The sequence below is a fragment of the Billgrantia hypersalina genome, assembly GCF_052584175.1.
The window spans coordinates 749445-797515 of the sequence record NZ_JBMIQI010000018.1; the positions used below are offsets into that span (position 1 = coordinate 749445).

The 48071-nt window shown below is 62.7% G+C and carries 53 protein-coding genes and 1 rRNA gene (1 of these 54 only partly in view); 23 read left to right on the forward strand and 31 right to left on the reverse strand.

The window, feature by feature from the left end; all coding sequences use genetic code 11:
- Nucleotides 1–262 carry the 5' portion of a hypothetical protein gene (locus tag ACOJCM_RS17995; RefSeq protein ID WP_445213432.1) on the reverse strand. The gene continues 35 nt to the left of window position 1, outside the view, so only the first 262 of its 297 coding nucleotides appear in the window; the start codon lies at nucleotides 260–262; the stop codon falls past the left edge of the window.
- Nucleotides 263–532: 270 nt separating this feature from the next.
- Here ACOJCM_RS17995 and ACOJCM_RS18000 point away from each other — a divergent pair, with 270 nt between their 5' ends.
- Together ACOJCM_RS18000 and ACOJCM_RS18005 are read left to right on the forward strand one after the other, a co-directional pair.
- Nucleotides 533–1126: an OmpW/AlkL family protein gene (locus ACOJCM_RS18000; protein WP_445213433.1), complete on the forward strand. Its 594-nt coding sequence runs from the start codon at nucleotides 533–535 to the stop codon at nucleotides 1124–1126.
- Nucleotides 1127–1335: 209 nt separating this feature from the next.
- Nucleotides 1336–1995 carry an OmpW/AlkL family protein gene (locus ACOJCM_RS18005; RefSeq protein WP_445213434.1) on the forward strand — a complete coding sequence of 220 codons (660 nt, stop codon included), beginning with the start codon at nucleotides 1336–1338 and terminating at the stop codon, nucleotides 1993–1995.
- Between the two features lie 75 nt (nucleotides 1996–2070).
- On the opposite strand, the gene ACOJCM_RS18010 is transcribed toward ACOJCM_RS18005, so the two are convergent.
- The 5 genes from ACOJCM_RS18010 to ACOJCM_RS18030 form a co-directional block, all read right to left on the reverse strand.
- The gene (locus ACOJCM_RS18010; protein WP_445213435.1) at nucleotides 2071–2571 is read right to left on the reverse strand and encodes a gamma-glutamylcyclotransferase family protein; all 501 of its coding nucleotides are present in this window, start codon (nucleotides 2569–2571) and stop codon (nucleotides 2071–2073) included.
- Nucleotides 2572–2595: 24 nt separating this feature from the next.
- Entirely contained in the window at nucleotides 2596–2928 is a 333-nt protein-coding gene (locus ACOJCM_RS18015) for a YqcC family protein (RefSeq protein ID WP_445213436.1), read from the reverse strand.
- Nucleotides 2929–2996: 68 nt separating this feature from the next.
- A complete protein-coding gene (locus tag ACOJCM_RS18020; protein ID WP_445213437.1) occupies nucleotides 2997–3743 on the reverse strand; it encodes an amino acid ABC transporter ATP-binding protein in 747 nt (248 codons plus the stop codon).
- The gene (locus ACOJCM_RS18025) at nucleotides 3740–4414 is read right to left on the reverse strand and encodes an amino acid ABC transporter permease (RefSeq protein ID WP_445213438.1); all 675 of its coding nucleotides are present in this window, start codon (nucleotides 4412–4414) and stop codon (nucleotides 3740–3742) included. Before ACOJCM_RS18025 ends, ACOJCM_RS18020 begins: the two co-directional genes overlap by 4 nt.
- A gap of 17 nt (nucleotides 4415–4431) precedes the next feature.
- Nucleotides 4432–5151, reverse strand: coding sequence for an amino acid ABC transporter substrate-binding protein (locus ACOJCM_RS18030; RefSeq protein WP_445213439.1), 720 nt, complete (start codon nucleotides 5149–5151; stop codon nucleotides 4432–4434).
- A gap of 366 nt (nucleotides 5152–5517) precedes the next feature.
- On the opposite strand from ACOJCM_RS18030, the gene ACOJCM_RS18035 reads away from it, so the two are divergent.
- The 4 genes from ACOJCM_RS18035 (at nucleotide 5518) to ACOJCM_RS18050 (ending at nucleotide 8504) form a co-directional block, all read left to right on the forward strand.
- A complete protein-coding gene (locus ACOJCM_RS18035; RefSeq protein WP_445213440.1) occupies nucleotides 5518–6549 on the forward strand; it encodes a DUF3549 family protein in 1032 nt (343 codons plus the stop codon).
- Nucleotides 6550–6573: 24 nt separating this feature from the next.
- Nucleotides 6574–7011, forward strand: coding sequence for an ATP-dependent zinc protease family protein (locus ACOJCM_RS18040; protein WP_445213441.1), 438 nt, complete (start codon nucleotides 6574–6576; stop codon nucleotides 7009–7011).
- A gap of 30 nt (nucleotides 7012–7041) precedes the next feature.
- Nucleotides 7042–7950: a 30S ribosomal protein S6--L-glutamate ligase gene (gene rimK / locus ACOJCM_RS18045; RefSeq protein WP_445213442.1), complete on the forward strand. Its 909-nt coding sequence runs from the start codon at nucleotides 7042–7044 to the stop codon at nucleotides 7948–7950.
- 110 nt (nucleotides 7951–8060) lie between these two features.
- Nucleotides 8061–8504, forward strand: a complete 444-nt coding sequence (locus tag ACOJCM_RS18050) for a hypothetical protein (RefSeq protein ID WP_445213443.1) — start codon at nucleotides 8061–8063, stop codon at nucleotides 8502–8504.
- Between the two features lies 1 nt (nucleotide 8505).
- Here ACOJCM_RS18050 and ACOJCM_RS18055 read toward each other — a convergent pair whose 3' ends face one another.
- The 8 genes from ACOJCM_RS18055 to ACOJCM_RS18090 form a co-directional block, all read right to left on the reverse strand.
- Nucleotides 8506–9234 carry a SanA/YdcF family protein gene (locus ACOJCM_RS18055; protein ID WP_445213444.1) on the reverse strand — a complete coding sequence of 243 codons (729 nt, stop codon included), beginning with the start codon at nucleotides 9232–9234 and terminating at the stop codon, nucleotides 8506–8508.
- 57 nt (nucleotides 9235–9291) lie between these two features.
- On the reverse strand, nucleotides 9292–9864 hold the full coding sequence (gene sufT, locus ACOJCM_RS18060; RefSeq protein WP_445213445.1) for a putative Fe-S cluster assembly protein SufT: 573 nt from the start codon (nucleotides 9862–9864) through the stop codon (nucleotides 9292–9294).
- 1 nt (nucleotide 9865) lies between these two features.
- Entirely contained in the window at nucleotides 9866–11125 is a 1260-nt protein-coding gene (locus tag ACOJCM_RS18065; protein ID WP_445213446.1) for an aminotransferase class V-fold PLP-dependent enzyme, read from the reverse strand.
- A gap of 15 nt (nucleotides 11126–11140) precedes the next feature.
- Nucleotides 11141–12499: a Fe-S cluster assembly protein SufD gene (gene sufD / locus ACOJCM_RS18070; protein ID WP_445213447.1), complete on the reverse strand. Its 1359-nt coding sequence runs from the start codon at nucleotides 12497–12499 to the stop codon at nucleotides 11141–11143.
- Nucleotides 12496–13248, reverse strand: a complete 753-nt coding sequence (gene sufC / locus ACOJCM_RS18075; protein ID WP_445213448.1) for a Fe-S cluster assembly ATPase SufC — start codon at nucleotides 13246–13248, stop codon at nucleotides 12496–12498. The genes sufD and sufC overlap by 4 nt, the downstream gene beginning before the upstream one ends.
- A gap of 187 nt (nucleotides 13249–13435) precedes the next feature.
- Nucleotides 13436–14878 carry a Fe-S cluster assembly protein SufB gene (gene sufB, locus ACOJCM_RS18080; RefSeq protein ID WP_445213449.1) on the reverse strand — a complete coding sequence of 481 codons (1443 nt, stop codon included), beginning with the start codon at nucleotides 14876–14878 and terminating at the stop codon, nucleotides 13436–13438.
- A gap of 70 nt (nucleotides 14879–14948) precedes the next feature.
- Nucleotides 14949–15413 (reverse strand): SUF system Fe-S cluster assembly regulator, encoded by a 465-nt coding sequence (locus ACOJCM_RS18085; RefSeq protein ID WP_445213450.1) that lies wholly within the window; start codon nucleotides 15411–15413, stop codon nucleotides 14949–14951.
- A gap of 240 nt (nucleotides 15414–15653) precedes the next feature.
- Nucleotides 15654–17375: a putative bifunctional diguanylate cyclase/phosphodiesterase gene (locus ACOJCM_RS18090; protein WP_445213451.1), complete on the reverse strand. Its 1722-nt coding sequence runs from the start codon at nucleotides 17373–17375 to the stop codon at nucleotides 15654–15656.
- 260 nt (nucleotides 17376–17635) lie between these two features.
- Between ACOJCM_RS18090 and ACOJCM_RS18095 the strand changes: the two genes are divergently transcribed.
- Nucleotides 17636–18109 (forward strand): Lrp/AsnC family transcriptional regulator, encoded by a 474-nt coding sequence (locus ACOJCM_RS18095; RefSeq protein WP_445213452.1) that lies wholly within the window; start codon nucleotides 17636–17638, stop codon nucleotides 18107–18109.
- Between the two features lie 49 nt (nucleotides 18110–18158).
- Nucleotides 18159–19076, forward strand: coding sequence for a complex I NDUFA9 subunit family protein (locus ACOJCM_RS18100; protein WP_445213453.1), 918 nt, complete (start codon nucleotides 18159–18161; stop codon nucleotides 19074–19076).
- A gap of 23 nt (nucleotides 19077–19099) precedes the next feature.
- Here ACOJCM_RS18100 and ACOJCM_RS18105 read toward each other — a convergent pair whose 3' ends face one another.
- Both ACOJCM_RS18105 and ACOJCM_RS18110 read right to left on the reverse strand, forming a co-directional pair.
- Nucleotides 19100–19537: a nucleoside deaminase gene (locus tag ACOJCM_RS18105; RefSeq protein ID WP_445213454.1), complete on the reverse strand. Its 438-nt coding sequence runs from the start codon at nucleotides 19535–19537 to the stop codon at nucleotides 19100–19102.
- 82 nt (nucleotides 19538–19619) lie between these two features.
- On the reverse strand, nucleotides 19620–20135 hold the full coding sequence (locus ACOJCM_RS18110; protein WP_445213455.1) for a hypothetical protein: 516 nt from the start codon (nucleotides 20133–20135) through the stop codon (nucleotides 19620–19622).
- Between the two features lie 133 nt (nucleotides 20136–20268).
- On the opposite strand from ACOJCM_RS18110, the gene ACOJCM_RS18115 reads away from it, so the two are divergent.
- From ACOJCM_RS18115 to ACOJCM_RS18125, 3 genes are all read left to right on the forward strand, one after another.
- On the forward strand, nucleotides 20269–21138 hold the full coding sequence (locus ACOJCM_RS18115) for a LysR substrate-binding domain-containing protein (protein WP_445213456.1): 870 nt from the start codon (nucleotides 20269–20271) through the stop codon (nucleotides 21136–21138).
- A gap of 127 nt (nucleotides 21139–21265) precedes the next feature.
- Nucleotides 21266–22513: an MFS transporter gene (locus ACOJCM_RS18120; protein WP_445213457.1), complete on the forward strand. Its 1248-nt coding sequence runs from the start codon at nucleotides 21266–21268 to the stop codon at nucleotides 22511–22513.
- A gap of 3 nt (nucleotides 22514–22516) precedes the next feature.
- Complete coding sequence (locus tag ACOJCM_RS18125) at nucleotides 22517–22870, forward strand: hypothetical protein (RefSeq protein ID WP_445213458.1); 354 nt, start codon at nucleotides 22517–22519, stop codon at nucleotides 22868–22870.
- Here the strand turns inward: ACOJCM_RS18125 and ACOJCM_RS18130 are convergent.
- Nucleotides 22854–23747, reverse strand: a complete 894-nt coding sequence (locus ACOJCM_RS18130) for a ribose-phosphate diphosphokinase (protein WP_445213459.1) — start codon at nucleotides 23745–23747, stop codon at nucleotides 22854–22856. The genes ACOJCM_RS18125 and ACOJCM_RS18130 overlap by 17 nt on opposite strands.
- A gap of 124 nt (nucleotides 23748–23871) precedes the next feature.
- Here ACOJCM_RS18130 and ACOJCM_RS18135 point away from each other — a divergent pair, with 124 nt between their 5' ends.
- A complete protein-coding gene (locus tag ACOJCM_RS18135) occupies nucleotides 23872–24816 on the forward strand; it encodes a 2-dehydropantoate 2-reductase (RefSeq protein WP_445213460.1) in 945 nt (314 codons plus the stop codon).
- 107 nt (nucleotides 24817–24923) lie between these two features.
- Nucleotides 24924–25691 carry a class I SAM-dependent methyltransferase gene (locus ACOJCM_RS18140; RefSeq protein WP_445213461.1) on the forward strand — a complete coding sequence of 256 codons (768 nt, stop codon included), beginning with the start codon at nucleotides 24924–24926 and terminating at the stop codon, nucleotides 25689–25691.
- Between the two features lie 52 nt (nucleotides 25692–25743).
- Here ACOJCM_RS18140 and thpD read toward each other — a convergent pair whose 3' ends face one another.
- The 3 genes from thpD to ACOJCM_RS18155 form a co-directional block, all read right to left on the reverse strand.
- A complete protein-coding gene (gene thpD / locus ACOJCM_RS18145; protein ID WP_445213462.1) occupies nucleotides 25744–26655 on the reverse strand; it encodes an ectoine hydroxylase in 912 nt (303 codons plus the stop codon).
- A gap of 163 nt (nucleotides 26656–26818) precedes the next feature.
- On the reverse strand, nucleotides 26819–27532 hold the full coding sequence (locus tag ACOJCM_RS18150) for a hypothetical protein (RefSeq protein WP_445213463.1): 714 nt from the start codon (nucleotides 27530–27532) through the stop codon (nucleotides 26819–26821).
- 40 nt (nucleotides 27533–27572) lie between these two features.
- Nucleotides 27573–28049: a YbhB/YbcL family Raf kinase inhibitor-like protein gene (locus tag ACOJCM_RS18155; protein WP_445213464.1), complete on the reverse strand. Its 477-nt coding sequence runs from the start codon at nucleotides 28047–28049 to the stop codon at nucleotides 27573–27575.
- 77 nt (nucleotides 28050–28126) lie between these two features.
- Here ACOJCM_RS18155 and ACOJCM_RS18160 point away from each other — a divergent pair, with 77 nt between their 5' ends.
- Nucleotides 28127–28588 carry a flavodoxin family protein gene (locus ACOJCM_RS18160; RefSeq protein WP_445213465.1) on the forward strand — a complete coding sequence of 154 codons (462 nt, stop codon included), beginning with the start codon at nucleotides 28127–28129 and terminating at the stop codon, nucleotides 28586–28588.
- 89 nt (nucleotides 28589–28677) lie between these two features.
- Here ACOJCM_RS18160 and ACOJCM_RS18165 read toward each other — a convergent pair whose 3' ends face one another.
- The 3 genes from ACOJCM_RS18165 to fadB form a co-directional block, all read right to left on the reverse strand.
- A complete protein-coding gene (locus ACOJCM_RS18165) occupies nucleotides 28678–28863 on the reverse strand; it encodes a CCGSCS motif protein (RefSeq protein ID WP_445213466.1) in 186 nt (61 codons plus the stop codon).
- 145 nt (nucleotides 28864–29008) lie between these two features.
- Nucleotides 29009–30187: an acetyl-CoA C-acyltransferase FadA gene (gene fadA / locus ACOJCM_RS18170; RefSeq protein ID WP_445213467.1), complete on the reverse strand. Its 1179-nt coding sequence runs from the start codon at nucleotides 30185–30187 to the stop codon at nucleotides 29009–29011.
- Nucleotides 30188–30214: 27 nt separating this feature from the next.
- Nucleotides 30215–32380 (reverse strand): fatty acid oxidation complex subunit alpha FadB, encoded by a 2166-nt coding sequence (gene fadB, locus ACOJCM_RS18175; RefSeq protein WP_445213468.1) that lies wholly within the window; start codon nucleotides 32378–32380, stop codon nucleotides 30215–30217.
- A 352-nt stretch (nucleotides 32381–32732) separates the two neighbouring features.
- Between fadB and slyA the strand changes: the two genes are divergently transcribed.
- Complete coding sequence (gene slyA / locus ACOJCM_RS18180) at nucleotides 32733–33176, forward strand: transcriptional regulator SlyA (protein WP_445213469.1); 444 nt, start codon at nucleotides 32733–32735, stop codon at nucleotides 33174–33176.
- A gap of 10 nt (nucleotides 33177–33186) precedes the next feature.
- Here the strand turns inward: slyA and ACOJCM_RS18185 are convergent, their stop codons facing one another.
- Complete coding sequence (locus ACOJCM_RS18185; protein WP_445213470.1) at nucleotides 33187–33717, reverse strand: preprotein translocase subunit YajC; 531 nt, start codon at nucleotides 33715–33717, stop codon at nucleotides 33187–33189.
- A gap of 100 nt (nucleotides 33718–33817) precedes the next feature.
- Between ACOJCM_RS18185 and ACOJCM_RS18190 the strand changes: the two genes are divergently transcribed.
- Nucleotides 33818–34270, forward strand: a complete 453-nt coding sequence (locus ACOJCM_RS18190; RefSeq protein WP_445213471.1) for a universal stress protein — start codon at nucleotides 33818–33820, stop codon at nucleotides 34268–34270.
- Nucleotides 34271–34273: 3 nt separating this feature from the next.
- Here the strand turns inward: ACOJCM_RS18190 and ACOJCM_RS18195 are convergent, their stop codons facing one another.
- Nucleotides 34274–36199, reverse strand: coding sequence for an ATP-binding cassette domain-containing protein (locus tag ACOJCM_RS18195; RefSeq protein WP_445213472.1), 1926 nt, complete (start codon nucleotides 36197–36199; stop codon nucleotides 34274–34276).
- A 100-nt stretch (nucleotides 36200–36299) separates the two neighbouring features.
- On the opposite strand from ACOJCM_RS18195, the gene ACOJCM_RS18200 reads away from it, so the two are divergent.
- Together ACOJCM_RS18200 and ACOJCM_RS18205 are read left to right on the forward strand one after the other, a co-directional pair.
- Complete coding sequence (locus ACOJCM_RS18200) at nucleotides 36300–37196, forward strand: TatD family hydrolase (RefSeq protein ID WP_445213473.1); 897 nt, start codon at nucleotides 36300–36302, stop codon at nucleotides 37194–37196.
- The gene (locus tag ACOJCM_RS18205) at nucleotides 37197–37673 is read left to right on the forward strand and encodes a hypothetical protein (protein ID WP_445213474.1); all 477 of its coding nucleotides are present in this window, start codon (nucleotides 37197–37199) and stop codon (nucleotides 37671–37673) included. It abuts the gene before it with no gap.
- Here ACOJCM_RS18205 and ACOJCM_RS18210 read toward each other — a convergent pair.
- Together ACOJCM_RS18210 and ACOJCM_RS18215 are read right to left on the reverse strand one after the other, a co-directional pair.
- Nucleotides 37659–38750, reverse strand: a complete 1092-nt coding sequence (locus ACOJCM_RS18210) for an ACP S-malonyltransferase (protein WP_445213475.1) — start codon at nucleotides 38748–38750, stop codon at nucleotides 37659–37661. The genes ACOJCM_RS18205 and ACOJCM_RS18210 overlap by 15 nt on opposite strands.
- Nucleotides 38747–40972, reverse strand: a complete 2226-nt coding sequence (locus ACOJCM_RS18215) for a thiamine pyrophosphate-dependent enzyme (RefSeq protein ID WP_445213476.1) — start codon at nucleotides 40970–40972, stop codon at nucleotides 38747–38749. Before ACOJCM_RS18215 ends, ACOJCM_RS18210 begins: the two co-directional genes overlap by 4 nt.
- Nucleotides 40973–41076: 104 nt before the next feature.
- Here ACOJCM_RS18215 and ACOJCM_RS18220 point away from each other — a divergent pair, with 104 nt between their 5' ends.
- On the forward strand, nucleotides 41077–41928 hold the full coding sequence (locus ACOJCM_RS18220; protein ID WP_445213477.1) for a LysR family transcriptional regulator: 852 nt from the start codon (nucleotides 41077–41079) through the stop codon (nucleotides 41926–41928).
- Here ACOJCM_RS18220 and ACOJCM_RS18225 read toward each other — a convergent pair.
- Nucleotides 41886–42470 (reverse strand): elongation factor P hydroxylase, encoded by a 585-nt coding sequence (locus ACOJCM_RS18225; protein ID WP_445213478.1) that lies wholly within the window; start codon nucleotides 42468–42470, stop codon nucleotides 41886–41888. The two genes, ACOJCM_RS18220 and ACOJCM_RS18225, sit on opposite strands and share 43 nt — an antisense overlap.
- Before the next feature lie 156 nt (nucleotides 42471–42626).
- Here ACOJCM_RS18225 and ACOJCM_RS18230 point away from each other — a divergent pair, with 156 nt between their 5' ends.
- From ACOJCM_RS18230 to ACOJCM_RS18240, 3 genes are all read left to right on the forward strand, one after another.
- Nucleotides 42627–44051 carry an MATE family efflux transporter gene (locus ACOJCM_RS18230; protein ID WP_445213506.1) on the forward strand — a complete coding sequence of 475 codons (1425 nt, stop codon included), beginning with the start codon at nucleotides 42627–42629 and terminating at the stop codon, nucleotides 44049–44051.
- Nucleotides 44023–45072 (forward strand): DUF3080 family protein, encoded by a 1050-nt coding sequence (locus tag ACOJCM_RS18235; RefSeq protein WP_445213479.1) that lies wholly within the window; start codon nucleotides 44023–44025, stop codon nucleotides 45070–45072. Before ACOJCM_RS18230 ends, ACOJCM_RS18235 begins: the two co-directional genes overlap by 29 nt.
- Nucleotides 45073–45204: 132 nt before the next feature.
- Nucleotides 45205–45918: a hypothetical protein gene (locus ACOJCM_RS18240; protein ID WP_445213480.1), complete on the forward strand. Its 714-nt coding sequence runs from the start codon at nucleotides 45205–45207 to the stop codon at nucleotides 45916–45918.
- A gap of 22 nt (nucleotides 45919–45940) precedes the next feature.
- On the opposite strand, the gene tusA is transcribed toward ACOJCM_RS18240, so the two are convergent.
- The gene (gene tusA, locus ACOJCM_RS18245) at nucleotides 45941–46192 is read right to left on the reverse strand and encodes a sulfurtransferase TusA (protein WP_445213481.1); all 252 of its coding nucleotides are present in this window, start codon (nucleotides 46190–46192) and stop codon (nucleotides 45941–45943) included.
- A 29-nt stretch (nucleotides 46193–46221) separates the two neighbouring features.
- On the opposite strand from tusA, the gene ACOJCM_RS18250 reads away from it, so the two are divergent.
- Nucleotides 46222–46509 carry an antibiotic biosynthesis monooxygenase family protein gene (locus tag ACOJCM_RS18250; protein WP_445213482.1) on the forward strand — a complete coding sequence of 96 codons (288 nt, stop codon included), beginning with the start codon at nucleotides 46222–46224 and terminating at the stop codon, nucleotides 46507–46509.
- A 29-nt stretch (nucleotides 46510–46538) separates the two neighbouring features.
- On the opposite strand, the gene rlmM is transcribed toward ACOJCM_RS18250, so the two are convergent.
- Nucleotides 46539–47624, reverse strand: a complete 1086-nt coding sequence (gene rlmM / locus ACOJCM_RS18255) for a 23S rRNA (cytidine(2498)-2'-O)-methyltransferase RlmM (RefSeq protein WP_445213483.1) — start codon at nucleotides 47622–47624, stop codon at nucleotides 46539–46541.
- A gap of 372 nt (nucleotides 47625–47996) precedes the next feature.
- Nucleotides 47997–48071 (reverse strand): 5S ribosomal RNA (gene rrf / locus ACOJCM_RS18260); the annotation flags it as partial.

Genomic DNA, 48071 nt, shown 5'->3' on the forward strand with positions numbered 1-48071 from the left:
GCGTAAAGATACCCAGCGCCGCCAGGCTTGCCGGCGGTGTCGTGGCGTACCGCAGCCAAGGACGCCGAAACTCCAGCCCCAACGGCTGCATGAAGGCCGCCCCCAGGGCCCACACGCCCAGGACGATGACCGGCAGCCGCAGCGTCATGGGCATTGCACTGATCAGCTCGGGGCGAATCAACAGCCCTAGCGCCAGCGCCGCGGCAACCAGCATAGCCCCCAAACTCAGCCAAACGGGGCGTCCCTCAGCCTCTACTCTCATCGTCGTGCCTCTTGGTTCGCCTACTCAAGGCTTAGCTGCAGGGCGCATCCCACGCCATGCTGCATCACAGCAATTGTTATACACCGCAAAGTCCGCCAATCTTCAATATGCATAGAAGCGACATTAGAGCTTCGCGGCTTTAAGGCAATCAAACAAGTGCCTGCGGGCGATAACATTTTTAAACAGGACTTTTAGAAACACTGTTCTTATACTGAGCACTGTCCAATCTCGCCGGAACCTCCGGCCAGCTGAAACCTGGAGGACACAGCAATGAAACCAATTCGCCTGATTCCCGTGGTTGCCCTCGCTGCCGGCTCTGTTTTCGCCAGCCAGGCAGCCCTGGCCTACAACGCCGGTGATGGCTTCGTGCGCGGCGGCTTTGCCAAGTCCGATACTCGCTCCGACAATGGCATCGTCGACGGTATCAGTAGCGGTGAAACCGGCTTTACCTATGGTGCCGGTTTCTTGTTCCACGACAAGGTGGGCGTCGAGCTAAACGGCTCCGAAAAAATAGAGCATGATGTATCGCTCGGCGGTGGCACCAACACCATCGACCGCATGCCGGTCAACCTGCTGGTCAACTACTATCCGCTCGGCGGGCTGGATTCCAAGGTGCAGCCCTATGTCGGGGCAGGCCTCAACTACACCCGCTTCTCCGGTGAGCCGGAAAACGTTAGTGCCCGCCGCTCCTTCGGAGCCGTAGGCCAGGTGGGTATAGACCTCGCCATTACTGACAATTTCATGCTCAACGGCTTCGCCAACTATGCCGATGTCGATTCCGACATCTCTGTCGATGGCAGCGAAATTGGAGAAGCTAAAGTGGATCCGATGACCATCGGCGGCGGTGTCACCTTCCGCTTCTGAGCCGAACCAGGCTGATAGTATGCCAACGCCGGGCCCTGTGCCCGGCGTTCTTCGTTCTGACATAGACAACCAAACAAGCATGCCGAATCCCTTTTTGGTTGCCGAAAGCAACTATTGCCTTGGATCAAGAACAAGCCACCAAGCGCTGAGTAGACTGCCTTCGTTCGAAGCAGCTCAGGCTGCGTCATTTCAACGACAGGAGTCGACTCATGCGCAATCAAGCCCTTCCCGCCCTTTTCGCCGCTAGCCTGGCCGCCACTGCTTTTTTTGCAAGCAGCCAGGCGCTTGCCTATAACCAAGGCGATTTCATCACCCGCGTGGGCGTCGCCCATGTCGACCCCAAAAGCGATAACGGAGAAATCGATGCGCTTGGGCTGACCGGGCTGGAGGTCGATGTAGACAGCGACACCAACCTGGGCTTCACCTTAGGCTACCTGTTCCACGACAAGCTCGGCATCGAACTGCTGGCGGCACTGCCGTTCAAGCATGACATCTCGATTGCCGATGGTGCGGCAACCGGCTCCACCAAGCACCTTCCGCCGACCCTGACCCTGCAGTACTACCCTTTAGGCGGCACCGGCGCCCACGTCCAGCCCTACGCCGGCATCGGGCTCAACTACACGCATTTCTTCGACGAGAGCGCGACCGTACATATTCTCAATGTCGGCGAGGTCGATTTGAACCTCGACAGCTCATGGGGCCTCGCCGGCCAACTGGGCCTGGATGTTCGCCTGAACGATAGCTGGGGCATCAACGCTGCCGCCTGGTACGTCGACATCGATACCGATGCCAGCATTGAAGGAGAAGACGTAGGCAAGGTCAGCATCGACCCCTGGGTCTTCATGGCCGGCCTCAGCTACCGTTTCTGAAAGCTGCCCCGAACGCTGCGAAGCCCGCCAACCGGCGAGCCTCGCCCGTTTCGTCTGCATTACGTCAAGGGCGCCTTAGCGCGGCGTCTGGCGCGACAAGCCGAGCAGGGTGAGGATGTGATCTTCCAGGCCGTGTATCGCCTCGACGTTGGCCAGGCGACCATGGTAATCGGCACTGAGGAAGGGCTCGCCCGCCAGAAGATGATCCAGGTACTCCCGCGCCGGCCTGAGGGATGGCGCGGTGGTGCCGGGCGCGGCGATATAGACCCAGGCCTCGATGACACCCACAGCGGTCGCGATGGGCAGACGGTGCCGCTCGTAGTCGTGCGGGTGTCCCTCGAAAGGGTCCATCCGTTCGATCTGGGCGGGCTCGACCAGCTCGAACAACACGCCCTCGACCTGCTCCCCCGCTGAAGGGGCTATATTGGCATGGGCGATGCTCGCCACCCGTGAAGCCTTGTCGAAACGCAGTGCGTGATCGTGAAGCACACCCGGCAGGCAACGCCGTGTCTCACCGATGCGGGCCTCGACTCGCGCTGCGTTCATATTGCTGCCATAGGCGAAGTAGTACGGCATACCTTCTTAGCCACCTCGTGTCGCTCAATTTTCGGTAATCAGGCGGTCGATCTCTTCCACCGCCTTGCACAACAGCAGGCGATCGGTGGCACGCGTGCCCTGTTGGGCCAGGTAGGTATCGACCACGGGCGCCACGTCGCATTTTTCCGGCATTTGCGCTTCAGCCTCGACCAGCGCATCGAGGCGAGCGATGAACACGAAGCGCAGCCACTGCGGCAAGTTCATGGTATCGATGCAGAACGGCTGCTGGCTGTCGAACGCTTCGGGACGCGGCGCACTCATGCGCCACATGTTGGTGGCCTTCATGGTGGCCTCGAGGCGGCGCAGCGCCACGTCGAGCTCCTCGTGTACGGTCATGGGGTCTCCTGTGGGTCTATGGCCTCATTATCGCACAACTCGCTCGACCTCCCATCCGGACAAGCCCATCAGGCAGGCTGCCCCGCCAGGATCTTGCGCAGGAAATCACGCGTGCGAGGGTCCCGAGGGGCGTTGAAGAGCTGTGAAGGTGGCCCCTGCTCGACGATGCGCCCACCTTCCATGAACACCACGCGATCCGCCACGTCCCTGGCAAAACCCATCTCGTGGGTCACCACCAGCATGGTCTGACGCTCGCGCGCGAGTTGCTTCATCAGGCCGAGTACCTCCTCGACCCACTCGGGATCGAGCGAGGAGGTCGGTTCGTCGAACAGGATCACCTCGGCCTGAGCCGCCATGGCCCGGCCGATGCCGACCCGCTGCTGCTGCCCCCCCGAGAGCGAAGCCGGATAGGCATCCGCCTTGTCCGCCAGACCGATGCGCTGGAGGATCTCGCGGGCCCGGGCGTGAGCCTTGGCCTTGGGCCAGCGGTTGACCACGATCAACCCTTCGGCGATGTTCTCCAGTGCCGTCTTGTTGGCGAAGAGCGCGTAGTTCTGGAAGACGAATGCCGTGCGGCGCCTCGCCGCCAGGATCTCGGCCCGGCTGGCCCGGGTGACATCGACGTCCAGATCCCCGATGACGAGACGCCCGGCATCGGGACGCTCGAGGAAATTGAGACAGCGCAGCAGGGTCGACTTGCCCGTACCGGAAGGACCGATCACGACGATGATCTCACCCTGTTCGATGTCGAGGTCAATGCCGTCCAGCACGGTCGTGCTGCCGAAGCGCTTGACGAGGTTGGCGATCCGGATCATCTGCGATAAGCCCTGTTGAGTCGTCTTTCCAGCCACCCCTGGAACCAGGCCAGCAACTCGACAATGACCCAATACATGATGGCCACCGTAATGAAGGCTTCGAAATAGAGAAAGCTACCGGCCGCCTCCTTCTGTGTCGCCCCCATCAGCTCCGTGACCCCCAGGGTAAAGGCCAGCGAAGTCGCCTTGATCATGTCGATGAAGTAATTCATCAGCGTGGGCACGGCCACGCGAGTGGCCTGCGGCAGCACGATACGGCGCATCAACTGGCCATTGGTCATGCCGATCGACAGCGCCGCCTCGGTCTGGCTGCGGTCGACACCCACGATGGCGGCACGTATCGACTCCGCCATGTACGCCGAGAAGTGGAGCGTCAGCCCCATGATGGTAGCCGTGATACCGTTTATCTGCGTCAGGAAGGCAAGCAGTTGCGGCAAGCCATAGTAGAACAGGAAAAGCTGGACCAGCAGGGGCGTGCCGCGAAAGAAGGAGATGAACAGGATGGTGGCCGCGTTCAGCCCCGGGATCTTGAGCACGCGTATCACGGCCAGCCCGCAGGAGAGCACCAGGGCGAACACCATGCCTGCCGTCGCCATCTGCAGCGTGAGCGGCAGATAACGCAGCAGGATGGGAACCAGCCCCAGCATGTAGTCGAGATCGAGAACGCGCATAGCGAACGCTCAAGGCCTCACTGACGCGTGATGTCGATGCCGAACCAGCGCTCCGAGATGGCCTCCAGGGTGCCGTCCTCACGCAGGGTGGCGAGCGCTTCGTCGACCCGGTCACGCAGGGCACGATCGGCCTCGGTATCGCGGAACGGAAGCGCATTGCGAATGGTGGAGAACGGCTCACCGGCAAGCTGCAGCGGCAACGAACGCTCCTGGATCACCTGCGTGGCGCTGACGCGATCCATGACGAAGGCATCGACGCGACCCAGCGCGGTATCCTGCTCGATATTGCTGTCGTAGGTCCGTATATCAATCTCGTCGGCGTAGGGCAGCTCACGCAGCAACTCCTCATAGTTCGAGCCAAGGTTGACGGCTACCCGCTTGCCCTTGAGGTCCTCCAAACCCTCGATCTCTTCGTTACCCGCCCTGACGACCACCTGTGCACCGTCATAGACATAGGGCTCCGTGAAGAGGTACTTCGCCTCGCGCTCTTCGGTAATGGTGATCTGGTTGGCAATGGTATCGATGCGTCCGGACTCGAGCATGCCGAACAGACCCGAGAAGTTCGCGGTTACGAAATCCACCTCGACACCCAGCTCTTCGCCGACGGCTTGCATGACATCCACCTCAAACCCCTTGAGTGTGTCCTGCTCGACGAAGGTAAACGGGAAATAGCTTCCCGACATCCCCACCCTGAGCACTTCCTCCTGCGCTTCTTCCTGGGCCTGCACACTACCCATGAGGACTAACGCGCCTGAGAGAATCACAGCAGCTGATAGATGTGGTGACATGACCGACTCCTCAATAGCAATTTGGAATAAATATTCCGATTATTATTCGATTCTAGTCAATCGTCATGGCCTCGCCTAGCCTAGGCACATGACAAATACCTATAACAGCCATAGCGTAGCCGTGCGCAGGGAGGTCATGCACAGATTTGCTGAAAGACCCTGTGGATAAGCTCTGGAAAGCCACCGGGGTAGCAGACAACTCGCGGCTTCGCCAATCCTGGTTATTTCTTGATCACCCATCCCGCCGCACACAGGCCGGGTGGCTGACAACGGACCGGTCTCCACGGTAGAGTGCACGCTCCAATGGGAGCCGATATGCAGCCGATCCACACGCTTCACGATTTCTTCGTCCGTACGGGCGCCGACGTCCACCTTTATCATATGGGACGTCGGGTCGAACCCTGCCCACTCGAGGCTTTGGCCAGTTTGGAGGACGATACAGCCGCGTGGCCGCTCCCCTGGCAGGGGCAAGCACGCCTGGGCATCGTCTTTCGCCTGGGCGATCTTGTCGATCCCTTGATCTGGTTCCTCGCCCTGCCGCTGGACGAGCAAGGTCAACTCGTACCGGCCCCGCGTGATGCCTTTCTGCAGCGGTTGCTGGTTACTCTCGGCCACAATGTCACCCGAGCCGGGCGGGATACCGGAGACTCGTCCGGGATCGACAACCTCATGCAAGACAACCCTATTGCCTTCACGCCCTCGCTGCCCTTCCAGGCCCTGCTGCATGCCCGTGCCACCCGCGACATGGGTAAACCGGCCAGCCCGCACCTGGAGCCGGTGGAGGCCTATCTCAGCGGCCAGCAACAGGTGGATTGGCAATTCCTGGGACTGCAGGGGCTGGCCGACTATGCCGTGCGCCACGACGACGAGGCGGCCCTGGCACTGGCCGCAACGCTGCCCAGCCTGCCGGTGGAGGTGCTGGTTTCGCTATGTCACTGTCTTGAACACGTGGCCATCCACGACCGGCTCGCTACAGCCCTGCGCGACAGGGGGGAACAGGCCGCTCAAGCGGGCCAACTGGAGGCGTTTTGCGCCTGCGTGCGTGCGATGGGTGGCGCCAGCCCGTCGATAGCCGGAGCGTGGTACGACACGCTGCTCGACGATCCGGCCGCCTGCGGGCCCGACCTGCTGGCTGCCATCGCGGGGCGAGGCTGGACGCACCTGGAAGACGCTGCACGCCTGCCCCGCTTCCTGAACCGTCTGGCACAACAGAGTGAGGCCGACTTCGCAAATGTCGCTCGCGATCTGGCGTTGATCCCCCGGCTGCGCCTGCCGGTATTGATGGTGCTGCGCGAAGCCGGGCGGGACACTCCCATCGGCCAACGCCTGGCCGGTTTGGGCCACTGAGTATGGATAGCTGGGAATAACGTAATGAAGGAACTGCCCTATACTCCAAAGGCCGTCATTGGACGCCTCGAGATGGTCACGCTACCGACCATCGGCATGACGCTGTGTGCCAAGATCGACACCGGAGCCCGCACCTCGGCCCTGCATGCCGAGGATATCGAAGTCTTCGAGGAGGAAGGGCATCTCTGGGTCAGCTTCACGACCCGTAGCGGAGGACAGGAAACGCCACCGCACGTCTACCGGACTCATCTGCACGACCGCCGTCGAGTGACGAGCTCCAACGGCCAGAAGGAGTGGCGCTACGTGATACGTACGCCGATGCAGCTGGGCGAGCTGGAGATGATGGTGGAACTGACCCTGGCCAACCGCAGCGACATGCGCCATCCCATGCTGCTCGGCCGCCGCGCTCTGCGCCGCCTGCTGGTCGCGCCCGGCGTCACCTTCCTGCACGGCGAACCCTGACCGACCCGCCCATACGCCCCGGAGCCCAAGATGCATATCGCGCTGCTGTCACGCAATCGCAATCTCTACTCCACGCGACGCCTGATGGAGGCCGCCGAACAGCGCGGCCACAAGGTGCGGGTGATCGATACCCTGCGTTGCTACATGAGCATCGCCGCCCATCACCCCTCGATCCACTACAAGGGGGAGGAGATCGAGCGCTTCGATGCGGTGATACCGCGCATCGGCGCCTCGGTGACCTTCTACGGCTGCGCCGTGCTGCGCCAGTTCGAGATGATGGGGACCTACGTGCTCAACGACTCGGTGGCCATCACGCGTTCACGCGACAAGCTGCGCTCTTTACAACTGCTGTCACGCAAGGGACTTGGGCTACCCATTACAGGCTTCGCCCACTCGCCGGACGATATCCCCGACCTCATTACCATGGTCAAGGGGGCTCCGCTGGTGATCAAGCTGCTGGAAGGCACCCAGGGCATCGGCGTGGTGCTGGCCGAGACCAACCAGGCCGCCGAGTCGGTGATCCAGGCCTTCATGGGCATGAAGGCCAATATCATGGTGCAGGAGTACATCAAGGAAGCCCGAGGGGCCGACATCCGCTGCTTCGTGATCGGCGACAAGGTGGTCGCCTCGATGAAACGTCAGGCCGCCGAAGGCGAGTTCCGTTCCAACCTGCATCGCGGGGGGACCGCCAGCCTGATACGCATCACCCCCGAGGAGCGCTCCACGGCGATTCGCGCCGCCAAGGCCATGGGGTTGAGAGTGGCCGGCGTCGATCTGCTGCGTGCCAATCACGGCCCCGTGATCATGGAAGTCAATTCTTCACCGGGATTGCAAGGCATCGAGACGGCCACCGGCAAGGATATCGCCGGCTTGATCATCGAGCATATCGAGAAGAATGCCACCGCCTCACGCAAGGCGCCGCCCAAGCCCAAAGGGTAATTGCAGGAAAAGCGCCCGAATTTGTAGAAAGACTACTTATTTCATCCACGGGGGTAGCAAAACAGTGTTTCCCCCGCCACAATCTGCGTCACCGGAGGAGGTGACCGCTCATGTTTCTCGACAATCGCCAAGTGGCGATGGACAGCGTACTGGAAGCGCTGGCTGACAGCATCGACTATTTTCAGGACAACATCGAGCGCCTGCGCCCTTCCCTGCGCGAAACGCTCAAGCCTCACTACGAGTCCCGCGCCAAGGCATTGAAGAAGCTTCAGGAATTAGCCAGGCGTCACCTCAAGCTGCTGCCGCGCGATGCCGACGTCGAGCGTGACGACTATATGTGGCTGTGGAGCCGGCTGAAGAGCTTCGTTGGCAATGAGAGCCAGGTCGTCATCGGCGAGCTGCTCGAGCAGGAGCGCGTGCTGATGCAGGCACTGGCCACCCTCTACACCCATCCGCTGCCTAATCCGCTCGAGCCGATCGTCGAGCAGTGCTGGAAGGAGTGCCGGGCACTGATCCGCGAACTCTACCGACTGCAGAAGCAGCGTGGCCGCTGACTCAGTTTTCGTCGAGAAGTGACTCCAGCTCCGGCTCGAGTTCGATTAACTGACGCCAAGTGGGCGGGACGATCTGCAGTGGCTCCAGCGGTCCGAGGAAATACGGTTCGCGACCCCATAGGTAGAGATCGCCCACGGTTGCCGCCCGCGCCACCCACTCCCTTGCCTGCAGACGCCACACTCCCCTCACCGGTCGAGACGGGGCACTGCAGCCTCGTGCTTCGAGTCCCAGGGCATCGGCAATGAACAGCGCCCGAGGCAGATGCCATGCCTGGGTAACCAGCAGCGCCCGCTCGACGCCGAAGACGTCCCTGGCTCGCGCCACGGTGTCGAACGTACTGAACCCGGCATAATCGAGAGTCATATCCTCGTCGCGTACGAATTGCCCGCGCAGGTCACGCCACATGGTGATGGGTTCGTTGTACTGGCGGGTACGGTTGTCTCCCGAGAGAAGCAGATGTTCGACGCGCCCCAGGCGGAGCAGGCGGGAAGCGGCGTTGATGCGGGCATCGAAGTGAGGGTTGCGTACACCGCTACGGGTCCAGTGCGAGGTGCCGAAGACGATACCGACACGCTCCGGGCCGCATAGCGGCAGCTCATGCTCGATGCGTGCGTGCGTCTTGCCCAGTACCCAGAGATTGGCTCCGACAAACAACACCACAGCCAGCAGCAACAAGGCGCCGAGCGACATCAGAAGAGACTTGAAGGTTTTCCACAACAGCGCCTGCATTCACCGTCACCGGACAGGAAGAAACGGAAGCCCTGGCTGACAGCGGCTTCGCTTGGGCTAGAACATGCCGAGTTCCAGCTTCGCTTCGTCGCTCATCATCTCACGGCTCCAGGGCGGATCGAAGACGATCTCGGTATGCACGCGGCTGATCTGGGGCGCCCCCAGGATCTTGTTGCGCGCATCGGCGGCAATCACGTCCCCCATGCCACAGCCCGGTGCAGTAAGGGTCATGCGAATGGTGACGATACGTTCGCCGCTGATCAATCGCTCGATGCGGCAACCGTAAACCAGCCCCAGGTCGACGATGTTGACGGGAATCTCCGGGTCGAAGCAGGTACGCAACTGATCCCAGACGAACTGCTCGATCGCCTCGTCGCTGGCATCCTCGGGCAGGGTAGGCCGCGGCAACGGCTCGAGCCCCAGGGCGTCGAGATTGCTCCCCTCGATCAGGTAGAGACGTCCCTCGTGACCCACGCTGACCGAGCTGCCCTTGGCCTGCATGACGCTGACCACACTGTCCTCTGGCAGGGTCACGGTCTTGCCGAAGGGAATCGAGATGGCATCGACGTCCCGCTGCAGCGGCAGCATCTGGCCCTTATCGAGGCTCGCTATCTGTTCGATGCTCGACATGTCAGCGCACCATTCCAATGACGCGTTCCAGGGATTCGGCGAACGTGTCGACTTCCTCGAGGGTGTTGTAAGCGGCAAACGAGGCTCGACAGGTCGCCGTCACACCGAAGTGTGCCAATAGCGGCTGGGCACAGTGATTGCCGGTGCGGATCGCTACGCCGAGCTGATCGATCAGCAAGGCGATATCCTGGGAATGCGCCCCGTCGACGACGAAGGAGAGAACGCCGGCCTTGTCCGGTGCAGTGCCGAGAATGCGCAGGCCATCGATTCGCGACACCGCGGCGGTGGCGCGTTCCAGCAGCATCGCCTCCCAACCACCTATCCGCTCGACACCGACGCTGCTCACCCAGTCCAGCGCTGCGCCCAACGCGATGACTTCGGCGATGGCGGGCGTGCCCGCTTCGAACTTGTGCGGCACGTCGGCGAAGGTCGTCGGCACGTCGAACGAGACGCTCCTGATCATTTCGCCGCCGCCTTGCCACGGCGGCATCGCCTCGAGCAGCTCGGCCTTGCCGTAGAGCGCGCCCGCCCCCGTTGGCCCGTAGACCTTGTGCCCCGAAAAGGCATAGAAATCGGCGTCGATGTCACGTACGTCGACCTGCTGGTGCGGCACCGCCTGGGCGCCGTCGACCAGTATCAACGCCCCACGCTCGTGAGCGATGGCCGCCATCTCGCGCACCGGGTTGACGGTGCCAAAGGCGTTGGAAACATGATTGACCGCCACCAGCCGCGTACGCTCGGTGAAGAGTCCACGGTAGGCATCGAGATCGAGCACGCCGCGCTCATCCACCGGAATCACCTTGACGATGATGCCGAGCTGGTTGGCCAACAGCTGCCACGGCACGATGTTGGAATGATGCTCGAGCAGCGAGACCAAGACCTCGTCGCCCGCTTTCAGGTTGGTCCGCCCCCAGCTGTTGGCTACCAGGTTGATCGCCTCGGTGGTCCCGCGGGTGAAGACAACCTCGCGCCGGTCAGCCGCTCCCAGGAAATCGCGGACCGTCTCGCGTGCCGCCTCATAGGCCGCCGTCGCCTCGTCGGCCAGGGTATGGAGGCCGCGATGAATATTGGCGTTATAGCGGCTGTAGTAGTCGCGAAAGGTGTCGATTACCGCCAGCGGCGTCTGGCTGGTGGCCGCGTTGTCGAAGTAGATCAGCGGCCGTCCATGCACCTGGCGTTCGAGTATGGGGAACTGGGCGCGAATGTCGGCCACGTCGAGGGCCGGTGCGTCGAGCGCTTGCTCGGTGGCCAGAAGGGTCATCGCGGTCTCCTCGTCTCACGCGTCGTGCAGGGCCATGGAGGCTTCCACCAGCCCGGCCAGGTTGAAACGTTCCGGCAGCTTGCCGGCCACTGCCAGCTCCACCCGTTCGGCCACGGCATCCAGGTCGACCCGCTCCATCACTTCGCCGGCAAAGGCCAGGGTCAGCAGGCCGCGGGCGGTCTGCTCGTCGATGCCACGGGTGCGCAGGGCATAGACCGCTTCCTCGTCGAGCTGGCCGGTAGTGGTGCCATGGGAACACTTGACATCATCGGCGTAGATCTCGAGCTCCGGCTTGGCGTCGATCTCAGCACGGTCCGAGAGCAGCAGGTTGGCGTTGCTCTGGAAGCCCTCGATCTTTTGACTGTCGCGCTTGACCACCACCTTGCCGTTGAACACGCCGCGGGCACGGTCGTCGAGGATGCCCTTGTAGTTCTCGTTGGAGAAGGTCCGCGGGGCGTTATGGTTGGCCAGGGTGTGGTTGTCGATATGCTGGCGGCCCTGACCATAGAACAGGCCATAGAAGTTGGCCTCGGCTCCCTCGCCGTTGAGTTCACCCACCAGGTCGTTGCGGACCAGGCCACCGCCCAGGTTCAGGTTGAACGAGGTGTAGCGGCTGTCGCGCGACTGCTCGATATGGATACTGGCCACGTGAAGGTCGGCAAGCGGCGCCTCCTGCAGCTTGTAGTGGGTGAGAATGGCCCCACGGTCGAGCATCAGCTCGGCCACCAGATTGGTGAAGTTGGCCGCCTCGCTCTCGCCGACGTGGTGTTCGACGACGGTGGCCTGGCTGCGTGCACCGGCCTCGACCAGAATGCGCGGGTGGCTCATCACCGGCTCGCCATTGGCTCGCGACAGAAACTGCAGCACGATCGGCTTCTCCACCACGCTGCCCGGTGCCAGGCGCACCACGGCCCCCTCCTCCATGAAGGCGGTATTGAGCGCCGAGAAGGGTGAGAACTCGACGCCGGTCAACCGACCCAAGGGACCACCCACGGCCTCGTGGTTCTCGGCAAGCGCCTGGGACAGCGGCAGCACGGCCACGCCACGGGGCAGCTCGCCCAGGTCGGAGAGCGCCGCCGAGAAGACACCGTCGACGAAAGTCAGCCGGTGCGCCTCGACGGGTAGCGTCAACGCCGCCGCTGTCGCTGGCGAGAACTCGGCGCTGTCAGTCAGCGCGAAGTTGCCTCGGGCGATGGCGCGCACGTCGGTATATTTCCACGCCTCGTCGCGACGGGTAGGGAAGCCGAGCGCCTCGAAGCGAGCCGCGCCGGCCTGACGCCTCGCGGCGATCCAGGTCGGCTCGGTACCACGCGTGGCGTTACGCTCCTCGAGACGAGCCAGAAAAGTCGTCACTTCGCTTGGTGCTTCACTCATGCGGCAGTCTCCTCCACGACCCAGTCGTATCCGCGGGATTCCAGCTCCTTGGCCAGCTCGGCGTCGCCGCTCTTGGCGATACGACCGTCGACCAGCACGTGCACCCGGTCGGGCACGATGTAGTCGAGCAAGCGCTGGTAGTGGGTCACCAGCAGGATGGCGCGCTTTTCATCGCGCAGGGAGTTGACGCCGTCGGCCACCACGCGCATGGCATCGATATCGAGGCCGGAGTCGATCTCGTCGAGCATGGCGAGCTTCGGCTGCAGCACCAGCATCTGCAGGATCTCGTTGCGCTTCTTCTCGCCGCCCGAGAACCCCTCGTTGACGGCACGCTGCAGGAAGCTGGCATCCATCTTCATCTGTGCCAGCTTCTCCTTGACCAGCTTCAGGAACTCGGGCGCCGGGATCTCGCCCTCGCCGCGGGCCTCGCGCTGGGCATTGAGCGCCGCCTTGAGCAGATAGATGTTCTTCACGCCGGGGATCTCAACCGGGTACTGGAAGCCCAGCAGCAGCCCCGCCTGGGCACGCTCCTCGACTTCCATTTCCAGTACGTCGCGTCCTTCGAAGGTAATCGTACCCTGGGTCACCTCATAGCCTTCCTTGCCCGCTATCACCGCCGACAGGGTCGATTTGCCGGCCCCGTTGGGGCCCATGATGGCATGCACTTCCCCGGCATTGATGGTCAGCGAGAGGCCCTTGAGGATTTCGTTGCCTTCCACCGTGACGTGCAGATCCTTGACTTCGAGCATCTTGAGTACCTTTTCGATTCTGTCGAGCCGCCACCGCGACCCGAAAAATTAATTTCCACAAGCCCACGAAACGAGCGAGCGGCGGCTGGGCAAGGCGAGCGCGGAAGCGAGAAGCGGAGTTTACGGCTGTAAATGAGCATTCTCGAATCCGCGCTCAACGCCGTACAGGCGTCGCGCAGCCGTTTTCTCAACCGACAGCGCCTTCCAGGGTGACGTTGAGGAGCGCTTCGGCCTCCACCGCAAACTCCATTGGCAATTCCTGGAACACGTCCTTGCAGAAGCCGTTGACGATCATGCTCACCGCATCCTCTTCGGAGATACCGCGGCTCTGGCAGTAGAACAGCTGGTCCTCGCCGATCTTGGAGGTGGTCGCCTCGTGCTCGATGGTCGCCGTACTGTTGCCGATCTCCTGATACGGGAAGGTGTGCGCCCCGCACTGATCGCCGATCAACAGCGAGTCGCACTGGGTAAAGTTGCGCGCGCCCTTGGCCCGGGGGCCGATCTTGACCAGCCCGCGGTAGGACTGGTTGCTGCGGCCGGCGGAGATGCCCTTGGAAACGATGTAGGAGCGCGTGCCCTCGCCGATGTGGATCATCTTGGTGCCGGTGTCGGCCTGCTGGCGGCCGTTGGTCACCGCCACCGAGTAGAATTCGCCGATGCTGTCCTTGCCACGCAGCACGCAGGAAGGGTACTTCCAGGTGATGGCGGAGCCGGTTTCGACCTGGGTCCAGCTGATCCGCGAGCGGTCGCCGCGACAGTCGCCGCGCTTGGTGACGAAATTGTAGATGCCGCCCTTGCCGTCCTCGTCACCGGGGTACCAGTTCTGCACCGTCGAATATTTGATATAGGCGTCGTCCAGCGCCACCAGCTCGACGACCGCGGCGTGGAGCTGGTTCTCGTCGCGCATCGGTGCGGTGCAGCCCTCCAGGTAGGAGACCTGGGCGCCCTCCTCGCAGATGATCAGCGTGCGCTCGAACTGGCCGGTATTGGCGGCATTGATGCGGAAATAGGTCGAGAGTTCCATCGGGCAGGTGACGCCCTTGGGCACGAAGACGAAGGAGCCGTCAGTGAAGACTGCCGAATTGAGCGCGGCGAAGTAATTGTCGGCGACCGGTACCACCGTACCCAGGTACTGCTTGATCAGTTCCGGGTAGTCGCGAATCGCCTCGGAGATCGAGCAGAAGATCACGCCTGCCTCGTGCAGCTTCTCCTTGAAGGTGGTCGTCACCGACACGGAGTCGAACACCGCATCCACCGCCACGCCGGCCAGAGCGGCACGCTCGTGCAGCGGGATCCCCAGTTTCTCGTACGTCTCGAGCAGCTTGGGGTCGACCTCGTCAAGGCTCTGGGGGCGGTCCTCGGGACGCTTGGGGGCGCTGTAGTAGGAGATCGCCTGGTAGTCGATGGGCGGATAGTCCAGATGCGCCCAGGATGGCGCGGTCATCTTGAGCCACTGGTGGTAGGCCTTGAGGCGCCACTCGAGCATCCACTCGGGCTCGCTCTTCTTGTTGGAGATGAAGGCGATGACGCTCTCATCGAGCCCCGGCGGTACCGTCTCGCTCTCGATGTCCGTCACGAACCCCTCTTTGTATTCGCGGCGGACCAGCTGTTCCATTTCCTGACTTGCCATGGTTTCTCCCCTCCCGGGCGTTTGGGCCGGCGAGCTTGCTCGCCTCGGGTAATGAATCCGGTTCGGTGGCTCAGGCCGTGTCGGCGACCAGGCTCACGCTCTGTATGGGCAGTTGCACCGGTAGCTTGATCGGCGTGGTGTCGGCCAGGTGGGCCAAGGTCACGCTGTCAAGCAGGGTACGCACCGCAAGCGACACGCGCTGCCAGTTGTCGGAGACGCCACAGGTCGACAACAGGTCGCAGTCCCCCCCGGCGTGGCTGCATTCCGTCATCGCCACGGGTCCCTCCATGGCGGTAATGATGTCGATCGCCGTGATGCGCGAAGCCGGCCGTGCCAGGGAGTAGCCGCCCTGGGCGCCGCGACGCGACTCCAGCAAGCCGGCCTTGACCAGCATTTTCAGGGTCTTGCTGACCGTGGGGTGCGGCAACTGCACGGTCTCGGCCAATTCCGCCGCCGCGTGAGATTGCTCGGGATGCCGGGCGATCTGCGCCAGGATCACGGCGGCATAGTCCGTCAGCCGGGAAAGTTTCAGCATGCCTGCCTCCTGAATGTGACGGGCCATGGGCGACGGCCCTTCACTTCATTTCGTACCATTTTAGTCCTGTATGAATTCGATGTGAAGCCCGGAAGGGAAATACTGGCTGCGAGGCGTCGAGATAGCGACACGTTCGAAGCCGTTTGCATCAATAACGGCAATCATTCTCATTAATTCAAGAACCGGTCTTCGCGAAGGGCGAGTCGACGAGACGGATGGAGGCCGGATGACGGCGCTGGATCAGCGCGGTGGAGTGGCCCGATAGCCCGGCTTCAACACAAGGGGGTCACCACGGCGCATCTGTCGCTGCCGCTCGCGGCACCAAACCAGCAACTCATCCGCGGGGAGTGCCTTGGTGTAGAGGAAGCCTTGAGCCTGGTCACAGCCCAACTCCTGAAGGATGCCATGCTGCCCCTGAGTCTCGACGCCCTCGGCCGTGACTTCCAGATCGAGCGCATGGCCCACGTCGATGAGGCAGGCCATGAGCTTGCGTGCCCGCTCATCGTGCTCCAGCCCTTCGACGAAGGCACGATCGATCTTGAGGCCTGTGATAGGTAGGTGGCGCAAGTACTCGAAGGAGGAGAAGCCGGTACCGAAGTCATCGATGCTCACCTGAATACCGCAGCCGCGAATACGCTCCAGCGCTTGCTTGGCGGCAAAGAGATCGTGCACCAGGGCGCTCTCGGTGATCTCTACTTCCAACTGTGAGGGCCGCATGCCCGACTGCTGAACATGCTGCTTGAGCTCTTCCAACAACACGTGATCCATCAGGTTGCGCGTCGAAAGGTTGATACTTACCTTACCGCCATGACGCCGGGCGAAATCGCATGCTTCACCGATGACGAAACGCGTGACCGGAGCGATCAACGTGGTATTTTCCACCTTGGGCATGAATAGCCCCGGGGGGACCAGCTTGCCATGCTCGTCGCGCCAACGAATCAAACCTTCGTAACCGGTCACCTGCCCATCGGCAAGGCGCAGCTTGGGCTGGTAGTGCAACTCGAACTCACCCTGCTCCAGGCCCCGGCGTACACGGGAGATCAGCTTGATGTTCTGGACGCTGCGCCGCGCCAGGAAAGGCTGGAAGTGACAATGGCTGCGTTGCTTCTCCGAAGCCGCCAGCATGGCGATTCTCGCCTCGCGTATCAGGCTCTGGGGCGTATCGCCAGGCGCCCGCTGCCGCGAACTGCCGAGCACCAGCTGGGCGCGTAGCGGGACATCGAGCACGACCAGATTGTCCTCGCCCAGCTCCACGATCTTATGGGCGAGCCGCTCCAACTCATCGACGCCGACCGGCCACAGCAATAGCACGAGCTCCGCCCCGCCGACCCGGTAGCTCCCCGCCAGGTTGGGCCCGAGACGCGTCAGGCGTCGGCTGAGCGCCACCATCAATTCATCGGGAGCATCCGCACCCAGGGCCTCCACGATCTCGCCGATATCCTCGACGCGCACCAGCACCACGCCAATGCCTCGCCTATCCTGACGCGGCGAGCGCTGCAACCAACGGGCCAGGTCTGCTTCCAGCGCAATATCGTTGGGGAGCCCGGCGCGCGGGTCGGTGCGCGAGGCACGTTCGACGCTGATGTAACTCTGCCGGAGGCGCTCGAACAATCCCCCGGCAAAACCGCCGATAACCAGATACAGCCCGAGGCGAATCATCCAGTTGAGGGCTGGCTGAGCTTCTCCCGTCGCTACCGAGAGAGGCATGGCCGCCATCAACAGACCGGCCACCAGTGCCACGGTCAGGGAACCCCACCACGTATACCAGGCCCCCGCAAGCAGTACCGGTATCAGCATCAGATAGGGATAGGCATAGCGAGTACCGCCAGTGGCATGTACCACCAGCGTGCCCGTCGAGATCAGGGCCAGCAGCACCAAGACGCGGCAGCAGTGACGTACCGTGTGAGGACAGGATTGCCACCGATGCTGTAAGGCATGCCAGACATGCCGGCTTCGAGTCATGGCGCCCATCGTTCCCCCGCCTATTTATTAGTTTTTTAAGTACCTGATCTGCGAGTGTATACAAGAAAGTTCTGTCCCTCCCGCTTCCGCCTCAACGCACCTCACCGAAGCCCGGCGGGACGCATTGCAGGACGGCGAATGCATCTCGCCCCATTCTGGCTTCGAAACTGGCGAGTACAGTCCGGATTCGTCAGACTTGTGGTAATGGTTAGCGGCATCGGCCAAGGAACCCCTGAACGCCACATTGACGAGGCACCCTCATGCGCAATCTCAAACTCGACCGCATTGACCGCATGCTGCTCGAAGCCCTGCAGCAGGACGCCCGTCTTACCACCGCCGAGCTGGCAGAACTCGTCAACCTTTCCCCTTCACCCTGCGCTCGTCGCATTCGCAGGCTGGAGCAGGCGGGCCTGATCACGCGCTATCGCGCCGAGCTGGACAGGACGCTGCTCGGCCTGACGCTGACGCTATTCGTCCAGGTTCGCCTCAAGGAGCACCAGCAGGAGCGGGTCGAGGAATTCGAAAACACCGTACGCAGCATGCCGGAAGTCATTCAGTGCTACAGCGTTTCCGGCCACTTCGACTATCTGCTGCAGGTCATTACCGCCGATATCATCAGCTTCGAGCACTGGTTACGCCAGTTCCGGCAGTTGAAAGAGGTCCGCTCGGTAGACAGCAATTTCGCGATACGGGCAATCAAGGAAAACGGCCCCCTCCCCCTGCCGACCCATTGAACCCACCAGGCCGAAAGGGCATCGGCGAGAGCGAACGGATGGAGACGACATGGCGAAGGCGCCGATCACTGTATTCGGCGGGACCGGCTTTCTAGGTTCCCGGCTGGTACGCGAGTTGTACGACGCGGGGCATGCCGTGCGCGTCGCATCACGTCGGCCGGCGCTACCCGAATGGGCCGAGCCCGGCGATCCGCTGGAACCAGTGAAAGCAGACATCCACTGCGAAGCCGAAGTAGGCCGTGCGCTGGAAGGGTCACGTGGCGTGGTCAATGCAGTGAGCCTGTATGTCGAAAGCCGCCACTCAAGCTTCGACGAGGTACATGTACAGGGCGCCGGCCGCCTGGCACGGCTTGCACGGGCTGAGGGCATCGAAACCTTCATCCAGCTTTCCGGTATCGGCGCAAGCGACGCGTCTCGCTCACGTTACGTCAGGGCCCGCGGACGGGGAGAAGCGGCAGTTCTCGATGCCTTCCCGAAGGCGGTCATTGTTCGGCCAAGCGTCATGTTCGGCCCTGGCGATGCCTTCCTCACCCGCCTGGCAGGCCTGACCCGCTTGCCCGTGATCCCGCTGTTCGGTCACGGTGAGACCCGCCTGCAGCCGGTTCACGTTCTGGATGTCGCACGCGCGATAGCCCGACTGTCGGGCGCTTCCCCGACCGAGCGGCGTCTATTCGAGCTGGGCGGACCGGATATCCTGCGTTACCGCGACGTGCTGGAGCTGGTCATGGCGCACCTGGAGCGCGACCGTGCGCTACTGCCGGTTCCCCTCCCGCTCTGGCATTTCGCCGCCCTGCTGGCCGCCCCATTGCCCGGACCACCGCTGACACGTGACCAGGTCATTCTGTTGGCCGCCGACAACACGGTCAGCGAAGGCGTGGGCACCTTGGCCGACCTGGATATCCTGCCGCGTTCGCTACGCGACGCCCTTCCCGAATGCCTGCCGGCTCCTGGCCAGGCGTCGCCGTGAATACGGCAACTGCCGCAGCCGGTCTACTCGCCGATGTCTTCGTTCCATAACTCGGGCGAAGCCTGGATGAAGTGCGTCATCAAGGCCATGCACTCTTCGAGATCAAGAACCTCAATCTCGACGCCCCTCGAACGCAGCAGCGCTTCGTCCCCCATAAAGGTCCGGTTCTCGCCGATGACGACGCGCGGAATGCCATACAGGAGTATGGCTCCGCTGCACATGGGGCACGGCGACAGCGTGGTATAGAGGGTACACTCGCGATAGACCGAGGCGAGCCGCCGGCCCGCGCGCTCCAGTGCATCCATTTCGCCATGCAGCACGGTACTGCCCGACTGAACGCGCCGATTATGGCCGCGCCCGATGATCTCTCCTCGGTGCACCAGCACCGAGCCGATGGGAATGCCGCCCTCCGCCAGCCCCTGGCGGGCTTCGTCGATAGCGGCGCGCATGAAGTGGTCCATGGAAACTCCTTGTTGCCGAGACGTACCTGTCACCTCCAATCCTCCTCCTGCCCCTGCATAATGGCCAACCGACGCGGTCGCTTCATTGCCAACGCCAGCCATGCCGTTCCCACCATTCCAGGGCGATGGCCCGGTTCTGCGCATTGGCCTCCTGGCTAAGCGTCTCGACCAGACGGATATAGTCGCCATCGGTCCGGGCAAGCAAAGGCGGATCCTGCGTTGCCAGCTGCAACGCGTACAGCACCAGCATCAGCTCGTACTCGTCGTGGGTGTCGATGAGCGCAAACAGCATCGGTACGGCGGGTTCGCCGATCTGTCCGAGCCGCTCCGCCGCGATATACCAGACACGTGGATGCTCGCCTCCACCCTGGATATCGATGAAACGCCTGTCGGCCAAGCGGCTGATGTAGTAGTGCACCTCGTCCGACTCCGTGGCAAACAGCGGAGGAATCCAGAAGCGATCAAACCGGGTGGTAGGCACGGGTGGCGCTGTCGTCGCTACCGGCTGGACCCGCTCGGGCTCGGCAACGGTGTCGGCCGGCTCGCTCTGCGGCGCCGTGCGACCGCTACAGCCGCTCGCCACAAGCAGGGCGAACAAGATCGGGACGAAACTCCGTTTTATCGGCATCACCTGGGCACCACTCCTCTTGCTTGTGCACGACATGGCGCCATGGATGGCCGCCACCGGATTCTCATGGTATGAACATTCCATTGACTGGGCGAGGAATAAGATGCCACGACGACTCCCGCCATTGAACACGCTGCGCCTTTTCGAAGCCGCCGCACGGCTCGGGCAGCTCAAGGCTGCTGCCGAAGAGCTGTCGCTGACTCCTAGCGCCGTCAGCCATGGCATCCGGTCACTCGAGCGGTGGCTCGGTATCGACTTGTTCGCGAGAACGCCGCACGGCCTGCGACTCACGACCGAGGGCGAGCGCTATGCGACGACCGTGCGCGAGTCGCTGATGTTGCTCGGCGAGGGTACCGAGAGGCTGCTGAACGTTCAGGCACCGCGTCGCTTGGCGATCAGCGTTACTCCTTTCTTCGCCGTTCGCTGGCTCCTGCCGCGGCTAGGCGATTTTCGCGTCCGATATCCCGACATCACCGTCCTGCTCGACACTTCGCAGCAGCATGTGGCGCTGGAAACCGGTGAGACGGACATGGCGATCCGCATGGGACGCGGCGCTTGGCACACGCTTGCCTGCGACCTGCTGTTCCGTGAGCGCCTGGTACCGGTATGCGCACCCTCACTGGTGGATCGGGTACGGGCCGATGCTGCCAGTGTCTGTCATATTCACATGCGCACGGTACATGAAGAATGGCAGCGCTGGTGTGTTACCACCGGTCGTCCTCAGCCTTCTCCCGACAGGGCGTTGTTCGTCGACACGCTTCAATTGGCCTACGAGGCGGCTGCCAACGGCTTCGGCATCGCCATGGGACGCAGGCCCCTGGTCGATGCCGAACTCGAACGTGGCCTGCTCGTCATGCCATGGCAGGACACCGTTGACATCGAGACTGGCTACTGGTTGGTGACACCGCCACGGCGCAGGAGCGAACCGATGGTCGCGCTGTTTCGCGGCTGGCTGCTCGAGCAGGTTTCATAGCGAAGCGAGACCAGACGAATCCAGAGCGACAAATAACGTTCAACAGGAGGGGAAAAGGTTTCGTTTGAGCCACGCGCTCCACTCCGTTGCAATGCGGGCATGTCTTTACGCTCACTGGAGAGCCGTCATGACCGCCTTCCCTCCCTCACCTCCTTCGGCATATGCAACACCTCCGCTTGCGGTGCTGGTCGGCTGCGCCTGCGCCATCTCGCTCATCACCTTCGGCGTACGCTCGATCTTCGGCCTGTTCACCGATCCCGTGGTCGAGGCCCATGGCTGGACACGGGAAACCTTCGCCTTTGCCATCGCCCTGCAGAATCTCATGTGGGGCCTGGCCCAGCCCTTCGCCGGGGCCTTGGTCGACCGCTATGGCCCCGTGCGGGTGCTGGTCACAGGAGCAACGTGCTATGCCGCCGGGCTGGCCCTGATGGCAATAAGCGACTCGCCGCTGACGTTGACGCTAAGTGCCGGTGTCCTCGTGGGGCTCGGCATGGGCGGCGCCTCCTTCGTCACCGTACTCGGTGCACTGGGTAAGCTGGTACCGGCCTCGCATCGTGGTTGGGCGCTGGGGATTGGCACGGCGGCCGGCTCGCTCGGCCAGTTCCTGTTTGCCCCGCTGGGCCAGGCCTTCATAACCGGTTATGGCTGGCAGACCGCCGCTCTGCTCCTCGCCGGCGGCGTCGCACTGGTCGTGGGGCTGGCGCTTGGCGTACGAGGCACACCGCAAGCAGCCGCCGTTGAGTCGGGACCGGCCCTGACCTTACGACAAACGCTGCGGCTGGCCATGCATCACCCCAGCTATGTCTATCTGCTGCTGGGGTTTTCAGTATGCGGCTTTCAACTTGCCTTCATCACGGTGCATCTGCCCCCCTACCTCAACGACAAGGGGGTGGATGCGACGATTGCAGGCTGGGCAATTGGCGCCATCGGCCTGGCCAATGTGCTGGGCGCCTATGCTGCAGGCATGCTCGGTAGCAGGCTCGGCCAACGCGGGCTACTTTCCTTCATCTACTTTGCCCGTGCGATGGCCATCGTCCTCTTCATGAGCTTTCCCATCACTCACGCCAGTGTGCTGCTGTTCGCCACCGCAATGGGATTGTTATGGCTGTCGACTGTTCCGCTGACGTCCGGCTTGGTAGCCTTGATGTTCGGCACACGCTTCATGGCCACGCTGTTCGGCTTGATCTTTCTGAGCCATCAAGTCGGGTCGTTCCTGGGTGTCTGGCTGGGTGGCCGGCTGTTCGAGCTGACCGCCAGCTACCAGCTCGTATGGTGGCTCACCGCCGCGCTTGGAGTGGCGGCAGGCCTGATTCATCTGCCGATCCGCGAGCGGCCTTCTCCCGGGCTTACCACCCGACTGGGAGCGGAGGGCTAGCGCATGCACGCCGATACCCTGAATTGTCATGCCTTCGCTGTCGGCTTCGTTTCACTGGCAGTGGTTGCATGCCTGGCCCTCGGTCTGCTTCCCGTTCGGCAGGCGACGAGTGACTTCGACTCCGCTCGAATGCTGGTGGCTGTGTTTCCCCCGGGGGAGCGCGCACGCACAAGCCGCAACGCCATTCGCGAGGTCGGCGCACTGCCGCGGCGGGCACTGCTGGGCGGCATGCTGGTCAGCTTCGTCGCGTGGGATTCGCGGCAGGTCGAAAAACTGGAGCGAGGCGGGGCCTACGCTCTGGTCTTGCCCTCCCGGCCCAATTTTGCGCTGGGTTGCGCCCTCAGCACTCCGCCATGACGCCGCCCAACGCCTCGGCCAGCATTGGCGCCAGGAAAACAGCGTTGCTCTCATGAGCAATGGTGTCAGTACTCCACACCTCCTTCACCCCGGCCTGTCGCACGACACTCAAGGCATCGCCGGCGAACAGCGCGTGCATTACCGCCACGTCAACCGCCTTCGCTCCCGCGGCCAGTACCCGCTCCGCCGCTCGGGCCAGGGTACGACCGGAGCTGGCGATGTCATCCATCAGCACGACACGGCGGCCGGCAATGGCCAGGTCCGGCAGTGCGATGTCGACATCACGATCGCCGTGGCGCGCCTTGGTGCAAACACCATACTCGAGCCCTGCCACCCCGGCCGCTCTCTCCACCCACTGCAGCGACTCCTCATCGGGACCCAGCAGCAGGGCATCGCGGCGCCGCTCGACGATCGCCGCGGCCAACTGCGAGGCGGCACTGAGCGCAATCGCTTGAGGTAAGGGCACTGCCTGCTCCAGACAATCGATGCGATGCAGGTGCGGATCGACCGTTATCACGGCATCGAACAGCTCGGCAAGAAAGCCGCCAACCAGGCGCTGGCTGACTAGCTCACCCGAGTGAAACGCCTTGTCCTGACGCATGTAGGCCAGGTAGGGGGCAACCAGTACCAATTGCTCGACGCCCTGCTCGCGCGCATGCCGGGCCAACAGCAATAGTTCGACGAGCTTGTCGTTGGGCCGGTCCAGGCTGCGGTAGATCACAAGGCGCCTGGGCAGCCCGAGGTCGGGCAGGCGAAGGCCCAACTCATCGTCAGGAAAACGGTGACAGTCCACCTGCCGGGCTTCGATGTTGGCTGCCTCGGCCAGGCGCATGGCGGGAAGGGCTTCATCCACGAAATAGAGCAGGGCTGCGTGCATCGGAACTCCATGTTCAACAATGTCTTCATGCTGACCGATACTGTAGCCGCTTGCGGCGGGACGTCGTAGGCTGGGACAAGGCAGGTTATGCTCCTTGAGAGCAATCGAATCGATAGGAGACAACATGAAGTTCGCCATCATGGGAAGCGGCGGCGTCGGTGGCTATTTCGGGGCACGTCTGGCCGAAGCCGGCGAGGACGTCACCTTCATCGCCCGCGGCGACCATTTGATCGCCATGCAGCGCGACGGGCTGCATGTCAGCAGCATCAAGGGCGACATTAACCTGGAACGGATCAGAGCCACGGACGATCCGGCCACGATAGGAGAAGTGGACTGCGTGATTGTGGCAGTCAAGGCATGGCAGGTGCGCGAGGCGGCCGAGTCGATCCGTCCTCTCGTGGGGCCCGATACGCTGGTGCTGCCACTCGAGAATGGCGTCGAAGCCGCCGATATTCTGACCGAGGTACTGGGCGAGCCACCGGTGCTCGATGGTCTTTGCGGCATACTGGCCTGGCGGGAGGCACCCGGGCATATTCGCCACGGCGGCGTGGATCCATTCGTACGCTTCGGGGAACGGGACAGTCGTAGCAGTGAGCGCACGGCTCGGCTCAAGGCCGTCTTCGACAATGCGCACGGCATCCATGCAGAGATACCCGACGACATTCGCGTCGCCAAATGGAGCAAGTTCCTTTTCATCTGTGCCATGAGCGGCATCGGCAGTGTCACGCGCGCACCCATCGGGATCACGCGACAGTTGCCGGAAACCCGCACCCTGATACAGGCCATGCTCGAGGAGATCGACCGCGTCGCCCGCGCCCATGGCATTGACTTCCCTGCCGATGCGGTCTCACGTGCGATGCAGTACATCGACGCGATGCCAGCCGAGAGCACCTCTTCCATGCAACGCAACATTACGGCGGGAGAACCCTCAGAACTGGAGTCTCAGAACGGCGCCGTGGTGCGCCTGGGTCAAGCGGTTGGCGTGGAAACGCCGGTGCACTCGATGATCCATGCCGCCCTACTACCCCAGGAACTGGCGGCTCGCGGCGAGCTTCCGTCAGCTCGGTAGCGCGATCGTTCCCGGCAGGGCGAGGAAAGATGGCTGCCGGTGAGGTTTGGGTTACTCTGCAGATAAGCAAGCATACATAAGCGCACCGCAGCTACGGAGTATCTGCCATGACGGATCTTCCTCACAACGCCCGGGGCCAGCGCTGGGATGCCGCAGCCTATGCGCGGAATGCCGACTTCGTTGCCGAGCTGGGCAATCCGGTTGCCGACCTGCTTGACCCTCGGCCCGGCGAACGTATTCTCGACATCGGCTGTGGTGACGGGGTTCTGACGGAAAAGCTGGCAAAGTCCGGCGCCACTCTCGTGGGCGTGGATGCCGCCAAGGACATGGTCGCGACGGCCCGGGCCCGCGGGATCGATGCCCAGGTCATGGATGCTCACAACCTACCCTTCGAACATGAATTCGACGCGGTATTCAGCAATGCCGCCCTGCACTGGATGCTCAATCACCAAGCCGTGATAGCCAGCATCCATCGCGCATTGAAACCGGGCGGCCGCTTCGTTGCCGAATTCGGCGGTCACGGTAACGTGGCGGCCATCTGCACCGCCATGCTGGCAGCACTGCAGGCCCGCGGCATTAGCGGCAAGGCGCGCTTCCCCTGGTTCTTCCCCACCGCTGAAGAGTACCGCGATTGCCTGGTGACGGCAGGATTCACCGTCGACACCACCGAATTGATTCCGCGTCCGACCCGTCTGCCCACGGGCATGTCCGGCTGGCTTGCCACCTTTGCCAACCCTTTCCTGCATGGCCTGGATACGGAAATCCGCGAAGCCGTCCTGGACGATGCCTTGGTGCTTCTCGCTCCGAGTTTGCGAGATAGCCATGGCATTTGGACGGCCGATTACGTGCGCCTGCGTGTCAAGGCGCATCGCTGAGGCATCACGCCGATGACTTCATAGATGCCACAGCGAATACGACCGGCTGACCTCACTCGACCGGCTTGAGAGGGGACCAGTCCGTGCGATTGGCGAGGAATTCCGGGCGCGGCCGATTACCGCAGAAGGGATTCATCAAACCATTATCGACGCTGTTATAGACGAAAAAGAGGTTACTGCGCGGCCAGCAGGACATATTGATGTTCGAGCCATGCATGGTGTTGCATTCGAACATGACCAGTGTTCCGGCAGGTCCTTTCGGCGCCTCGATATCGCCATTGAGCATCAGATCTCGCAGGCTGGCGTTGTCGGGCACGCCCACGTCCTGGCTCTTGAGGGACTCCTTGTAATTGTCTGTCGGCGTGCGACCCACGCAGGGAACGAAGTACTTGTGCGAGCCGGGTATCAACATCAGCGGGCCGTTGAACTCACCATTGTCGGTCAGCACGATAGAGCAGCTCAACGAACGCATGCGCGGCATGCCGTCCTCGCTGTGCCAGGTTTCGAAATCGGAATGCCAGTCGAAGCCTTTCCCTTTGAAACCCGGCTTGTAGTTGATGCGAGACTGGTGAATGTAGACACCTTGCCCCAGCAATTGCTCGACCATGGCCAGCAACCGCGGGTCCCGAGTCAGGCGGCTGAATCGTTCGGAAATTTCATGGATTCCGAAGATGGAACGGATCTCCTCTCGCCCGGGCTCGAGAATGGTGCCTTCGGATAGCTTGAGGTCGTCGTCCTGCTCATAGTCGCGAAGTTCCTGAATGAAGGCCTCCATCTCCTCGCGGTCGAAGAATCCCTCGAACGAAAGAAAGCCTTTCTCCTCGTATTCGCGTACCTCCTCCTCACTCAGCGGTCCCTCACTGCGCTGGGCCCCTTCGGTAAAGACGACGGGATCGATACGCTCGAACATTCCCAGCTTGCGTTCCAGTCGCGTGGGAAAAAGATCCTGTACGTCATTTTTCATCGCATATTCCTCCATGATCAAAGCGAAACGCCAATCCTCCGACTGGTAATGCCTCAACCTAGCCGGGGATACCTTTCCATGCAAAGCGAATTTGTATCGGCCTATTGCGACAAGAAAATTAACCGTAATCACGTAAAGGACAAGAAGCGCTACCCGATCGCTCTCATTGCTTGGGCAAAACCGGGGAAGACAGGTCATCACTGTGGTTCAATTCTCTTATCTCGCGGCACAAGCGCCTCCGCTTCCATGGGGAGGAGAGCCGTTTGGTGTCCCAGGTGGCCGGTACCAATCCACTGTCAGGCTGCTGGGCGATGAACTCGAAGCGACGCTCGGCACCGACCGGCAGATCTTCCGACCCATAGATGCAGATGATGCGTATCGTCAGGGCGCGGAATACCACATCATGCAACGGGCGGTATCCCTCCATCTCGAAACCGCCGTCATAGGCCAGCCGCCGGGTCAAGGCACCGAAGCTATCGATATGCACGAAGTTGCCCGACCCCAGCGGCCCCTGATGCGAGCCGTCGCGCACGATAAGAGAGGATGCGACGGGGCGATTGGAGTCGTTGTCCTCATGATGCTCGTCGCCGTCGCTGTAGCGCTCGGTGCGATCGGTCACGTCGACACGCACGATACCTCGCGAGGTTTCCAGTTCAGCGATGATGTGCTGGATGAATACCGGCTCGGCACTCATGTTGCTGATGATGCACAGCGCATCGATATCCTTCTTTCGACCGCGGTTGATCAGCAGGCGTGGCCTACGCTGGCGGCGAAAGCTGAAATAGAGGAGCTGGGCATAAATCACCCATACGAGCAGCGTGCCGATATCGGTCAGCACGGAGATGCTGTCTCCGTGCTGAAAGAGCCAATCGAACACCGCAAATCCTCCCTGACGGCTTTGGGCGCTACCTTGCCAATCAGTCGCGCCGATAGGTGCCGATCAGGCGGTTCATGCCGAGCAGGTGAGGCTCGAGCTGCTTGAGCAATTCTTCAATGCCGAGCCCTTCAGGCAGGTCGGTCGGCTTGTCGAGCGCCAGCACCCAGAAATAGTAGTGATGGACACCGTGTCCCTCGGGCGGCATGGGCCCCCCGTAGCCAACCTTGCCGAAATCGTTCTTGCCGCTCGTGCCGTCGCAGGTGCCTTCGGTCAGGGACGTCGTGGAGCCCGGCAGGTTGTAGAGCAGCCAATGAACGAAGCCATACCCACCGTGCTGGACGAGGGGCGCATCGGGGTCGTGGCAAATGATGGCATAGCCCTTGGTGCCCTCGGGAGCATCGCGCCAGCTGAGGGCCGGCGAGACATCGTCGCCCTCGCCGGTATGACGGCCGGGAATGGCGCCATGCGCCTCGAAGGCGGAGCTTTCCAACTGCATGTCCGAAAGTGCAAAGGCCATGTGGGGAATTCCTCCTCTGACGGTAAAACGCGAAGGGTGCCGAAACAGCGTCGGAAAAAGCCGTTAGACTGTCAAACATGAAACGACTGCTGATCGTGGCCCATGCGCCCTCCCCCAATACCCAGAGATTGAGAGACGCCGCCGAACGCGGTGCCAGACACCCCGAGGTAGAGGCGGTCGAGGTGGTGGTCAAGGCCCCCTTCGATGCCGGCCCTGAAGACATTCGCTCATGCGATGCCATTTTGCTGGGAACCACAGAGAATCTCGGCTACATGAGCGGCGCACTGAAGGACTTCTTCGACCGCAGCTACTATCCGGTGCTCGAAGCGAAACAGGGCCTGCCCTGTGCGCTCTATATTCGAGCGGGGCATGACGGTACCGGCACGCGCCGAGCGGTTGAGAGCATCGTCACCGGGCTACGCTGGCGCTGGACCCAGGAACCACTGATCCTGCGGGGCAAATGGCAAGACGACTTTGCTGATGAGGTGGAAGAGCTAGGCCTCTACCTGGCCGCCGGACTCGAAGCCGGCGTGCTTTAGCGTATTGGCCACCGCAGTGAGAGCCCTGCGAGTTGACAACGAGCATGACCCGAAAGCCATGCCCGCTGCAGACCGCCCAGGACTTCGCTTCAGTTACTGCACGACCCGCAGCAGACTCCGGGCTCCCCATGCTTTTTCTTCTGGACAGCGTCAGCACTCGCAGGCTCGTCGGCATTGGCTTGGGCAGCCGGCTTTACCGAGGCATCAGGTTCATAAGGTTGAACGGCCTGTTCGTTTTCGGGTTTGTCTTTCTTGAATAGGTTCTTCAGCCCCATAGGATTCACCCTTCGCGGTTAACTCAATAAGATGCAAAACACATGCATCTTATTGATGGGCGATCCGGCCGTCAACGAATCAAACCGAAACGGCCTCACCCAGAAGGGCAAGGCCGCTGACGACTCAAGAGCGGACTGCTGGAGCTTACTTGAGCCGCTCGAACACCGTGGCAACGCCCTGCCCCATGCCGATGCACATGGTGGCGAGCCCCAGGGTGGTGTTCTGCTGGCGCATGACGTTGAGCAGCGTAGTGCAGATACGCGAGCCGGAACAGCCCAGAGGGTGTCCCAAGGCGATGGCGCCACCGTTCAGGTTGACCTTTTCGTCCATCGCATCGAGGAAGCCGAGATCCTTGAGCACCGGAATCGCCTGCGCGGCGAAGGCTTCGTTGAGCTCGACCGTCTGGATATCGTCGGACGAAAGCCCTGCGGCCTTGAGCGCCTTCTTGGAGGCTGGCACCGGGCCATAGCCCATAATGGAGGCGTCGCAGCCTGCCACACCGGTGGAGAGCACCTTGGCGATGGGCTCGAGCCCCAGGGCGCGGGCACGCTCGTAACTCATGACAGCCATGGCTGAAGCACCGACAGAGAGCGCAGAGGATGTTCCCGCAGAGACGGTGCCACTGCGCGGATCGAATACCGGCTTGAGCTTGGCCATTTCCTCGAGGCTGGCATCGATGCGCACCACTTCGTCGTGCTTGAACAGCGTGCGGAAGCCACGCTCATCATGACCTTCAACGCCGACGATCTCGTTGTCGAAGTAGCCCTGCTGGTTCGCTGCGTAGGCGCGCTGGTGAGAACGCACGCCGAACTTGTCCTGTTCCTCGCGGGACACGCCGTGCATCTTGCCCAGCAGCTCGGCCGTCAAGCCCATCATCATGGCGGCCTTGGCCGCGTACTTGCTGGCCGCCGGATTGACGTCGACGCCATGTGCCATGGGGACATGCTCCATGTGCTCGACCCCGCCGATGACGTAGAAGTCGCCCATGCCGGCCTTGATGTTCGCCGCCGCGATATGCAGTGCAGTCATCGACGAGCCGCATAGGCGATTGACCGTCTGGGCCGGCACCGTGCGCGGTATGCCGGTCATGATCGCCGCGTTGCGCGCGATGTTCATCGCCTGCTCAAGGGTCTGGTTGACGCAGCCCCAGATCACGTCGTCGACTTCGGCCGGGTCGAGGTTGGCGTTGCGATCGAACAGCGCCTGCATCACCGCCGCGGAAAGGTTCTCGGCGCGCACGTGGCGGAAGGCGCCGTTCTTGGCCTTGGCCATGGCGGTACGGACGCCGTCGACCACCACGATGTCTCTCGGATTCAAACTCATATCAACTCACCTCTTGCTCGTGGTGGATCAGCCCTGGGCCTGGGTGGAATAGAAGCGCTCGTCGGAATCGGCCATCTGGCGCAGCTTGTCGGTAGGGGCGTAAAGCGGGCCCAGTTCCTCGGCCAGGCCATCGGCCAGCTTGACGAATTCGGCCACGCCCATGGCATCGATATAGCGCAATGCTCCACCGCGGAACGGCGGGAAACCGATGCCGTAGATCAGCGCCATGTCGGCCTCGGCCGGGGTCTCGACGATGCCGTCTTCCAAGCAGCGAACCGTTTCCAGGCACAGCGGCACCATCATGCGAGCGATGATGTCCTCATCGGAGAACTCCTTATCCCTGACCACTACTTGCTTGACCAGCTCATAGGCCTTGTCGTCACTCACCTTTCTTGGTTTGCCCTTGCGGTCTTCCTCGTAGGCATAGAAGCCCTTGTCGTTCTTCTGACCCAGGCGCTCATTCTCGTACATGACCTGTATGGCGGTCTTCGAGTCACGAGCCATGCGGTCGGGAAACCCCTCAGCCATCACCTCATTGGCGTGCACGGCCGTATCCATGCCCACCACGTCGAGCAGATAGGCGGGGCCCATGGGCCAGCCGAACTTCTCCATCACCTTGTCGACGCGCTGGAAATCGGCGCCCTGCTCGACCAGCAGGCTGAAGCCGCCGAAGTAGGGAAACAGTACGCGGTTGACCAGAAATCCAGGGCAGTCGTTGACCACGATCGGCGTCTTGCCCATGGCGCGGGCGTAGGCCACGGTGGCGGCCACGGCAGCATCGCCGGTCTTCTCGCCGCGGATGACCTCGACCAGCGGCATGCGGTGCACCGGGTTGAAGAAGTGCATGCCGCAGAAGTTCTCGGGGCGCTTGAGATTCTGTGCCAGGCGCGTGATCGATATGGTTGAAGTGTTGGAGGTGAGGATGGTGCCGTCGCCCACCAGCCCTTCCACTTCGGTGAGTACCGCGTCCTTGACCTTGGGGTTTTCGACTACCGCCTCGACCACCAGGTCGACGTGGGCGAAGTCGCCGTAGGAGAGCGTGGGCCGAATATGCGATAGCTTCTCGGCCATCTGCTCGGTGGTGAGCTTGCCGCGCTCCACCTGCTTGGCAAACAGCTTGCGCGACTCCTTCAAGCCCAGCTCGATGGCCTCCTCCTTGATGTCCTTCATCAGGATCGGCGTGCCCTTGGAAGCGCTCTGGTAGGCGATGCCGCCGCCCATGATACCGGCCCCCAGCACGGCGGTCTGCTTGACGGCCCTGGCCTGCTTCTCGAACCTGCCAGCCTTTTTCTTGACGACCTGATCGTTCATGAACAGGCCGACCAGATTGAAGGCAACGTCGGTCATGGCCAGCTTGACGAAGGCCTTGGCTTCGATGGCCTGAGCCCGAGTGCGCTCCTCACCGGCGCCCTTCTGGATCACCTTGATCGCCTCGATCGGCGCCGGGTAGTGCGGCCCGGCCTTGCCTGCCACGTAGCCCTTGGCGGTTTCGAACGCCATCATCTGTTCGATGGCGTTGAGCTTGAGCGGACCGGTCTTCTCGGCACGACGCGCCTGATAGTCCAGATCGCCGGCGTTGGCCTGGGCCAGGATGTCAAGTGCCGCCGCCTCGAGCTGGTCGTTCGGTACCACGGCATCCACGGCCCCCATCTTGAGCGCGGCATCGGCACGATTCTCGGTGCCGCCAGCGATCCACTCCACCGCATTGTCGGAACCGATCAGGCGCGGCAGACGTACGCAGCCCCCCCAGCCAGGCAGTATTCCCAGTTTGGTTTCAGGCAAGCCGATCTTGGCCGTGTCACCCATTACCCGGAAGTCGGTGGTCAGCGTAACCTCGCAACCACCACCCAGCGCCAGGCCGTTGATTGCCGTCACCGTGGGGAAAGGCAGGTCTTCGATGGCATTGAAGATGTCGTGAACCTTCATCAGCATCGATTCGAGGAACTCGGAGCCCTTGCCGAACATGGCCTGGAACTCGGTAATGTCGGCACCAACGATGAAAGCTTCCTTGGCGCTGCTGATCACCAGCCCCTTCAGGCCGCTTTCGCCGCGAATCGCCTGCACAGCCTCGTCCAGTTCTGCCACCACGGCACTGGACAGCTTGTTGATGGATTCATCCTTCAGATCGAAGGTGAGACTGGCGATGTCGTCGCCGTTGCGTGCCACCGTGATGGCGTTGCCTTGGTAGATCATCCACGAATCTCCACACAGAGGTTGGCGTTGGAGGAGTGCCACATTTCATACGGCCGTTTGATTGCAGAAAGCTTGGTGCAGTCGGACCGGCGCGTCAAGCCCCACGTCAGGCTTTATACGCCGAGCATCAACGCCGGTAAGCAGCATGAATTGCTTCGCGCTGGTTGACAGCATAGCCACGCCCCGGTAGCACGCGAGGGTGCGGCCTCGAACGGTAGACGCAATATGGCGTGACGGAACCTTTCCATTAGGGGGGTAATCGAAAGGACAAGGGGATTCACATCCCCGACAAGTTGCATTACACGCAAGGGGTCCGGACAATTCGGCAAATTCAACGATAAAGCGGAGTCCCATGCACCAGAACATTGGCTTCCGACTGTCCCGCCTGCCCCGCTTGTGGCGCGCCATCATCGATCGCCGCCTTGCCCCGCTGGGTTTGACGCAAACGCGCTGGATCACGCTCTACCACCTCTGGCGGTTAGGCGACGGCCAGCCACAATGCGACTTGGCAAGGGCGATCGGCGTGGAAGCGCCCTCCCTGGTTCGCACCCTCGATCAGCTCTCGGAACAAGGGTTGATTGAACGCTGCCCCTGCGAGCAGGATCGGCGAACCAAGCGCGTCTTCCTGACGACGGCTGCGACTCCGCTGCTCGAGCAGATAGACGATGTGGTGACACAGGCCAGGCGCGAAATGCTGGCCGGGCTGAGCGAAGACGACGTTGAGCGCCTCGATAAGTTGCTGGCCCATATCGAGGACAACGGCCTGGCCATCCAGGCCAAGGAAAGTGAGAGCTGAGCAGACTCTGTCAGGAGTCCCCTTCACTAAGGGGGCGGGCGGCATTTCGGTGATCGGCATGCCCGGCCAGGGCATCGCGCAGCCGCCGGAAATCGTCGAGATAGGTCTGAAAGCGCTCAGCCGTCTGCGATTCCCACCACCATAGGGTAATGGAATCTTCGTTGGACTCGATAACTAGCGCATCCTGGGGCAAACGTGTCAGCAGCGCTTCGAGGGGCTTCCTGGCGGCTTCAGGCAAGGGTCTGAGGGGCTCAATCCGCCAGCGCCAATCCGCCACATAGCGCTTGAGTACGTCGCTGGCCTCGCTCGCTCTCACCAGCAGGAAACTCGGCCCGGGGGTGTCGGTCGGATAGCTCCAGCGATAGCCGGGCATGGCGGTCTGCTCGCCGTGCAGCGGCGGTTTCTCCATGACCACCTTGACCCCCGCTTTCACTGCTGCATTGCGCAGGGGAATGATACGGCGCTGCCGAGGACTCGGCTTGAGCCACAGCACTGGCGAGACCATCAACATCAGCACCAGCAGGATCCCTATCCAGACCATCGGAATCTCCTGATTCTTGACGCAAGTCGTTGTCTTGACTTGTCAGTCGTCCTAGAGTGAAAGCATACCAATCATATCGTGCCGTTCGCAGGAGCCCCCCATGAGCAATGAGTATCGCCACATCCTGGTCGCCGTAGACTTGACCAAGGACTCCCACAAGGTATTGGAACGCGCCAGGCAGATTGCCCAGCGCAACCAGGCCAAGCTCTCGATCATGCACACCCTCGAGCCGCTTGGCTTCGCCTATGGCGGCGACATCCCCATGGACCTCACCAGCATCCAGGACCAGCTCGACGAGCATGCCAAGCAGCGCCTGGCCGAGATTGCCGACCCACACGTGGCCAAGGAGAACCAGCACGTCCTGGTCGGCATGCCGGATACCGAGATTCATCGCTTTGCCGCGGAGAACGGCGTCGACCTGATCGTGGTCGGCTCGCACGGCCGACATGGCTTCGCCCTGCTGCTCGGCTCGACTTCCACCGGCGTGCTGCACGGCGCTCAGTGCGACGTACTCGCGGTACGCGTGGGCAAGAAGGGTGAAAGCGCAGAGTAACGCTTACTCACCCGCCGCCATGGCCTCCAATTCCATCCACCGCTCCATGGCGGCATCGAGCGCGGCCTGCTTGTCGCTCATGGCCTGCAGCGTATCGGACACCAATCCGGCCTCCTGCTGGTAGAAGGCCGGGTCGCTGACCCGGGCTTCGTATTCGGCCACCTCGGCTTCGAGCCGCTCGATCTCGGCGGGCAGGGCGTCGAGTTCGCGCTGCAGCTTGTAGGAGAGCTTGGCGGGTCGCTTTACCGTTGGCGCCGAAGCCGTTGCGCCTGCCTTCGGCTTTTCCTCCGCTTTGGCAGTGGGTTCGGCCTGCTGACGGGCGGCTCCTTCCCAAGGGGCGGGGGGCAATTTCCCACCTTGGCGTACCCAATCGCTGTATCCGCCCACGTATTCGCGCACCACGCCATCACCCTCGAAGGCCAGCACACCGGTGACGACGTTGTCCATGAAGGCACGATCATGGGAAACCAACAGCAGGGTGCCGTCGAAGTCGAGCAGCAATTCCTCGAGCAGCTCCAGCGTTTCGACGTCGAGATCGTTGGTGGGCTCGTCGAGCACCAGCACGTTGGCCGGCTGGGTGAACAGCCTCGCCAACAGCAGGCGGTTGGACTCGCCTCCGGAGAGCGCCTTGACCGGCTGACGCGCTCGCTCCGGCGTGAACAGGAAGTCCTGGAGGTAGCTGATGACGTGCTTGTCCTTGCCCCCCACCGTGACCCTGTCGCTGCCCTGGGCGACGTTGTCATAGACACTCTTCTCCGGCTCCAGTCCGGCTCGCAGCTGGTCGAAGTAGGCTACCTTGATGTTGGTGCCCAGGCGCACCTTCCCCTCGCTGGGTTCGAGCTCGCCGAGCAGTATCTTGAGCAGCGTGGTCTTGCCCGCTCCGTTGCGACCGATCAGGCCGATGCGATCACCCCGCTGGATCTCCAGTGAAAGGTCGCGAATGATCGTCTCGTCGCCGAAGCGATGGGTCACGCCAACGAGTTCGACCACCCGCTTGCCGCTGCGCTCGCCACTGTCGACACCGAAGCTGGCCCGACCCTGCACCTCGCGGCGCTGGCTGCGCTCGCGGCGCAGCTGTTCGAGCGCGCGCACCCTGCCCTCGTTACGGGTGCGACGTGCCTTGATGCCCTGGCGGATCCACGCCTCTTCCTGGGCCAGTTTCTTGTCGAATTCGGCGTTCTCGCGCGCCTCCACCTCGAGTTCATGGGCCTTCTGCTGCTGGTACTTGCCGTAGTCGCCGGGATAGCGCCCCAACCGCCCGCGGTCTAGCTCGAGGATCGCCGTGGCCAACTTCGACAGGAAGGCACGATCGTGCGTGATGAAAAGCACGGCGCCGTTGAAATCGAGCAGCTGCTCCTCCAGCCAGGCGATGGTGTCGAGGTCGAGGTGGTTGGTGGGCTCGTCGAGCAGCAGCAGGTCGGGCTCGGCGACCAGCGCGCGAGCCAGCGCCACACGACGCCGCCAGCCTCCCGATAGCGAGTTCATGAGGTCATCGGCTGGCAGCCCCAGGCGTGTCAGCACCACGTCGATGCGCTGATGAAACGACCAGCCGTCGATGGCCTCGAGCCGACTCTGCAGGGTTGCCATACGCTTCATGTCGGGATCGCTGGCCTGCACCAGATGATGATACTCCGCCAGCAGCTCGCCGGCCTGGGGCAGGCCCTGCGCCACCACATCAAAGATGGTTTCGCCCGAGGCCGAGGGCAGGTCCTGTTCCAGCACGCCGATCTTCAGTCCCGGGGCACGCCAGATGTGTCCGTCATCGGGGAGTATCTCGCCGGCCACCAGCTTGAGCAGGGTCGACTTGCCGGTACCGTTTCGCCCTACCAGTGCAAGGCGCTCCCCCTTCTCGAGTACCAGGTCGGCCCCATCGAGCAGGACATGGTTGCCATAAGCCAGTTGCAAGCCTTCCAGACGTAGCAGGGTCACGCTTTCACCTCATTAGTCGCTCAGGCCGCTAGTGTAACGCATGGCTGGCTCGCCGTGGCTTTGGTTACAATGCCCCTTCATTCAGCAGAGGAGCCTTGCCTTGGTCGATACCGACGCCACCTTCGATGAGTTCCTGCCCGAGGCGCTGCGCTTTCGCGCCCCTGCGCCACTGGTGGATATCGGCGCAAACCTGACCCACGACAGTTTTGCCCGTGACCTCGAGGCGGTGCTGCGCCGGGCGCGGGCGGCCAATGTGGAGACCCTGATCGTGACCGGCACCGACCACGCTCATGCCGAGCAGGCCGTGGAGCTCGCCCAGCGCTTCCCGGGCCTGTACGCCACGGCTGGCGTTCACCCCCATGAGGCCAGCCTCTGGGACGGCGCGCTGGCCGCGGCCATGCACGAGCTCCACCAGCGTCCCGAAGTGGTGGCAGTGGGCGAGTGCGGACTCGATTTCAATCGCAACTTCTCAACGCCAGCCGAGCAGGAGCGCGCCTTCGAGGCCCAGTTGGAGCTTGCCGCCGAAAGCGGTAAGCCACTGTTCCTGCACGAGCGCGACGCCGGGGCGCGCATGCGCGAGATGCTGCGAGCCTGGCGCGAGGATATCGCCGATGCCGTCATTCACTGCTTCACCGCCGACCGCGACACGCTGCACGGTTATCTCGACCTCGACCTGCACATCGGGCTGACGGGCTGGATCTGCGATGAGCGGCGCGGCCTCCATCTGCGAGCACTGGTGAAGGAGATACCGCTCGATCGCCTGATGGTAGAGACCGATTGTCCCTACCTGCTACCGCGCGATTTACCTGCCAAACTCAAGGGCAGGCGCAACGAGCCGTCGCTGCTGCCCTGGATCGTACGCGCGATCGCCCACTGGCGGGAGACCGACGAAGCGGAGCTGGCCCGGGCCACCCGTCATACCGCCCATGCGTTCTTTCGCCTACCCTGGGCCGAGGGCTCGACAGACACTGGCCATGCCCAGCAGGAGGAATCTTAGATGGCCGATATTCCTGGCTTCATCGCCGTTGAGACGGGCGACGACAACGACCTGCCCCTGGCCATTGCCTGGGCACTGCCCGACGGGCGCATCAAGCATACGTTGATACAACCCGACGACGACTGGCTCGACGATGAATTCAACGAGCTCAGCGGTTACAGCCTGGAGGAGCTGCACAGCTTCGGCGCGAGCCCCCTGGACGTGATACGCGAACTGGAGAGCGACCATTTCAGCGCCACCCTGTTCACCGCCGGCATCAGCGGTGACGAGGCGGCGCTGGCGCGACTGTTCGATACCTACGGCATCGACCCTTTCGTCGAACTGGCACCGGCCGACAGCCTCTATCCCGACCTCACGGCCGGCGAATGGAGCCAAGCGCGCAATGAACTGTTCGGCGAAATGGGGCTGGAGCCGCTGCGACCCGAGCATGAGGTCGAGGTGATGCTGCGGCTGCATCAGCGCCTAGGCGGAGAGTGAGCGCTTTCGCCTCCCCAGCAACCAATCGCGCTGTTCCGAAATCCCCATGCAGATCAGCCGGGGATCCTCGGCCTGGTACCGCTGAAACGCGGCCTTGTCGCCCAGCCCCTTCCAACCTAGTTGTATCAGCGCCTGAGCCGTGGCCCCGCCCAGGGTCGCCCCGGGGCCTGGAATGACGATGCGATCCGGCGCGAACTCCCGCACGCCTACCTTCACCGCTGCGGTGAAGTCATAGGGAGCCACCAGCTGTTCGCCCAGCGTGTAGTCCCAGAGCCGCTCGGGATCGGTGCTCCAGGGCGTCCAGACGTGGCCGCGGCCGTCGATCATCGGCACCTCGGGAGCGCGGAACGGCTCGGCAGGGAGCCTCAGGCGCGCCTTAGCTTTCACGTCGGCTTGCAGCGGCGTATGGAACGCCGCATGCTGATGCAACCGCAGCGGGAATCGCTCGCGTGGCGGCAGACGCTCGGTCAGCCGGGCCAGCCCCGCCTCGTTGCCGCCAAAGACCAGCATGCCGCCCAGATCGATCGAGAGGTAGAGTTCGGCGCCCTCACGGCCGTGGATGCTTTCGATCAACGACAGCAATTCCCGGCGTAGCGCCCAGTCGGGCTGCCAGGCCTCGTCGACCCAGGGATAGAGGATCTGCCCGCCAGCCAAGGCTTCCTGCATCATCAGGCCCATGCTGCCAATCAGATGCAACGCATCCTCAGGCCCCAGTGCACCGGCCGCCGCCAGGGCGATATACCAGCCCATGGAGTTGCCTGTCACTGCCACGACCTCGTAGCGCCCACGGTCGATCGACAGGAGATCCGCCCAGGCACAGGCATAGATCAGCGGCGCGGCGTGCTCGCCGCGCCCATGCAGGCTCTGACGAAAAGACATCTCACCGTCCAGTGCGGAGAGGGTCGGCATGCCGGCCTGGCGGCGCATGGCATCGAAGCGCGCCAGCCACTCGCTGCCGCCCGCGATTCGGTTAAGGGTGCCCCACTCCGCTGCGTTGTAGGTGCCGCGGCCAGGGCAGACGATCAGCAGCCTTTCTCGAGATGCATTGCCGTTCGTTTCGCGGTTTATCTCCCTCATGCCTCGTCGCTCCCTGCCGTGATCCTGCTCGGTAATTGCCTGGCCGACTTGTCGTCTTGCCGGGACGCCACGAGGCGCCTGGCCTGCGTCACGATGGTTTCGACCGAAGGCAGCGTGACCGTGGCTGCCCGCCCCAGCGGGATGAAGCTGTCCTCGGCGGTCAGGCGATGCAACCTGTCGCCTGGTACGCCGCGCTCTACCAACGCGGTCATCAATTCCTCGCTCAGCGAGCCGCTGCGGCGACATTCGTCCACTACCAAAACCTGACCGCAATCGGCAATACGGCGATGAACCTCGTCGTGATCGATTCCCGTCAACCAGCGCAGGTCGACGATACGCAGCGACACGCCTTCAACCTCCAGCCGAGCCGCCGCCTGACGCGACAAATAGACGCCATTGCCGTAGGTGACGATGGCCAGATCGCCCCCTTCACCCCATTGGCCGAGCTCGCCCACGGCCAGGCGATGCTGCGGGCCCGGGTCGGCGAAACACCACCGTTGGTCTCCTTCTTCATGCAGGTCACGCGTGTGGTAGAGCGCAATCGGCTCGATGACCACCACCACACGCTGCTCCTCATCGGCCAGCCGCACCGCCTCTTGCAACAACCCCACCGCATCGGCAGCATTCGATGGGCAAGCCACCAGCAAGCCGGGAATGTCGCGCAGCACGGCGATGGCGTTATCGTTGTGGAAATGCCCGCCGAAGCCCTTCTGGTAGCCAAGCCCGGCGATGCGCACCACCATGGGATTGGTGTACTGGCCGTTGGAGAAGAAACTGAGCGTGGCCGCCTCGCCACGCAACTGATCCTCGGCGTTGTGAAGGTAGGCTAGGAACTGGATCTCGAGGATCGGCACCAGGCCGTTCTGACCCATTCCGATGCCAAGCCCGAGAATGCTCTGCTCGTCGAGCAGAGTGTCGATCACCCGGTGCGGCCCAAACTGGGTCTGCAGACGCTGGGTGACGCCGTAGACGCCACCCTTGCGACCGATGTCCTCGCCAGCCATTACCAAGTGCGGATAGCGCGCCATCAACCGATTCAGCGCCTGGTTGAGCAGCTTGGCCATGGGGGCCGGTACCGTCTCGACTTCCCCCAGCCAGTCGCGCTGGCGGCCTGGCCGCGAGGGCGGCACGATGCTGGCCATCACTTGCTGAGGCGTCTCGAGCTTGGGACGGCAAATCGCTTCCTCCGCAACAGATGCCACCCGCTCGGCCACCGTGCGATAGAGTCGCTCGATGGCCTCGCGACTCATCACGCCGTGGCGCTGCAACAAGCCCGCCGTGAACAGCAGCGGATCTTGCGCTTCCTCGGCCTTGATCCGAGCCGGCGACAAGTAAGCCTGCTGGGCATCGGAGCCGGCATGACCGTAGAGCCGAACGCAGCGCATGTGCAAGAAGACCGGCTGCTTGCGACGCCGGGCGATGCGCTCGGCCTCCCTGGCCGCTCGCCAGGTGTCGAGCACATCGAGACCGTCGCAGGCGAGGTAGTGGAAGCCCGGACGCGAGCGCATGCTGGCCTCGATCCAGCCGTCCGGCGTGAGCGTGGAAATGCCGATGCCGTTGTCCTCGCATACCATCACCAGCGGCATCGGTGCGCCTTGGTAGGCGGCCCAGCCGGCGGCATTCAGCGCACCCTGGGCGGTGGAATGATTGAACGAGGCATCGCCGAAGCTGCAAATGACCACGCTATCGGCCGGCCATTCTCCACCCCCGCCCAGTCGCCGCCACAGCCCGAGGCTGTAGCTCGCCCCCATGGCCTTGGGCAGGTGGGATGCGATGGTACTGGTCTGGGGCGGAATGTGCAGCGCCTTCGAACCGAGCACCTTGTGCCGCCCGCCTGAAATTGGATCCTCCGCCGAGGCGGCAAAGCTCAGCAGCAGATCCCATAGCGGTGTCTGCCCCGGCATGCCGCGGCTGCGCTGAATCATGAAGGCGGCATCGCGATAGTGCAGGAAAGCAGGATCCGTGATGCGGAAGGCCTTGGCAATGGCGGCGTTGCCCTCATGTCCGGCACTGCCGATGGTGTAGAAGGCCTCGCCGCGCGCCTGCAGGCGCCGCGCATGCAAGTCCAGGTGGCGGCTCATCAGTTGGGTTTCGAACAGCTCCGCGAGGCCGGAGGCGGAGAGCCCGACTTCGTCGAGCTGCCATTCTCGCTCTGGCACGGGCCAGTCACCGCTGCGTAGTGCGGCAAGGAAACGCTGCTCCTGGGGAAGTGGTTCGAGCACGATGCGGGCTCCCGAAGGCTGGCATGAGTTGATGCTCTTAGCCTAGCGCGCCCGACAGACAAAGCGATAATATCGATATCCTGCCCCAGATATAGGCTACGCTTATGGATATCAGAAGCCTGCGCTACTTCATCGCCGCCTACGAGGGCGGCTCGATCAGCGCCGCTGCCCGGCGTAGCCACGTGGCCCAGCCCTCCATCTCGACCGCCCTGACGCAGCTGGAGGAGCGTCTGGGCACGCCGCTGTTCGAACGGCACCGGCGCGGGATAACGCCCACCGAAGAGGGGCACAGGCTCTACCCCCTGGCGCGCCAGGTCAGCGAAGACCTCAACGCCATCAGCCGGCTGTTTCGCGCCCCCGCACCGGCCACTCCCGTGCGCCTGGGGCTGATGCGCTCCCTGGGTGCCAACCGCATGACCGCACTGCTCAAGGAGTACATCGGCCAGGGCGACAACCTGGCGTTGACCCTGGTCAACCCTGAGGAGCGCTGCGATGCGCGCATCATCGGTGAACACGACTTGGCAGCGGGCGAAGCCTTCCAGCCGATCTGGCACGACAGCTACCGCCTTGCCCTGCCCAGCGGGCATCCGCTGGGCCTCGAAGGAACCGTGACATTGGCCGAACTCGACGGGCTGCCCTTCATCTGGCGTCACCCCTGCGCCGCCATGCAACAACTGGCCGCGGCGCTCAGCGATGCCGGCGTGCACTGCCAGGTCCGAGCTCGCCTGCGCACCATCGAGTACACCCTGGGATTGGTGGCAGCCGGGGTCGGCGCCTCGCTGGTGCCGGCCTGGGCCGAGATCCTTTCGCGCCACGATGTGCAGTGCCGCCCCTTGGCCGGGCTAGACATTCACCAGACCGTCGGCGTGGCCTATCCGGCGCGCCAGGCGATGCCGGCACTCGATCCCCTGCTTCAGCTCGGCAGGCAACTCTGGGAGGCGGAAGGGCACGCCTGATCCAGCACGTCCAGGCCGGCGGCTATGGCACGCTCAAGGGAATCGTCGCTGCGATAGAACGCTATCAACGCGGCGCGAAAAGCCGCTGCACGAGCCGGTAGCCCTTCGCGTTGATAACGGGCTGCTCGGGCCGCAACGCGATCTCGAAAGGCTTCCCGGTCGACCTCCGACTCGCCGCCAAGGTTGTCCACGCTGACGTGAAAGCGCAGCCCACAGGCGCGCGAGAAAAGCATTTCCAGCGCCTGAGGCGCCACCTCGGCAGCCTCGAAGCGGCGCTGCTGCTCTGCGTCGCGACCGTCGGGCAGGTACCAATACCCATAATCTTCCAGCTGGCGTCGCCGCTCACCGGCAATGCACCAATGGCTAATCTCATGAAGCGCGCTCGCATAGAACCCCCGGGCGAAGATGACCCGATGCCAAGGGCTGTCGGCAGCTGCGGGAAGGTAGAGCGGCTCGTCGCCGCCGCGTTCCAGCCGGGTACTGAAGCGCTGCAGGAAGAGGCCGTCGAACAGGGCGATCACGTCATCGAGGCGATGGGTCACGAGCTCTCCAGGCGGTCAGATGGGCCGGTCATTATAGGCAACTCGAACACGCAGCGAAATTCACCGGATGTTGCTAACATATTGGGTTTCCTTGGCGCATGACCAGGGCACGACAAGCATGGAGCACCTCTCTTGGCAACGTTCTTCACCGATTTGATGAGCGTCAGCCGCACGGAAACGCGGCCGCTGATCCGCTTGACCCTTCCCATCTGTGGCGCTCAGCTGGCCCAAGCCGGCATGAGCGTAACCGATGTGATGATGACGGGGCGGGTCAGTGCCACCGACCTGGCGGCCGTTTCCGTGGGCTCCAGCCTGTGGCTGCCGTTGATGCTGTTCATGACCGGCACATTGATGGGACTGACCCCCATCGTTGCCCATTTGCTGGGGGCTAAGACCACCGAGCGCATAGGGCCCAACGTGCATCAGGCGCTTTGGGTAGCGCTGGCCCTGGGGCTGGTGTCGGCACTCCTGCTATGGCTGACAGTGGCACCGATTTTTCGTTTGATGGACGTTCCTCCCGAGGTCGCCAGCCGCTCCGCGGCCTATCTCGCCGCCGTCGCGTTCGGCATGCCGGGGGTAGCCCTCTTCCAGGCGCTGCGCGCCTTCTCCGACGGCATGAACCACACTCGCCCGTCGCTCTGGATCAGCCTGGTGGGCCTCGGCGTGAATGTGCCCAGCAACTTCGTGCTGATCTATGGCGGCGATGGGCTGGCGGGGCTATTCGGCGACGGGTTGCCAGTTTGGCTGCAAAGCCTTCCGGCTCTGGGCGCGTTGGGTTGCGGCATCGCCACAGCCTTCTCGATGTGGGTCATGTGCCTGGCCATGGCTCTCTATACGCGCCGCTCCCAGGCCTACGGCGATGTGGCGCTATGGCATTCGCCCACCCCTCCCCGCTGGCGCCTGATCGGCGAGCTGCTCTACGTGGGGGTCCCCATCGGCGTGGCAATCTTCATCGAGGTCACATTGTTCACCTTGATCTCCCTGCTGATCGCCAGTCTGGGCGAGGTCACGGTCGCAGCACATCAAATCGCCCTGAACTACACCTCGATCCTGTTCATGCTGCCGCTGGCATTGAGCATGGCGCTCACCGTCAGGGTCGGTAATACACTCGGTCAAGGCAAGGCTGCGCATGCTCGCATGGTGGCCTGGCACGGCGTTCTGGTGTCAGTGCTGATCGCGTTGTTCAATAGCGTGCTGCTCTGGTTTACGGCAGAGCCGGTCTTGGCCCTCTACACTCACGATACGGCCGTTCAACGCCTGGCGCTTTCGCTGATCCTTCTGGCCATGCTCTATCAGATCTCCGATTCGCTCCAGGTCAACCTCGCGGGTGCCCTCCGAGGCTACAAGGATACTCGCATCATCATGGCCATCACGCTGTTCGCCTATTGGGCGGTGGGCCTGGCCGGCGGGCACTGGCTGGGGACCGAGGGCCTGCCCGGCTGGTTCCAGCCGCTGGGCGTACACGGCTACTGGATCGGATTGATCGCGGGGCTTACCGTAGCGGCGCTGCTACTGGGCGATCGCCTGCGCCGCAGGGCCAAGGGAGTCGCCAATGGCTGGTTGGACATTGCCCGCGAGTAACGCCTGGTTCGGCTTCGTCTTGCTGCTATTCGTCTTGCTGAGCGGCTGTAGCAAAGAGGGAGAGGGCGAGGCACGGCTGGCAAAATACCAACAGACACTGGCTGACACCCTGGGCCAGCCGCTGCCCGAAAGAAGCGCACCGCCCAACATCGGTCCCTTTCCCGATCGCAGCGAACGCCTGCTCGAGGTCGCCGAGACTCGTGAGAGCATGCTCAACGTCTATGCCCTGCGCGAATGCCAGATCACCTCTCTCATTGCCGCCCGCAATAACCAGCTCGGTCGCGTGGCGCCACCCAGCCAAAGGTGGATCTACGAGCTCGAGCTCTGGCGCCGCCTGCATGCTTGTTGGAACAGCGACATTCCGGACATGCTTTCAGATACCGATCGTGAGCGACTTGAAAGGCTGACGAGAACCAAGACAGAGCAACTACCGAAGGTCAGCTGGAACAGCCTGTTCGATTCGGAGGAGTGGGTAAGTAATTTCTCCCGCGCCAGTTCGCCTCTCTCGCCGGACGATACGCGCAGCATCGAGGCCCAGTTCGAGGCTTTGGCTTGGCTGCACCAAGCCACGCTCAATCAGTTCAATCCCGATTGGTCCCATGACTCGGCTACGCTGGAAAGTCATCTCAAAGCGTTGCGTGACCGGCCCTTGACGGCTGAAGTCCTGCGCGCTCTGCTACTCGCCCAGCAACGCCTGGATGAGGCAACAGCGCTTCTTGCTTCCGTCATCGAGTCGGAGAACGGCTGTCGGGCACTTTCCGCTGCGCCTGACGAGCTGAAACGACGTATGACCGACGGGGCGGCTTTCGACTGGCTCAACCGGCTCGAGACACTGGCGACCCAATGGCTCAGAGCGATCCATGACCTGTTCGAGAGCCACGTTCCCCCTCCCGAGGCTGTCGCTGTCTATCGGCAGCGCTGGCTGTCGTTGGAGGACCCCCGCGCTCCCCTCCCCGCCCTGCGCCAGTCTGTCGAGAAGCATTATCAGCACTGGCAGGAGCTGAACGCGCATTGCGCGTGAAAAAGCGGCTGATAGGCTTAACTTGTACGGCGACTCTGTGATATTGGTGATTCTGTAGGTAGGAGTCGATCCCGTCAGCCTTGCCGCAGCCGTCCTTTCCGCTCGGCCCATGCAGAATCTGGAGGGAGGAACATGGGTATGACACTGTCGCCCCGCCCTGCCCGGGTCATCGACCTGGATACGATGCGCCAGAAGCTCCAGGCCAAGCGACGCCTGGTTCGTCTCTCCCCCGAGCTCGATGGCCTCGAGATGGTCTACAGTCTGGCCTCGGACCCCGACTCCCTCTACGGCATGCCCATCCTGGCCTGGGGGCTGCGCGAGGATGGCGATGTCGTCGGCCTGGTACCATGGATGGAGACGCTGACCCCGTGCCATCAACTCGACGACACCGAGCATGGCTGCTTCGTCGGCTATCGCGATCCTGAAACCGAAGAGCTGCTCGAATATCCTCCGCCCCACAAGACCTGCGAGCTGGAGCATGCCGCGGCCTACTTCGACTACGAAGAGACGCGCGACATTACCCTCATACAGCAGATACCTGACACCCAGGGCACCCACGCGCTATGCATCGATGACGATAACCGTCCCTGGCAACTCAAGCAGGTCTTCGGCTGGCGCCTGTACAGTGATGGCAACGTCGAGGCTCTACTGGCAGATGAGTCCCTCGTCGAGACCACCCCGATCCTGCCCGGCGACGCCTGCCTCTATCCGGGCAAGAGCCGCCACAGGATGGTCTACTTCTTCCAGCGCAGCATCGCCAACCGCATTCGCGAACAAGACCCCAGCACGCTCGAAGCCTTGGCCCTGATGGTCATACCCAATGCCACGAAGGAAGCCGATGGCTGAGATGCCTCGGGGTAGCGGTACATCAGTCCAAGCGGATAAAGTAGAGGTAGTATCCGTCCGACTCCTGCTGCGATATTAGGTCGTGCCCTAGAAAATTGCAGAACTTGGGCACGTCTCGGGTGGTCGCCGGATCCGTGGCTATCACCTTGAGGATTTCACCCGGGCCCATGTCGCGTACCTTATTGTGCATGAGCATGATGGGCTCCGGACAGTAGAGACCGGTCGTATCAAGCTCGTCATGCCAGGCGGGCTGTGAGTCGGCGGTATTCGTCATCGATCGACCTCGGCGTGGGGAGCTGCTGGATGATCAAGATCATAATCGAACGTCGTATCATGCCTGGCCTGGAAGAAGAATACGAGGAGGCCGCACGCGAAGCCATGAGGCACTCTCTTGGCGCCAGAGGGTTCGTAGGGGGCGAAACCTTGGTTGAGCGCGGCCATAGCGACCGCCGCCTGATGATCGTCAAGTGGCGAAACCTGAACGCCTGGAATGAATGGTACACAAGCGAAGAGCGCACACGCGCCATGCAACGCATCCTGCCGTTACTGACCGAGGATGAAACCATTCGCATCTACGAACCGGCCTACTGAGGCAGGGCTAACCCGGCGTTTCAGGGCGATCAATTCATCAGCCGGACGTGTACCGTGACCTCTTCCCGGTCATGGTAAAGATGGCGACAGCGCAACGTAGCGGGGATTCCTGCTTCCTCCAGCGAGCGCTCCAACTGAGCCAGGCAGCGGTCGACTTCTTCCCAGCGTCGCTTCATCGGCAGCTTGAGATTGAAGATCGCCTCTCGGCACCAGCGCCGCGTCAGCCAGCGCTGCACCATCGACGTAACGCGTGCCGGCTTGTCGACGATATCGCATACCAGCCAATCCAACCGATACGGTGGTTCCCAGACGAAGCCGTCCTCACGCAAGTGCTCGACTAGTCCCGTGGCCATCAGGTCTCCCTTCATGGGGCCGTTGTCGACCGCGTAAACGTGCATGCCACGCCTGACTAATTGCCAGGTCCAGCCACCCGGAGCCGCTCCCAGGTCGGCGGCCTGCATGCCTTCAGCCAGTCGCACGTCCCACTCGTTGCGCGGAACGAACTCATGCCAGGCCTCTTCGAGCTTTAGCGTCGAGCGGCTGGGCGCTGCCGAGGGGGAACGCAACCTCCGGATGCCACCAGGAAGTTCGCTACGATTCCCAACAAAGCTCATGCCCAACTGAACGCGGTCGCCCTCCGTCCAGAATAGATGCAAGCGGCGTCCTGCTGCCTTGCGGCGCAGCGCACCACGCTTCCGCAGCGCCGACTCGAGGGGGCGGGTCAACGCCTTCATCAGCCCTGCCAAAGCCTTTCCCTCGTTGGTGTCGGGCGTCTCGTGCCAGATCGCATCGAAGCTCCAGCCGCTGGCCAAGACCTGCTCCACAATGGGGGATAGCCGATCATCCCGGACAAGACTCAAGGGCGGCAGCGCCACCAGGCTCTGCCGGGCAAAGACGAGACGCTCGAAACGCAGCTCACGGTGTAATTCGTTGGCCGGCCGGTCGTCATCCACGGCAAAGCGCATATACCCTGCCTGAGGCGAGAATTCTGCCCTGCCCTGCCAACCCAATTCCTCGGCGTAGGACACCACTTCGGCAGTGATGTCGTGTTCGAACCCCGGACGGCAGTAAAAGAGCAGCTGATCGGGGAGTAAAGTCTTCGCCAAGCGGGACATCAACACATACCTTGCCGGATTTGAATGTCGCGAATGTTATCAGGCCTGATCGCGACTGTCGGCAGCTACTTCAGCAAGTGCGTCAGGTTTCGAGGACCGGAAAAACAAAAACCCCGCGTTCTTTCGAACGCGGGGTTTGGGAAGAGATGCCTGACGATGTTCGGGCCGGCCATCCGGCGGGCGGCGCTCCGCTACTCTCGCATGGGGGTGAGACCGCCCGGCCCTTCGCGGCACTGCCGCGAGGGCGGTCGAACGCCCCGAGCCGGCGAGGGGCCGGCCCGCGAAGCGGCCCCACGATATAAAGAGCGGGGTTCCCCATGCCCATGAAAAAACCCCGAACACTGATGTGCCCGGGGTTTTCTCTGAATAAATGCCTGACGATGACCTACTCTCGCATGGGGAAGCCCCACACTACCATCGGCGCTGAGCGGTTTCACTGCTGAGTTC

Coding starts and splice junctions, on each gene's coding strand:
- ACOJCM_RS18000 (WP_445213433.1), top strand. CDS start 533: ATGAAACCAATTCGCCTGATTCCCGTGGTTGCCCTCGCTGCCGGCTCT.
- ACOJCM_RS18005 (WP_445213434.1), top strand. CDS start 1,336: ATGCGCAATCAAGCCCTTCCCGCCCTTTTCGCCGCTAGCCTGGCCGCC.
- ACOJCM_RS18010 (WP_445213435.1), bottom strand. CDS start 2,571: ATGCCGTACTACTTCGCCTATGGCAGCAATATGAACGCAGCGCGAGTC.
- ACOJCM_RS18015 (WP_445213436.1), bottom strand. CDS start 2,928: ATGACCGTACACGAGGAGCTCGACGTGGCGCTGCGCCGCCTCGAGGCC.
- ACOJCM_RS18020 (WP_445213437.1), bottom strand. CDS start 3,743: ATGATCCGGATCGCCAACCTCGTCAAGCGCTTCGGCAGCACGACCGTG.
- ACOJCM_RS18025 (WP_445213438.1), bottom strand. CDS start 4,414: ATGCGCGTTCTCGATCTCGACTACATGCTGGGGCTGGTTCCCATCCTG.
- ACOJCM_RS18030 (WP_445213439.1), bottom strand. CDS start 5,151: ATGGGTAGTGTGCAGGCCCAGGAAGAAGCGCAGGAGGAAGTGCTCAGG.
- ACOJCM_RS18035 (WP_445213440.1), top strand. CDS start 5,518: ATGCAGCCGATCCACACGCTTCACGATTTCTTCGTCCGTACGGGCGCC.
- ACOJCM_RS18040 (WP_445213441.1), top strand. CDS start 6,574: ATGAAGGAACTGCCCTATACTCCAAAGGCCGTCATTGGACGCCTCGAG.
- rimK (WP_445213442.1), top strand. CDS start 7,042: ATGCATATCGCGCTGCTGTCACGCAATCGCAATCTCTACTCCACGCGA.
- ACOJCM_RS18050 (WP_445213443.1), top strand. CDS start 8,061: ATGTTTCTCGACAATCGCCAAGTGGCGATGGACAGCGTACTGGAAGCG.
- ACOJCM_RS18055 (WP_445213444.1), bottom strand. CDS start 9,234: ATGCAGGCGCTGTTGTGGAAAACCTTCAAGTCTCTTCTGATGTCGCTC.
- sufT (WP_445213445.1), bottom strand. CDS start 9,864: ATGTCGAGCATCGAACAGATAGCGAGCCTCGATAAGGGCCAGATGCTG.
- ACOJCM_RS18065 (WP_445213446.1), bottom strand. CDS start 11,125: ATGACCCTTCTGGCCACCGAGCAAGCGCTCGACGCACCGGCCCTCGAC.
- sufD (WP_445213447.1), bottom strand. CDS start 12,499: ATGAGTGAAGCACCAAGCGAAGTGACGACTTTTCTGGCTCGTCTCGAG.
- sufC (WP_445213448.1), bottom strand. CDS start 13,248: ATGCTCGAAGTCAAGGATCTGCACGTCACGGTGGAAGGCAACGAAATC.
- sufB (WP_445213449.1), bottom strand. CDS start 14,878: ATGGCAAGTCAGGAAATGGAACAGCTGGTCCGCCGCGAATACAAAGAG.
- ACOJCM_RS18085 (WP_445213450.1), bottom strand. CDS start 15,413: ATGCTGAAACTTTCCCGGCTGACGGACTATGCCGCCGTGATCCTGGCG.
- ACOJCM_RS18090 (WP_445213451.1), bottom strand. CDS start 17,375: ATGACTCGAAGCCGGCATGTCTGGCATGCCTTACAGCATCGGTGGCAA.
- ACOJCM_RS18095 (WP_445213452.1), top strand. CDS start 17,636: ATGCGCAATCTCAAACTCGACCGCATTGACCGCATGCTGCTCGAAGCC.
- ACOJCM_RS18100 (WP_445213453.1), top strand. CDS start 18,159: ATGGCGAAGGCGCCGATCACTGTATTCGGCGGGACCGGCTTTCTAGGT.
- ACOJCM_RS18105 (WP_445213454.1), bottom strand. CDS start 19,537: ATGGACCACTTCATGCGCGCCGCTATCGACGAAGCCCGCCAGGGGCTG.
- ACOJCM_RS18115 (WP_445213456.1), top strand. CDS start 20,269: ATGCCACGACGACTCCCGCCATTGAACACGCTGCGCCTTTTCGAAGCC.
- ACOJCM_RS18120 (WP_445213457.1), top strand. CDS start 21,266: ATGACCGCCTTCCCTCCCTCACCTCCTTCGGCATATGCAACACCTCCG.
- ACOJCM_RS18125 (WP_445213458.1), top strand. CDS start 22,517: ATGCACGCCGATACCCTGAATTGTCATGCCTTCGCTGTCGGCTTCGTT.
- ACOJCM_RS18130 (WP_445213459.1), bottom strand. CDS start 23,747: ATGCACGCAGCCCTGCTCTATTTCGTGGATGAAGCCCTTCCCGCCATG.
- ACOJCM_RS18135 (WP_445213460.1), top strand. CDS start 23,872: ATGAAGTTCGCCATCATGGGAAGCGGCGGCGTCGGTGGCTATTTCGGG.
- ACOJCM_RS18140 (WP_445213461.1), top strand. CDS start 24,924: ATGACGGATCTTCCTCACAACGCCCGGGGCCAGCGCTGGGATGCCGCA.
- thpD (WP_445213462.1), bottom strand. CDS start 26,655: ATGAAAAATGACGTACAGGATCTTTTTCCCACGCGACTGGAACGCAAG.
- ACOJCM_RS18155 (WP_445213464.1), bottom strand. CDS start 28,049: ATGGCCTTTGCACTTTCGGACATGCAGTTGGAAAGCTCCGCCTTCGAG.
- ACOJCM_RS18160 (WP_445213465.1), top strand. CDS start 28,127: ATGAAACGACTGCTGATCGTGGCCCATGCGCCCTCCCCCAATACCCAG.
- ACOJCM_RS18165 (WP_445213466.1), bottom strand. CDS start 28,863: ATGGGGCTGAAGAACCTATTCAAGAAAGACAAACCCGAAAACGAACAG.
- fadA (WP_445213467.1), bottom strand. CDS start 30,187: ATGAGTTTGAATCCGAGAGACATCGTGGTGGTCGACGGCGTCCGTACC.
- fadB (WP_445213468.1), bottom strand. CDS start 32,380: ATGATCTACCAAGGCAACGCCATCACGGTGGCACGCAACGGCGACGAC.
- slyA (WP_445213469.1), top strand. CDS start 32,733: ATGCACCAGAACATTGGCTTCCGACTGTCCCGCCTGCCCCGCTTGTGG.
- ACOJCM_RS18185 (WP_445213470.1), bottom strand. CDS start 33,717: ATGGTCTGGATAGGGATCCTGCTGGTGCTGATGTTGATGGTCTCGCCA.
- ACOJCM_RS18190 (WP_445213471.1), top strand. CDS start 33,818: ATGAGCAATGAGTATCGCCACATCCTGGTCGCCGTAGACTTGACCAAG.
- ACOJCM_RS18205 (WP_445213474.1), top strand. CDS start 37,197: ATGGCCGATATTCCTGGCTTCATCGCCGTTGAGACGGGCGACGACAAC.
- ACOJCM_RS18210 (WP_445213475.1), bottom strand. CDS start 38,750: ATGAGGGAGATAAACCGCGAAACGAACGGCAATGCATCTCGAGAAAGG.
- ACOJCM_RS18220 (WP_445213477.1), top strand. CDS start 41,077: ATGGATATCAGAAGCCTGCGCTACTTCATCGCCGCCTACGAGGGCGGC.
- ACOJCM_RS18230 (WP_445213506.1), top strand. CDS start 42,627: ATGAGCGTCAGCCGCACGGAAACGCGGCCGCTGATCCGCTTGACCCTT.
- ACOJCM_RS18235 (WP_445213479.1), top strand. CDS start 44,023: ATGGCTGGTTGGACATTGCCCGCGAGTAACGCCTGGTTCGGCTTCGTC.
- ACOJCM_RS18240 (WP_445213480.1), top strand. CDS start 45,205: ATGGGTATGACACTGTCGCCCCGCCCTGCCCGGGTCATCGACCTGGAT.
- tusA (WP_445213481.1), bottom strand. CDS start 46,192: ATGACGAATACCGCCGACTCACAGCCCGCCTGGCATGACGAGCTTGAT.
- ACOJCM_RS18250 (WP_445213482.1), top strand. CDS start 46,222: ATGATCAAGATCATAATCGAACGTCGTATCATGCCTGGCCTGGAAGAA.
- rlmM (WP_445213483.1), bottom strand. CDS start 47,624: ATGTCCCGCTTGGCGAAGACTTTACTCCCCGATCAGCTGCTCTTTTAC.